This window comes from Aliivibrio fischeri ATCC 7744 = JCM 18803 = DSM 507 (assembly GCF_023983475.1).
Classification (GTDB): Bacteria; Pseudomonadota; Gammaproteobacteria; order Enterobacterales; family Vibrionaceae; genus Aliivibrio; species Aliivibrio fischeri.
This window is the reverse complement of the sequence record NZ_CP092713.1, coordinates 576,712-634,382: the sequence shown is the minus strand read 5'-3', so window position 1 is coordinate 634,382 and position 57,671 is coordinate 576,712. Positions and strand designations below refer to the sequence as shown.

Annotated in this window: 39 protein-coding genes and 1 pseudogene (2 of these 40 only partly in view); 21 read left to right on the top strand and 19 right to left on the bottom strand. The window is 38.1% G+C overall.

Annotation, left to right across the window (positions count from 1 at the left end; genetic code table 11):
* Positions 1-473, bottom strand: partial view of an AraC family transcriptional regulator gene (locus AVFI_RS16390; protein WP_065621450.1) — the 5' portion only. Its footprint begins 397 nt before the window's first position; 473 of the gene's 870 nt are visible here — the first part of the coding sequence; the start codon lies at positions 471-473; its stop codon lies beyond the left edge, outside the window.
* Positions 474-585: 112 nt separating this feature from the next.
* On the opposite strand from AVFI_RS16390, the gene AVFI_RS16385 reads away from it, so the two are divergent.
* Positions 586-1,740, top strand: a complete 1,155-nt coding sequence (locus tag AVFI_RS16385; protein WP_054775901.1) for an aminotransferase-like domain-containing protein — start codon at positions 586-588, stop codon at positions 1,738-1,740.
* Positions 1,741-1,776: 36 nt separating this feature from the next.
* Complete coding sequence (locus tag AVFI_RS16380) at positions 1,777-2,901, top strand: M14 family metallopeptidase (RefSeq protein ID WP_054775900.1); 1,125 nt, start codon at positions 1,777-1,779, stop codon at positions 2,899-2,901.
* 57 nt (positions 2,902-2,958) lie between these two features.
* On the opposite strand, the gene AVFI_RS16375 is transcribed toward AVFI_RS16380, so the two are convergent.
* The 4 genes from AVFI_RS16375 to AVFI_RS16360 form a co-directional block, all read right to left on the bottom strand.
* Positions 2,959-3,585 (bottom strand): hypothetical protein, encoded by a 627-nt coding sequence (locus AVFI_RS16375; RefSeq protein WP_054775899.1) that lies wholly within the window; start codon positions 3,583-3,585, stop codon positions 2,959-2,961.
* 11 nt (positions 3,586-3,596) lie between these two features.
* Complete coding sequence (locus AVFI_RS16370; protein WP_005423361.1) at positions 3,597-4,598, bottom strand: 5'/3'-nucleotidase SurE; 1,002 nt, start codon at positions 4,596-4,598, stop codon at positions 3,597-3,599.
* Between the two features lie 552 nt (positions 4,599-5,150).
* Positions 5,151-5,810 (bottom strand): hypothetical protein, encoded by a 660-nt coding sequence (locus AVFI_RS16365; RefSeq protein ID WP_017018850.1) that lies wholly within the window; start codon positions 5,808-5,810, stop codon positions 5,151-5,153.
* A 71-nt stretch (positions 5,811-5,881) separates the two neighbouring features.
* Positions 5,882-6,187, bottom strand: a complete 306-nt coding sequence (locus tag AVFI_RS16360; protein WP_054775898.1) for a hypothetical protein — start codon at positions 6,185-6,187, stop codon at positions 5,882-5,884.
* A gap of 259 nt (positions 6,188-6,446) precedes the next feature.
* On the opposite strand from AVFI_RS16360, the gene AVFI_RS16355 reads away from it, so the two are divergent.
* Together AVFI_RS16355 and arsB are read left to right on the top strand one after the other, a co-directional pair.
* Positions 6,447-6,788 (top strand): ArsR/SmtB family transcription factor, encoded by a 342-nt coding sequence (locus AVFI_RS16355; RefSeq protein ID WP_017018851.1) that lies wholly within the window; start codon positions 6,447-6,449, stop codon positions 6,786-6,788.
* A 90-nt stretch (positions 6,789-6,878) separates the two neighbouring features.
* Positions 6,879-7,919 carry an ACR3 family arsenite efflux transporter gene (gene arsB / locus AVFI_RS16350; protein ID WP_017018852.1) on the top strand — a complete coding sequence of 347 codons (1,041 nt, stop codon included), beginning with the start codon at positions 6,879-6,881 and terminating at the stop codon, positions 7,917-7,919.
* A 71-nt stretch (positions 7,920-7,990) separates the two neighbouring features.
* Here arsB and AVFI_RS16345 read toward each other — a convergent pair whose 3' ends face one another.
* Both AVFI_RS16345 and AVFI_RS16340 read right to left on the bottom strand, forming a co-directional pair.
* Positions 7,991-9,865 (bottom strand): methyl-accepting chemotaxis protein, encoded by a 1,875-nt coding sequence (locus AVFI_RS16345; protein WP_188863719.1) that lies wholly within the window; start codon positions 9,863-9,865, stop codon positions 7,991-7,993.
* A 79-nt stretch (positions 9,866-9,944) separates the two neighbouring features.
* Positions 9,945-10,109: a hypothetical protein gene (locus AVFI_RS16340; protein WP_017018854.1), complete on the bottom strand. Its 165-nt coding sequence runs from the start codon at positions 10,107-10,109 to the stop codon at positions 9,945-9,947.
* A 757-nt stretch (positions 10,110-10,866) separates the two neighbouring features.
* On the opposite strand from AVFI_RS16340, the gene AVFI_RS16335 reads away from it, so the two are divergent.
* From AVFI_RS16335 to AVFI_RS16320, 4 genes are all read left to right on the top strand, one after another.
* Positions 10,867-11,325: a hypothetical protein gene (locus tag AVFI_RS16335; protein ID WP_017018856.1), complete on the top strand. Its 459-nt coding sequence runs from the start codon at positions 10,867-10,869 to the stop codon at positions 11,323-11,325.
* An 87-nt stretch (positions 11,326-11,412) separates the two neighbouring features.
* The gene (gene norR, locus AVFI_RS16330) at positions 11,413-12,948 is read left to right on the top strand and encodes a nitric oxide reductase transcriptional regulator NorR (RefSeq protein WP_188863720.1); all 1,536 of its coding nucleotides are present in this window, start codon (positions 11,413-11,415) and stop codon (positions 12,946-12,948) included.
* Positions 12,949-13,190: 242 nt separating this feature from the next.
* Positions 13,191-14,852, top strand: a complete 1,662-nt coding sequence (hcp, locus tag AVFI_RS16325) for a hydroxylamine reductase (protein ID WP_188863721.1) — start codon at positions 13,191-13,193, stop codon at positions 14,850-14,852.
* A 94-nt stretch (positions 14,853-14,946) separates the two neighbouring features.
* Positions 14,947-15,978, top strand: coding sequence for a hybrid-cluster NAD(P)-dependent oxidoreductase (locus AVFI_RS16320; RefSeq protein ID WP_054775897.1), 1,032 nt, complete (start codon positions 14,947-14,949; stop codon positions 15,976-15,978).
* Positions 15,979-16,086: 108 nt separating this feature from the next.
* Here AVFI_RS16320 and AVFI_RS16315 read toward each other — a convergent pair whose 3' ends face one another.
* From AVFI_RS16315 to bcsQ, 5 genes are read right to left on the bottom strand one after another with little or no spacing between them, the layout of a single operon-like run.
* The gene (locus tag AVFI_RS16315; protein WP_188863722.1) at positions 16,087-19,821 is read right to left on the bottom strand and encodes a cellulose synthase subunit BcsC-related outer membrane protein; all 3,735 of its coding nucleotides are present in this window, start codon (positions 19,819-19,821) and stop codon (positions 16,087-16,089) included.
* Positions 19,812-20,990, bottom strand: coding sequence for a cellulose synthase complex periplasmic endoglucanase BcsZ (gene bcsZ, locus AVFI_RS16310; RefSeq protein WP_188863723.1), 1,179 nt, complete (start codon positions 20,988-20,990; stop codon positions 19,812-19,814). Before bcsZ ends, AVFI_RS16315 begins: the two co-directional genes overlap by 10 nt.
* Positions 20,990-23,284, bottom strand: coding sequence for a cellulose biosynthesis cyclic di-GMP-binding regulatory protein BcsB (bcsB, locus tag AVFI_RS16305; protein WP_188863724.1), 2,295 nt, complete (start codon positions 23,282-23,284; stop codon positions 20,990-20,992). The genes bcsZ and bcsB overlap by 1 nt, the downstream gene beginning before the upstream one ends.
* Positions 23,274-25,901, bottom strand: coding sequence for a UDP-forming cellulose synthase catalytic subunit (gene bcsA / locus AVFI_RS16300; protein ID WP_188863725.1), 2,628 nt, complete (start codon positions 25,899-25,901; stop codon positions 23,274-23,276). The genes bcsB and bcsA overlap by 11 nt, the downstream gene beginning before the upstream one ends.
* A 3-nt stretch (positions 25,902-25,904) precedes the next feature.
* Positions 25,905-26,675 carry a cellulose biosynthesis protein BcsQ gene (bcsQ, locus tag AVFI_RS16295; RefSeq protein ID WP_005423384.1) on the bottom strand — a complete coding sequence of 257 codons (771 nt, stop codon included), beginning with the start codon at positions 26,673-26,675 and terminating at the stop codon, positions 25,905-25,907.
* 490 nt (positions 26,676-27,165) lie between these two features.
* On the opposite strand from bcsQ, the gene bcsE reads away from it, so the two are divergent.
* Both bcsE and bcsG read left to right on the top strand, forming a co-directional pair.
* The gene (gene bcsE, locus AVFI_RS16290; RefSeq protein ID WP_188863726.1) at positions 27,166-28,704 is read left to right on the top strand and encodes a cellulose biosynthesis protein BcsE; all 1,539 of its coding nucleotides are present in this window, start codon (positions 27,166-27,168) and stop codon (positions 28,702-28,704) included.
* Between the two features lie 207 nt (positions 28,705-28,911).
* The gene (gene bcsG / locus AVFI_RS16285) at positions 28,912-30,540 is read left to right on the top strand and encodes a cellulose biosynthesis protein BcsG (RefSeq protein WP_188863727.1); all 1,629 of its coding nucleotides are present in this window, start codon (positions 28,912-28,914) and stop codon (positions 30,538-30,540) included.
* 75 nt (positions 30,541-30,615) lie between these two features.
* Here the strand turns inward: bcsG and AVFI_RS16280 are convergent, their stop codons facing one another.
* A complete protein-coding gene (locus AVFI_RS16280; RefSeq protein WP_054775895.1) occupies positions 30,616-31,086 on the bottom strand; it encodes a YhcH/YjgK/YiaL family protein in 471 nt (156 codons plus the stop codon).
* Positions 31,087-31,198: 112 nt separating this feature from the next.
* Between AVFI_RS16280 and AVFI_RS16275 the strand changes: the two genes are divergently transcribed.
* The 3 genes from AVFI_RS16275 (at position 31,199) to AVFI_RS16265 (ending at position 33,914) form a co-directional block, all read left to right on the top strand.
* On the top strand, positions 31,199-32,209 hold the full coding sequence (locus AVFI_RS16275; protein ID WP_188863728.1) for an AraC family transcriptional regulator: 1,011 nt from the start codon (positions 31,199-31,201) through the stop codon (positions 32,207-32,209).
* A gap of 126 nt (positions 32,210-32,335) precedes the next feature.
* Positions 32,336-32,698 carry a hypothetical protein gene (locus AVFI_RS16270; protein WP_054775894.1) on the top strand — a complete coding sequence of 121 codons (363 nt, stop codon included), beginning with the start codon at positions 32,336-32,338 and terminating at the stop codon, positions 32,696-32,698.
* Positions 32,691-33,914, top strand: coding sequence for an HlyD family secretion protein (locus AVFI_RS16265; protein ID WP_188863729.1), 1,224 nt, complete (start codon positions 32,691-32,693; stop codon positions 33,912-33,914). Before AVFI_RS16270 ends, AVFI_RS16265 begins: the two co-directional genes overlap by 8 nt.
* 132 nt (positions 33,915-34,046) lie before the next feature.
* Here the strand turns inward: AVFI_RS16265 and AVFI_RS16260 are convergent, their stop codons facing one another.
* Positions 34,047-34,460 (bottom strand): hypothetical protein, encoded by a 414-nt coding sequence (locus AVFI_RS16260; protein WP_054775893.1) that lies wholly within the window; start codon positions 34,458-34,460, stop codon positions 34,047-34,049.
* 834 nt (positions 34,461-35,294) lie between these two features.
* On the opposite strand from AVFI_RS16260, the gene AVFI_RS16255 reads away from it, so the two are divergent.
* From AVFI_RS16255 to AVFI_RS16225, 7 genes are all read left to right on the top strand, one after another.
* Entirely contained in the window at positions 35,295-36,200 is a 906-nt protein-coding gene (locus AVFI_RS16255) for a leukocidin family pore-forming toxin (RefSeq protein WP_188863730.1), read from the top strand.
* A 29-nt stretch (positions 36,201-36,229) separates the two neighbouring features.
* Positions 36,230-36,730, top strand: a complete 501-nt coding sequence (locus AVFI_RS16250) for a hypothetical protein (protein WP_054775892.1) — start codon at positions 36,230-36,232, stop codon at positions 36,728-36,730.
* A gap of 376 nt (positions 36,731-37,106) precedes the next feature.
* Positions 37,107-38,105 (top strand): OmpA family protein, encoded by a 999-nt coding sequence (locus tag AVFI_RS16245; protein ID WP_188863731.1) that lies wholly within the window; start codon positions 37,107-37,109, stop codon positions 38,103-38,105.
* A gap of 2 nt (positions 38,106-38,107) precedes the next feature.
* A complete protein-coding gene (locus tag AVFI_RS16240) occupies positions 38,108-39,652 on the top strand; it encodes an FG-GAP repeat protein (RefSeq protein WP_188863732.1) in 1,545 nt (514 codons plus the stop codon).
* Positions 39,653-40,173: 521 nt separating this feature from the next.
* Entirely contained in the window at positions 40,174-40,542 is a 369-nt protein-coding gene (speD, locus tag AVFI_RS16235) for an adenosylmethionine decarboxylase (protein WP_054775887.1), read from the top strand.
* Positions 40,517-41,911: a coproporphyrinogen-III oxidase family protein gene (locus tag AVFI_RS16230; protein ID WP_188863733.1), complete on the top strand. Its 1,395-nt coding sequence runs from the start codon at positions 40,517-40,519 to the stop codon at positions 41,909-41,911. Before speD ends, AVFI_RS16230 begins: the two co-directional genes overlap by 26 nt.
* A 74-nt stretch (positions 41,912-41,985) precedes the next feature.
* Positions 41,986-43,200: an MFS transporter gene (locus AVFI_RS16225; RefSeq protein ID WP_054775886.1), complete on the top strand. Its 1,215-nt coding sequence runs from the start codon at positions 41,986-41,988 to the stop codon at positions 43,198-43,200.
* A gap of 207 nt (positions 43,201-43,407) precedes the next feature.
* Here AVFI_RS16225 and AVFI_RS16220 read toward each other — a convergent pair whose 3' ends face one another.
* Positions 43,408-43,923, bottom strand: a complete 516-nt coding sequence (locus AVFI_RS16220) for a Tc toxin subunit A (RefSeq protein WP_188863734.1) — start codon at positions 43,921-43,923, stop codon at positions 43,408-43,410.
* Between the two features lie 108 nt (positions 43,924-44,031).
* Here AVFI_RS16220 and AVFI_RS16215 point away from each other — a divergent pair.
* Positions 44,032-44,459, top strand: a pseudogene (locus AVFI_RS16215) (DDE-type integrase/transposase/recombinase); the annotation flags it as partial.
* 168 nt (positions 44,460-44,627) lie between these two features.
* Here AVFI_RS16215 and AVFI_RS16210 read toward each other — a convergent pair.
* The 4 genes from AVFI_RS16210 to AVFI_RS16195 all read right to left on the bottom strand — a co-directional run.
* Positions 44,628-47,558, bottom strand: coding sequence for an RHS repeat domain-containing protein (locus AVFI_RS16210; protein ID WP_252653970.1), 2,931 nt, complete (start codon positions 47,556-47,558; stop codon positions 44,628-44,630).
* Positions 47,559-47,703: 145 nt separating this feature from the next.
* A complete protein-coding gene (locus AVFI_RS16205; RefSeq protein WP_252653969.1) occupies positions 47,704-50,601 on the bottom strand; it encodes an RHS repeat-associated core domain-containing protein in 2,898 nt (965 codons plus the stop codon).
* 264 nt (positions 50,602-50,865) lie between these two features.
* Complete coding sequence (locus AVFI_RS16200) at positions 50,866-53,718, bottom strand: RHS repeat protein (protein WP_252653968.1); 2,853 nt, start codon at positions 53,716-53,718, stop codon at positions 50,866-50,868.
* A 148-nt stretch (positions 53,719-53,866) separates the two neighbouring features.
* Positions 53,867-57,671: the 3' portion of a SpvB/TcaC N-terminal domain-containing protein gene (locus AVFI_RS16195; protein WP_199414908.1), read on the bottom strand. Its footprint extends 467 nt past the window's final position; only the last 3,805 of its 4,272 coding nucleotides appear in the window; its start codon lies beyond the right edge, outside the window — the gene reads right to left on this strand; the stop codon is at positions 53,867-53,869.

Genomic DNA, 57,671 nt, shown 5'->3' with positions numbered 1-57,671 from the left:
TTATATCCTTCATGCCTTACATAAGCGGCAAGTCTATCTTCTACTTCAATAATTTTTGGTTGAGGTAATGGTTTATCTGCCACACTGACATAACCTGCAGCAATTTCATCGTCTTTTAAATACGGTTTATCCGATATTTGTAAATCGTGTTTTCTCCACTCCCCTGGAGCCATACCAAACGTAGATTTAAACGCACGGCTAAAAGAAGAAAGTGAACTAAATCCACACGTATTCGCAATATCTAGTACAGATGATTTTGTATCAAACATCAATTGGTTTGCGGCATACTCCATTCTTGTACGACGAATATATTGATGAATGGATTCCCCCACCACTTGTTTAAAGATCCGATGAAAATGTTGTTCAGAATAAGCAGCAACATCTGCCAAATCTTTCACTGCAAGCTCTTTGCTAATGTCTTTGTGAATATGAAATAAGACATCATTAATTCTTGATAGATGTTGTCGGCTCATGATCGAAAAATAGCATAAATGGACATATTTATAAGCATAAACGGACAAACAAAGTTATACAACGCCTTGTACTATCGGATCAGTTAAAAAATATTATTTTATGGGAACATATATGGAAATCGCTCATTCTCTGCAACAAATTCAATCCTCTTACATTAGAGAAATTCTGGCTGCGGCTTCAGACAAAAACGTCATTTCTCTTGCTGGTGGGTTACCTGATGAAGAGACCTTTCCCATTGAAATAATGAAACCAATTCTTGAAAGCTTATCTGATATGCCAGATGTCTTTCAATATGGTGCAACAGCAGGTTACGCCCCACTTTTAGAGTTTCTTACACAGAAGTTTGAATTGCCTGAAAACCACTTACCAATGATATGTACTGGCTCTCAACAAGGACTAGACTTGATTGCTCGAGCTTACATTAACCCGGGCGATACTGTGGTAATGGAAGCACCTAGCTACCTTGGTGCCATGCAAGTCTTTGGGTTAGTTCAAGCAAGTATTTCCACCGTATCTCAAACGGAGTTTGGACCTAATCTTGAAGAACTAGAGCAATGCTTTATTCAAGAGTCACCGAAAATGTTTTACGCGGTTCCTGATTTCCACAATCCAACAGGTGTATGTTGGTCATTAAAAACCCGTAAAAAAGTGGCTGAATTGTGTATTCAGTATAACGTCGCTTTTATTGAAGATGCTCCTTATCGCGAACTTCGTTTTACTGGCGAAGCGTTGCCAATGGTATCCAGTTTCTGCCCTCAAGATTCAATTGTATTACGCTCTTTCTCTAAAATAGCCTCTCCAGGTTTACGTATTGGTGTTGTCACAGGTAAAAAGAGTTATATCGAACCATTAATTAAAGTAAAGCAAGGCGCAGATTTACACTCAAGCGTACCTATGCAAGCCCTGTTACTTGGCTTACTCAAACATGAGAAATTTAAACAGCATATGCAAACCATCCAAACGCTTTATAAACAGCGTTATGATGTTTTATACAATGAACTTAAAGCCCAGCTTCCGGCACAATGTGAAGTCAACGCCGTTGATGGTGGCATGTTTATTTGGGTATCATTACCAGATTGCGATACATTTGAACTTGCGAGCACATTGATAGCCAATGGGGTGGCTGTTGTTCCTAGTCCTGTGTTTTACCCAAAACCAGAAGGCAGCCCTGCAGCTTTGCGACTAAACTTTACTAATGCTAAACCAAATGAGTTAGTAGAAGCGGTAAATCGTTTAACAAACGTATTGAATAAGTCAGTCAATTAACCTTATTCAAATTCTTATCTAAAGAAGTGAAATAGTATGAAAATATTCAGCAATTTTGAAAGTGGCAATATTCATGTAGTAACGGCAGAATCGCCTAATGATATCCAGTTGACCATTCCTGCCAATAATCAAACTGAGATCTCCCAATGGTTTCACTTTCGCTTAGAGAGCCAGCCTCAGCAAGAACATAACTTCAAAATATTGAATTTAGCAACATCAGCCTATCCAGAAGGTTGGCAGGATTATGATGTTGTTGCGTCTTATGATCGTGAAGAATGGTTCCGTATTCCTACTGAGTTTGATGGTGACACGCTAAGCTTTAACGTAATTCCAGAATACCGTTCAATGTATTTTGCTTACTTTGCGCCTTACTCATACGATCGTCATCAAGATCTATTACACGGTGCACAAACCCATCATAACTGCCAATTAGAAACTCTTGGGGTCACATTAGATAATAATGACATCAGTATTCTAACCATTGGTGAGCCTGCAGAAGGTAAAAAGAACATCTGGATCACAGGTCGCCAGCACCCAGGGGAAACCATGGCTGAATGGTTTATTGAAGGTTTACTGCTTCGCTTGTTAGATGAGACCGATACAGTAGGTCGCGCTCTGCTTGATAAAGTCGTGTTCCATATTGTTCCTAACATGAACCCTGATGGCAGTATTCGTGGTCACTTACGTACCAATGCCATTGGCGTAAACTTAAACCGTGAATGGCAAACACCATCAATGGAAAGATCACCTGAAGTCTTTTTAGTACGTGAACGTATGTTAGAGACAGGTGTTGATATGTTCTTAGATATTCACGGTGATGAAGCGATTCCATATAACTTTGTAGCAGGAGGCGAAGGCATTCCATCATATGATGACCGCATTGCAGCTCTTGAGAACACATTTAAGCAAGCATTGCTAACCATTACTCCTGAGTTCCAAGATGACATTGGTTATGACAAAGATGAACCGGGAACCGCTAATTTAACGGTGGGCTCAAACTGGGTTGGAGAGCAATTTAAGTGTCTCTCTTACACGGTTGAAATGCCATTTAAAGATCATATTAGCTATGCTGATGAGCTATATGGTTGGTCGCCGGAAAGAAGCATCGCCTTTGGACAAGACGTTTTAAGTGCGATTTGGGCAACCGTTGGAAAACTGTAATTCACAATGATAAAAGCCGATCTAAAATGATCGGCTTTTATTATTTAACAATTTGCTTTAATTGATTTGTTTAATCCAAACTTGTGGAAACTGCCAATTATCACTTTGTATTTCCAAACTGGTTAATTCATCATTATCTGTAGATAGGTTTATTAAACCTCTTGTTTTACCAAACGAACAAGAATTACTCTTAATCCTAAAATAGGCCGCTTGCTCTTCAAGAATGAGATTAACTTGAGCCTTATCTTTACAATGATTAGATGTCATCTCTAATTTACCATTGTCTGAAATGGTTAAGTTATAAATATCATCATCAAGCAATGCGGTGTAATGGCCAGAGAATTGTGATAACTCTAACGGGAGTTCTTGCTTAAGACTCAATTCAAAATCACTATCATAAGATGAACAGAACCACTTTTTCTCTGCAGGAGAGCACATATATTCTCCATTATTAAATGAGATGCGGTTCGATTCATTATCCATTTGTCCTACATAGCTGCTTTGTCGATCACGATCATCCCACTGTGTCATAAGAATATCTTCAGACTCACTCGCAGTTATTTCAATTTTAATTGGATCACCATTCTCGCTAGTAGCAACACCAGTAAATACACCCGGTGAATACACCTCATGACACCCGGTTAATAAAAGTAATAACCCGACAGGTAAACCTAATCTAATCATGCCTATCACCTTTATAAATCAATTAAACGCTGTTGAATTAATGCCGCTTTCGCTCGGGTCGCTTGAACATTACCATCAATAGTACTAATAGTGATATAACCTGATTTAACCGCTACACCTTCAGACATTTCATCCGTATCACCCGCATCTCCTGCCATAAATGAAATACCATGCTTATCACGCAACATTGCTTCAGCGACAATTCTTGCTTGTGCTTCTGACATTCCTTGCTCTTCAACGAGCATATTAACAACATAATCCATGATCATTTCATTATTGCTTAAATCAGAAACAAATTTCAGTTCTATTCCACCCGCATTCCAACCAACATTGGTATATAGATAACCCAAATTATTATCTATATCATGAGGAGTATTAATGTTTAATCCAGTATAAGCAGGCAGTAGAGGCTGCCCTTCAATGCGTGTTTTTTCTAAATTATTTATAACATCGACGACTACTTTGGCTATTTTTTTTCCTTGCTCACTATCTTGTGCCGAATTTTCACTACCACTAACAGCGATCGCAGGAATATTTCGGCTAAGTGCGATCATCGTTGCACCTAACGTACCCGAATTATTGTTCATATAACCCAAATTATTTCCTTCATTTGGTCCTGAAACAACAAGATCCGGATTCTTACCCCATCGTTCTTGAGCTGCTACATCAATACCATATAGAACAGACATGACAGGTGTTCCTTCCGTATAATCTTCAAAAGCTTGAGTCGTATCCGTATCACCTACACAATATTCGTTATTAGCACTCTGGCTGGTATCAACATTCACCGCTTTAAAAAAGTTAATCGCACCACCTTTACCACTTTGGCCGGTACAAGGTGCGCTCATAATTACATCATGGCCCTGCTCAATTAAAGCTGACTTCATTGCTTGAATGTTATTCGTATTCCAGCTGTCATCATTGGTTAAAACAATATTCAACGCAGATGCAGGTTGAGACAAGAGTATGAGTGGCGTAATACATACTGATAAGAAGCTATTTTTGATGTTCATATAATTCCTTGCTATTTATGTGCTTATTGATTCAAAAATAAACTTAACGGTAAATTATGAAATTCTTGTTACATTTTGTTTAAAGAAAAAATACATACGCATATCGTCATACAAGTGAATCATGTGTATAGAAATAAAAAAGCCGATCTTAGTAGATCGGCTTTTTGATAAAGTTCCATTTTATGTTCACACTTCATAAATTAAATAAATGCCTTTAATTAAAGTAATTTTCTAAAATTAGATTTTCATAATTTTCAATCCAATTCGAATCTATGATATTAAGGATATTAATATCAATTTTTGATACATGTTTCTTTTTATGTGTTAACGAATATAAAGATACATAAAGATAACTAGAATCACGTAGAAAAAAACCAGACTCATATGACAGCGTAATTATGGTCCTCTCTGTTTTATATTCAACAACTTGCATACGATTCCAAAAAATAAATGGTCGCGTATTGTTGCAGATGGACATAATTTATTAATAGCACTTCAAAAGAATAAACTTAATAAAATGCTATTATCATAATTAGTAATGTTTATAAGAAACTACTCATTCACCTTAGACTGAATTTCATTTCCGGCTTCTTTTAATAAATTAAATGGTGACATTATCACCCCTTTTACCGCACCTTGAGTCGCTTGTTGAGAAAGTTCTTCTGTTTTATCAATGATTTGATCAGCTCTTAGCATAATAGGAGGAACTTCTTTACGCAGCTTTTCAGACTCTTTCAATACCGCAGGAATCGTTGTTATGCGGTAGCCTTTACTTTCAACAAACGCTTTTGGGAATACCTGTTCACGATAATTTTTCAGTTCAATTAATGTATTTGGTACTGTTTCTTTATTTACTGCATTCATTACAGTAATAACTTCTGGTAATGATTCAGTCCTGATAGATTGCACTTCATTAAGAATCAATGGAATTTTGCTATCAACAGAAGCAACCGTTTGATTAACATTATTAATGGTATTTTTGACTTCATTGACCAGCTCAAGAGCTTGAGGCGTTAGCTCTTCAAGATGCTGAGCCAAAAGTAACCATTGTTCTATCTCTAACTTATCAGCCGTTTTATTTACTTCTTTCATTAATTCTGGATATTGATCCACAACCGTATTTATTGAGTGTGTAAAAGAGTAAATTGTATAACCTAAATAAAAAATAGAACTCGCTAATACAAGTTGTATCGCCATTCCCAATCGAGCCATAACGTATTAATCCATAAATAAAAGATAGAACTACTTTACGTTATTAATTACTAGAAATACATGAATAATCGTTAAGCTAATGCAAGTAGTATCCCACCAACAGTTAACGCTGCTGACACATATTGTCCTGCAGAATAAGAAGTATCATCTTCTTCCTCAATCGCATCCGGATGATTAATACCCAACGCTCCATGGGCAAACGATTCAACTTGATCGGAGACACCTTCAGTTTCTGATTGCTTCAGTTTACTGTCTTTTTCTATTTCTTGTAGTGCACGTAATAACGCTTTGCCTTCAACTGATAAAGAGACAGTATCACGCTGCACACTTAAAGCATTCATTGAAACAGCAGAAACAGGAACTGAATTTAACGGCATTCTAGGCTTAGGGTACGTTGTTAACCCCGCTCCTGTCTGAATTCCATTTATCATGATGTTGCTCCATAAATTAATCACCTACTTCTTTATCGGTAGAACAACAAAAATCTGCTCTTTTTTTATCGAAAAACACATTGTTATTCGAGCTTTATCACGATTATTTTGTAAACATAATTGAGTTTCTTTTTATTTTGTCTTGATCTTCTTTAGCAGTACCTCTATAGTTAATCGTAATTTCACGATTGATATACGAGTAAACATGACAGCTGAATGTAAAGCGACAAATAAAAGTTCTTTTTCAACATCAGAACAAGAACTACAGTTAGAAACACACTTTGCATCATTAGCAAAAGCACTCGCTCACCCTGCTCGAGTTCGAATTTTAAAAATTCTATCAAACTTAGAAAAAGCAGGGGGTTGTTTAAATAGCGATCTAGTTTCTGAACTTGGGCTTGCTCAATCAACCGTATCTGAGCATTTAAGAGTATTAAAACAGGCTGGATTCATCACAGCAGAATCCATCCCACCTAAAATGTGTTATCGAATAAACCGCGAATGTATTTCATCATTTGATCAGTTAACTCGATCTATCTTGATGTAATACGAATAACGCCGTTTAGATAATGGCGTATTTTTTGATGCTTACCATCGCAATTCGACGATGTACGATTCAATAAAATAAGGAACCACCATGCAACCAAAACTTAGCTTCTTAGATAGATATCTTACACTCTGGATTTTCCTAGCCATGGCCATTGGTGTATTGCTTGGAGTTCAGTTTCCACAAATTGCTGAATGGAATGAATCCATGTCAGTTGGTAGTACCAATATTCCTCTAGCTATTGGTTTAATACTAATGATGTATCCACCATTAGCTAAAGTGAATTACAACCTACTTGGTACCGTTGTAAAAGATAAACAAGCCGTTACTCTTTCTCTTATCATGAACTGGATTGTCGGTCCTATTCTAATGTTTGCTCTTGCCTTAATCTTTTTAGGCGATCATCCAGGTTATATGGTTGGGATCATTCTGATTGGTTTGGCTCGTTGTATTGCAATGGTATTAGTTTGGAACGATATTGGTGGTGGTAATAAAGAGTATGGTGCAGCCTTAGTAGCTATTAACTCAGCATTCCAAATTGTAACTTATAGCTTTATGGCGTGGTTGTTTATCAGTGTGTTACCTCCTGTATTCGGTTACGAAAGCATGGTTGTAGACATTTCTATGATGGACATCGCCCACAGTGTTTTAATTTATTTAGGTATTCCATTTTTAGCTGGTTTTTTAAGTCGTAAAATCTTGGTTTCAGCAAAAGGGGAAGAATGGTACAACACTGTTTTCATCCCGAAAATTTCACCAATTACACTTATCGCATTACTTGGTACTATCGTTCTAATGTTTAGTTTAAAAGGTGAAATGATCCTTGAACTACCAATGGATGTAGTACGTATTGCGATTCCATTGACTATTTACTTTGTTTTAATGTTTTTCTCTAGCTTCTTTATTGGTAAAAAGATGGGGATCCCTTATGACAAGAATGCTTCAATTGCTTTTACTGCGACAGGTAATAACTTTGAATTAGCCATTGCCGTTTCAATCGCTGTATTTGGTTTAAACTCAGACCAAGCATTTGCTGGTGTTATTGGCCCTCTTATCGAAGTACCAGTGCTTATTGCATTAGTAAACGTTGCATTAAGAATGAAAGATAAGAAAACAGAAAAGGCGGCTTAAATATATCCTTTAATCAAAAATAGCCTTTAGCTTTCACTAAAGGCTATTTTTTTATCCTCTCATAAAAATAATCAATTCATCTTAAAGAAATCGAGTTCGGTTTTTTGTGCTACCGCTAATTTCGATAACTCATCCGCAGCTTGCTGAGTTTGATTAATCGCTGATACATTTTGTGTAACCAAATCAAATGTTCTTGTCGTATTTTTTGCGATATCTTCCGCCACACTAAATTGCTCTTGTGAAGCTGTTGCGACTAACGTGTTGATATCGGAAATCGATTGAACTGAGCTGACGATATCATTAAATGATGTTTTCACACTTTCAATAAGATGCACCGATTCTTGAATAGATGTGACATTTTCCATCATATTTTTATTCGCATTTTCAGACTGAGCCTGTAGCTTGCTAATAATCTCCTGAATATTACTCGTAGATTCCTTTGTTTTAGCTGCTAGATTACGAACTTCATCAGCTACCACAGCAAAACCTCTTCCCGCTTCACCGGCACGTGCAGCCTCAATTGCTGCATTTAATGCGAGTAAGTTCGTTTGCTCTGAAATACTGCTGATAACGTCCGTCACTTCACCAATATTAATTGCATCATCACGTAATACAGAGATCATCTCTGCGGTTTGTTGTACAGATTCATTAATATCAACAGTCAATGCGATCGAATTATCAAGTGTATTATGTCCATTTGATACATTTGTTATTGCTTTTTGTGCTTCTTCTTCCGCCTGAGCAGCATTGGTTGTCACTTCTTTTGAAGTACTCGATAGCTCACTGATCGCAGTAGAAATTTCTTCAACTTGTGCCAATTCATGCTGTGAGTTCTTAGCGGTATCAGACATGACGACAGCCAGCTCTTCCGAAGCTGCTGATACACTATTTGAAATTGAATGGCTTGATGTCACTATTTCTGACAACTTCGAGCTTAAGGTAACCACTGAACGGTATATACCTGTATCATTATCTGATGCCACTAATTGCTGAGATAAATCACCTTCCGAAATATTAGATAGAATTTCAGAGATGTTCTCTGGTTCTCCGCCAATTGGTTTATAGATTAAATAGATAACACCATAATAAACAATCGCTAATGAGATAATAAGAAGTGAAAAGAAGATGATAATTGAATTCTTTAACATCACCATACTAGGGGCGTAAACGTCATCCTCGTATTCATACATGACAACCGTCCAATCATAACGAGATAAATTATCAGCACTTGCCAGAACATAATCATCATGGTCGATGTCATAAAAACGAGTATTGCCAGAATCAAAATCGACTAATTCAGGTTCAACATTTTTTATGTTCTTACTAACGTCATCAGGATTTTTCGCAGCAATGATATAGCCTAAGTTATTATAGGTAAAAATCTGTCCACGTTCAGTAAGCGTTCCAATAAACGCATTTAAAACATTCTGCTCAATCCCTATAGCCACAACAGCGACAACCTTACCATCACTTAAAATAGGTACTGCAAATGCAAATACATTTACTCCATCCGTATTTTGATACACATCAGTGATGATCTCCTTTTCACCAGCAAAGCCACGTACAAACCATTCGCGTTTTACCTCCTTGGCATTAAAGTTAGGAATAAACTGGCCATTTTCAAAAGTAAGTCCTGACTCAAATGCGATAAAAGCGCTATTGGTATCATTATTTTCTGCTAATTTTCTCAAATCCTTTGTTGTGGTGGCTTCATCTAGTCTACCATCAGGGTGGTAAGATATAGAAAATGTCCTTAATGATGAAAAGTAGCCATCAAGTTTTTCTCCTAACGATACCGATATTAATTTAGATCGATCTTCCGTCGATTTAGTTATCAGATCTTTATTTATTTGACTGAATTCATTAAAACCATTCCAAGTTAAAGCACTCGCTATCGAAACCAATAACACGAATATAAATAATAATATTTTATTCTTTAACAACATCCATTATCCCTTTTGTTCACTATTTTAATATTAAAAAAATACACACTGAAATCATTAGATATAAGCAATAAATAACAGACTAATGATAGTTAACATCAATACCTCTTTCGCAAAATAATTCATCATTCACACCCACAAAGAAATCAATACCAAAAACAGAATTAATGAAATAAATCTCTTCTAAGGTGAGTTCATTTGCACTGTTTATCGTACCAACCCACTCATTCACATTAGATATAGTCATAAGTACTTCTTTAAAATTATTCTATGTTTTAATTTGATCAATTTTTTTACGAATCAAAGTATATAAAAAACATAAAAAACAAACTAATAATGAAGTATAATTTATATATAAAACCTTCAGTAACAAATAGATAGAAGAGTTCTCAACATGTATTCACAATATTAATTTATAATGACAATCTTATTAATTGTGATCGATGACTGATTTTTTATAAATTCTAAGTGTTATCTTTGCGATAAATCAAAAATAATTTGTAACGCTATGAATTTAAAGTTTAAAAATTCCTTATTAATGCTAGAAGATAGGCCGAAAATTCTCATAAATAATAAAAGTTATGTGATAACCATTCCCGAAAGTAAGATTTTAAAGTTACTTATCGAAAATAAAAATACATCAATAACCAAGAATGACCTCATTGTTACCGCATGGTTACCGCATGGGGACACCCTGATTTTATAGGCCCAAACTCATTAGCTGTTGCTATATCTAACATCAGAAAAATAATTGAACATGATGGGTTAATATTAAAAAACATTCCTAAAGTTGGATATAAACTAATAATAGATGAACCACTAAAACATCAAAATAGAACAGTAAACATTAACAATAGAGAGCGAGCACTTGATAATGTTACACTCGCTAAAAACAGTGCAATTATAACGAAATTAACATCGTCACCGATTCAAATACTTATATTCTCAACCTTGACTTACTTTGTCTTATATTTGATTCACTCATGGGTCCTAATTAATTAAAAATGAACAAACTAAGCTTAATTAAAATAAATATTTTTATTGCCGCTATAATGCTACTTCTGATTTCTATTTCTTTTGTTAACGGCACAGGTTGCAATTACAAGATGAATCTTATTGATAGTAAGAATCCGAACTTTCAGATAAAAATGACCTGTTTTAAAGGGAACTACGTCGCTTTACAAACCTTAAAATATGGCGATAGTACTTCAAAATGGAAAATTACAGCACGGCAGTTTAACTTGTTTAATCAAGTCATTTTATACATAAACAAAAGAAGTCCCTTGGTTAAGCCTACCTATAACAACAAATTAGACGACTACAACCAACTTGTTTTTGATCAGCGCTTACTGTTTTATGCCTACAAAATAGATAAAAAGAAGAACATTATTACCTTATATGAAAACTTCCCCGAGAGGCGGGCTATTACAACAGAATTCACAGGAAAGATTAGTCAATGGTAATAAAATAACTGCCATGACATTACGTACGAAAGAGCTTATATGGTAACATGATGTAAATTTCACATCACATTAGGTTATGTCAGTCTTATGAAACCTTCTATAGAAAAAGTATTACTTCAAATAGCTTTGGATCTTAGCTCTAACTTATCCAGCGATTTACATTATCAACGTCTGATTAACTCGATTCATCAGGTATTTCCATGTGATGCTAGTGCCCTTTTTATTCTAGATAATGATCACTGCCTTAAGCCAGTCGCTGTTAAGGGGCTTTCTCAAGCAGTATTAGGACGTTGTTTTCCACCGCAAGTCCATCCTAGGTTAGAGGCGATTTTACAAAGCAAACATCCTGTTAGATTTGAATCAAATTCAGACCTACCTGATCCGTTCGATGGATTATTACTCGTAGATGAAAGTATAAACATAGAAGTTCACGACTGTTTAGGCTGCAGTTTATATGTAGAAGATACGCTCGTTGGTGTACTCACGTTAGATGCCTTAGAAGTGGGCGCTTTTAAAAAGATAGATGACATTACAATTGAAACCTTTGCCGCCCTCGCCGCTGCAACTTTACATAACAAAGCTCTGATCAAAACCCTTCAAGACAGTAATCAGCAACAAAAGTCCATCAACCAAACCTTAATTCAGCAGGCTAGAATTCAAAAAGGCGAATTAATTGGTATTAGTCCTCAAATTACTCGCCTTAAATCAAACATAAGTACTGTTGCCCATTCAGATTATGCCGTTTTGATCAGTGGAGAGACAGGCTCTGGTAAAGAGTTAGTCGCCCATTCTGTGCACGCACAATCACAACGAAATGAACTTCCAATGATTTATGTTAACTGTGCAGCACTACCCGAATCATTAGCTGAGAGTGAGCTATTTGGACATGTCAAAGGGGCATTTACTGGTGCGAATAACCATCGAGCAGGTAAGTTTGAATTAGCCGATAAAGGTACTCTTTTTCTTGATGAGATCGGAGAGCTTCCTCTGTTAATTCAAGCAAAATTATTACGCGTTATTCAACAAGGTGAAGTTCAACGTGTAGGCTCAGATAAAAACGTGATGGTGAATGTGCGTATTATTGCTGCAACCAATCGTAACCTAGAAAAAGAAGTAGAAGAAGGTCGTTTTCGTGCCGATCTTTTTCACAGACTTAACGTATTTCCAATCCATGTTCCACCACTTCGTGAACGTGAAGGAGATATTTCTGTTTTATCCGGTTATCTACTCGATAAAGTGAGAACACAGTTCAACGTACCAAATTTACATATCCACCCAAAAACACTCACTCATTTAGAATCGAGCCCTTGGCTTGGTAATATTCGTGAACTTGAACATACACTAATGCGCGCAGGCTTAAGAGCCATTCAAGAAAATGCAAACAGTATTACATTAGCTCACTTTCTTGGCGATATAGAAAATACGGAAGATGTAAAAAACACATCACACTTATTGCCAAATAAAAGCCAACCTATGAGAGAGTTAGTAGAAAGCTATCAAAAACAATTAATTGAACATGCATTATCCGAATCTAATGGAGTTTGGGCAAAAGCAGCTGAATTTTTACAAATGGATCGTGGGAATCTCTATCGCATGGGAAAAAAATTAGGCATTTCAAATTGATACAAACACACATAACGATGTAATTATAACATCAAACACTGTAGTCATTAACACATCAAAAAGCAAAAAAAATAAACAGTAAAGCCATATAAATCAACAACTTAAAAATGGTACGCACTGTGCAATAGATGGTTAATCAATGTCGATTCAAATCTCGACTGGTTCAACAATCTATTGCACAAATAGAACGCATTGAACTGGCATGATTTGAACAATACGTATTAATGACTGGAGTTCTAACTATGTTCTGTATCCAATGTGAACAAACGATCCAAACACCAACAACAAAAGGCTGTTCTTTTGCACAAGGTATGTGTGGTAAAACAGCGGAAGTTTCTGACTTACAAGATATTCTAGTATATGCACTTCAAGGTGTCTCTTTTTGGGCAGAGCAAGGTCGTAAAGTAAATGTCATTTTTGATGAAATCGATCAGTGGGCACCAAAAGCTTTCTTTGCCACGCTAACCAATGTTAACTTTGATCCTGAACGTGTTATCGAATTCGCACTTCAAGCACAAGCATACAAAAACCAACTAGAAGAAACCGTTCGTGCAGCCTCAACGATTACGAACACAGAATTAGATGAATTATCGCCAGCTGCAAAATTCGAACTACCAACAGAAGCTGATCAAATCATTGCCTTGGCCCCACAAGCAGCCGTAAACCGTGGTCATGAAACACTACATGAAGACGTTATTGGCTTACGTTTACTTTGCTTATATGGTCTAAAAGGTGCTGCAGCTTACATGGAGCATGCTCGTGTACTTGGACAAACAGACAAAGACGTTTTCGCTGAATATCACCAAATCATGGCATGGTTAGGTACTGATCCTACGGATCTCGGTGAATTACTAGATTGTTCAATGAAAATTGGCCTAATGAATTACCGTATCATGGAAATGCTAGATACTGGTGAAACTGATACGTTTGGTCACCCAGAACCATCACAAGTAAACGTTAAAACTATCGAAGGCAAATGTATTCTGGTTTCAGGTCACGACTTACACGACTTAGAAAAAATCCTTCAACAAACAGAAGGTAAAGGCATCAATGTTTACACTAACGGTGAAATGCTGCCTGCTCACTCTTACCCTGAACTAAAAAAATACCCTCATCTTGTAGGTAACTACGGCAGCGCATGGCAGAACCAGCAAAAAGAGTTTGCTAACTTCCCTGGTGCAATCGTAATGACGTCAAACTGCTTATTAAACCCAAATGTAGGTCAATATGCAGACCGCCTGTTTACTCGTAGTATTGTTGGTTGGCCGGGTGTGGCTCATATTGAAGGGGATGATTTCACAGCAGTTATTGATTGTGCACTAGCGCAAGAAGGTTTCAAGCACAACGAAATCGAACAAATGATCACCGTTGGATTTGGTCGTAACGCACTAATGGCTGCAGCACCTGCCGTTGTTGAGCAAGTAAAAGAAGGCAACATTAGTCACTTCTTCCTTGTTGGTGGTTGTGATGGTGATAAATCAGAACGCAGCTACTACACAGACTTTACCGCTCAAGCACCTGAAGACTCAGTCATTCTGACATTAGCTTGTGGTAAATATCGCTTCAACAAAAACCAATTTGGCGATATTAATGGTATCCCGCGTTTATTGGATGTGGGTCAATGTAATGATGCTTACTCAGCGATTCAACTCGCACTTGCACTCGCTAAAGAGTTTGATTGTGACATTAACGAACTTCCATTAACGCTGGTACTTTCTTGGTTTGAACAAAAAGCGATTGTCATCCTACTGACTCTATTTGCTCTTGGTGTTAAAGGCATTTACACAGGCCCGACAGCGCCTGCATTCTTAACTAATAATCTGCTTGCTATTATTCAAGAAAAATTTGATATGCGCAGCATCGGTAATGTAGAAGACGATCTAAAAGCCATTTTAGCCGCGTAATCAAATCAAATAAATCCATCAAGTTATGCCTCAGTTATCTGGGGCATTTTTCGCTAGCGTGTATTCAACACAATCTGACCAATAGAGAATGAACATGACACAATTTATTTGGCCAACCACTCCAGTTCAACTTCGTTGTGATAAAAAATGGCAAGAAACCGATGATACGATTAGCCTACAATTAATCAGTGGACACAAAGAAACCTTTGATTTTAAACCGGGTCAGTTTGTTAGTATCGGTATTGAAATTGAAGGAAAAATGGAATACCGCGCCTACTCTATCAGCTCAATTCCAAATCAAGAGTTTCTACAACTAACCATTAAACGCGTTGAAGGTGGTAAGGTATCAAACTACCTAATTGACCAATTGAATGAAGGTGATGAGGTGGCTGTTTTAGCACCCACTGGCCCTTTCAACTCTATTGATTGTAAACCAAGAAAAAAAGTGGCGTTACTCAGCGCAGGCTGTGGCATCACTCCTGTCATGTCGATGGCGAAATCGTGGATAGCTCAAAATAAAGATATAGATATTACTTTTATCCACATGGCAAAATCACCAGAACACACTATTTATTTTGATGAACTTCAGTATTTAAATAATCAGCATGCCAATTTCAACCTTAAATTATTACTGAAAAATCCCCAATTTACCGATTATCCACAAGGTCGATTAGATCAAGAGTGGTTAACAAAATTGTGCCCCGATTTAGTCGAAAGAAGCGTATTTTTATGTGGCCCAACAAACTTCATGGAAGACATGAAAAAATATGTTGAAGCAATAGGCTTAGACATGGCTCACTTCTTTCAAGAAAGCTTTACTCCTATTGAACCTGAAATCACGGATACAGTTGAAAACTCAGGCGTTGTCCAATTTGATGTACCCGCTTTTGGTGTATCCAAAGAAATAGATAAAGGCGCAACCCTTGCTGATGTATTAGAAGAAAGTGGCGTTCCGATCATCATAGCCTGTCGTAGTGGTATGTGTGGATCGTGTAAGTGTAAAGTAACCAAAGGCGACGTTTCTCGCACCAGCACAGAAACACTGAGTGAAGAAGATATTGCGCAAGGTTATACGTTAGCCTGTTCAAGCCAAGTTCAAAGTGATGTTGAAGTGAGTTTAGTTTAATCTCATTTTATTCATTCCAAAAAAAACCGATGACTCTTTTTATACTAATAATAGTAAGTAAGTGATCATCGGTCTTTTTATATCGTACTTATGCAACAAATTGATAAATCAATCAAAGTCACCATACAGAGTTAGTGGATTAACAGGCATGGATATTGGTTGCCAACGATCAGTAAACGTATATTTAGCATAGAAAAGTAAATGGTTTGGTTCATAGAAATCCGAGCGCTGAATATCGACGGCGGCACCTAAATACCAACGCTTACTTATTCTTTGCTCTACTGCTGCCTCTAAAGAAAAACCAAAACCACCGCCCTTGCTTGAATCAAGCGTTGCCCCCTCAACATATGGATCATCTTCTTTTGACCAAGAGTTTGAGATTGAGCCACTGACTAAATATGAAAGACCATTATTAATACGCTCATAATAATTGACAGGAATAGATACAGAGAAATAATCCTGAGGGCTATAATAACCGCCATAGCCGTAGGCATATTCACTCAAATTCTTATCATAATTTAGATACATCAAATTTAAGCCTAAACTTAACCGTTTATCGTTGTCGTTGATTATTTTCCAATATGTACCGCCCAATAAGCCTAAACGAGTATTATCCTCTACTGATTTGCCCGTCATTTTATGAAATTGAGCACTTGCCCAATAACCCACATCGCCACCTAAATCGTAACTACCACCAAGCTTAATACCGGTTTTCATCACTCCGCCCCATTCATCACCTTGATGATTTGAAACGGTATCAGGCACCGTCATACCTGCATAAGAAAGAGTACTGCTTGTTTCTGCACGGCGAGATAAGGTCGCTTTCCAGCCAACATCACCTAAATCGCCAGAGAGGTTCAAACCACCAACAATATTCTGTTGGTCAAACCCCACTGGCGTTGTTCCAATATCGGCACTCCATGAATCAGCTAACCACCCAATACCGAAAGCGGTACCTGTGTCTTTCTCATTCATTCTTGTTGTTGGGTTATAGTAATCAATATCGCCAGAATTCAGATGCACTACATCGGCTCTAAGTTGCAGATGTCCATCGTATTCAGGCATTGGAATCATTGCTTCCACTGGTATTTGAACGGACTTGTTTGCTCCTTCACGAGCACTGTAATCAATACCAAAAGAAACATATCCTTGCTTGCGCGCATCAATATAATCAATATCTGATTTTACATTTCGAGTTAGCCAGTTATCATCAGCATTATCATATAAATGTCGAAGCGGCATATCTTTAGGGTTGTCTTTATCCTTAATCTGATCGTCATCTTGACCAACTGTCGGACCGCCTTGCGGGTCTAAAGCATCTTCAATAAGAGCCAATTTAGCCATATCTTTAGCCAAACCCCAATCTTGCTGAGTCATGGCTACAGACATTCCATCCCGATAATCAATAGCATCACTATCTTGTTTATTGCTTAACCCTTTAACCAAAAGTGAAGCTTCTTGTTGATGCCCATATCTTGATAGTATTCCTGCAAGTTCAACGCTATTACGACTAGATAACGCTTTTTCCTCACTGTACAAATGCAATGCTAAGGGAAGAACGGTCTCTTCTTTTCCTAAAGCTTCTCGAGTTTTAATAACACCTAATAACGCATCATGTTGATACTGAGAATGCAATTGGCTTGCTAGAGAATAGTAATACTCGGCCTCTTCATACTGTTCATTTTTATAAGCGTACTCTGCAAACAACAAATCTCGACGTATCGCTTGATCGATGGTTAGATTGTCATGAATTTCAGTATTGAGCGCTTGCTGCCAAGCTTCAAATTCAGAGTTTTGCTCAAATTTAAACAATAATTCACCATAATGAAGTTGAGTTTCCATCTCCCACTCATTAGTAGGGTGTATCGTATCTAAACTTTTTACGGCTTTATCAGAAAAACCAAGTTGATACTGAATATCAATCAGAGACATGGTTGCATCTGGGTTAGATGAATATTTTATTTTTAAACGTTCAATTTCTCGCTCAGCGGCATCAGGATCATCCTTCGCCAATACGTACAGAGATCCAAATGTTTGGCTCATCTCTAATCGGTTTAAATTAGATGTCATTGCATCACTGCGCTTTTCTTTTGAGATTGCAGTAAGTTGATTTATTGCTTCTGGGGTATTTCCATGCCTTGCAAGATATAGCGCATAAGCAAATTTCATTTCAGGAGTCGGCGTTTCTATCGACCAGATTTGCATTTGCTTATCAGCACGCTGCTCTTGACCAATTAAATGAAGTGAATCTGCAATATCACTACGTAACCACGGTGATGTAGGAGGGTCTGAAAGCAATGTATCTACGATAGTATTAGCCGTTACTGTATCACCGCGCTTCATGGCTTGATTTAATTCAGCCATCTGCATTGATATTTCAACTTCATGAAAGCGTTCTGCTAATACTTTTTGAGCATTTTTTGGTAATTTACGTCCACTTACTAACGCTTGCTCTTCGCCATAAAGTGCGATATTTACATTAAACCAACCTCGTAATGCGGTTTCATCAAGACTATTTTTACTCAGCGCTATTTTATAATAACGAAGGGCCTCTTCATTGTTGTGTTGAACTAAAGCTAACTCTGCTAGATAGTTATAAGCATATGGGTCATCTGGCTCAAACTTAACCGCTTGGTGATATTTTCGACTTGCACCATCAAAATCCCCTCTCTTCATTTTTTTCTCACCTACCTCAAGGTAAGACCAATAACTAGAAGAGCTAATCAATCCATTCCATTTATCTACATTTCGAAGATCTTTATCATATTTTTTAGCTTTTTGAAAATAAGATAATGCCGCCTCTTGCTGACCTAAACGCAAATAAGTCATGCCTAGCGCACCTAAAATTTCAGGATCATTCGGGCGTGCTTTTAACGCAGTAAACAGTTTTTGCTGTGCATTTCGGTAATGACCACTTTCAAGCTCTTTTAAGCCATCTAATTTAGCCATATAACGTGGATCTTTTCTTAGTTCTTTTTCTTTAGCTAATCGTTTTTTTGCGTCTATCCATGCTTTTTTATACTTAGCATTTGATGGGAAATAGCTAGCAAGAATAGCATATTGCAAAACAACATCGTCAGTGATGTATGTATCATCTAAACGAGATAGCCAGAGTGTACCAGCACTATTACTTACAGAGGGTTCTAAAGAAAGGCGCTGTAATAGTTGCATTGCTTCAGGGTTAGAAGGGTTTCCACGTGAAATATGTTCAGCATAAGCTAATTGGAAATCTGGTACTCCAGGGTGTTCTTTATTCAATTTTTTTAAACCGAATAATACTCGTCGTTCATGCCCTTCAACTCCTGATTCTATTTTCAAATATTGAAGCTGAATTTCAGGTGTTGGCATACCATTAGGAAACAGTTTTTTTAATCCGGTTAATGCCTGCTTATTTCGCCCAGATCGAGCTTGCAGCATAATTTGCTGATATGCCGCCTTGTTATCACCGTAAAGTGAAAGTACATCATTAAGTTGTCTGGTTACTTTTGATTTTGGATGCTTTTGCTGTAATGTTTTTAAAATTACTTTAGCTTGTTCAACTTGACCTGATTTTGCCAAGTATTGCGCCTGAAAACTGAGTCCCTCAGCATTTTCAGGATCAATAGCAAATAACCGCTTTAACGTAGTTTGCGTAATATCAGGACGATGAAGTAACTGGGCATAAGTTAATTGTTTAATTAACCATGCTTTAGATTGAACCTTAGATACATCTTGTTGAAAAACTATTGGCTTATGATTATGAATATCTCGATTCAACGAAGCAGCAGATACTGGTGCTGCATACATAGCCCCTAGCACTGCAAAAGAAATAAATTGCTTAAGACGGTATTTACTTACTGACATACATTAACCCACTTAGGAGTAACACTGCCATCATCATTAAAAGCGTACAAATCTTGATGCCAACCAAGACCAAATAAAGTCAGCACACTATTATAGTAATAATCATTTTGAATCTTTGGTAATTCTGCTTGGATCTTCTTCTCATATTCAACAACATGTGTATTTGAATCTAACGAAGATAATAAAGGCAAAATAGCCGCATTCATTCCGACGCCACCTTGATTTTTACCTTTGCCTGTTAACACATTTATTGTCTCAAGCATCCCTTTATTTCTTTCTATAGCGCGCAGTAATGGCTTCATTTTACCAAGTAACAATGCTTTATTAGGATCACTGTTTGGTAGCATTCCTGCCCACAAATACACTCTAATTGCATTATAGCTGCCAACACTTTGGGTCTTTGAATCTTTTTTAAATTGAGTTTTATCCCACTCAACCCAATCAGGACTATAGCCTTTTGGCATGGTTTCCTTTAGTAATCTTGCACTTGATTGATACAGTTCAGACCATTGGTAATTAGGGAAAACCGTATTCATTCGAGTTAGCAACTGCAATGGAACGTAGCTCGGATTTAAACGCACATGATTTTTACCTAATACAAACCCTACTTTACCCGGTAATAATACCGTCCCAAGACCCGACACTTTGATGGTTTCGTCACGTAAAATTCGACTTGCCAATAAATGCCCAAGAGATTGGTAATAATGGTTATCCCACAACCTCCCAGCTTCAATCAAACTATAAGCAATCCATAAATCTGAATCAGAGGCAGAGTTAGAATCTAAAATACCTTGTGAACCATCAGGTAAAGTTCCCCATAACCAAGCTGGGAGTTGTGCGGTTAAATCTCCCCCAGCTAAATGCAGTTCAGTCCAACCAAGTAATTCATCAAATGTCTTTTTATCATTCGCAATTAATGCAAAAAATAAGGCATAAGATTGACCTTCTGATGTCGTAATTGAGCGAGGATCACTATTATCAATGACTCGACCATTCTCAATGTAATGTTGTTTAAAGCTTTCCCATTGTCCCCATTCACACTGGTTCTCTTTTATTAGTGCGGCTGATGAAACGATTGGAGTTGCGTAATTTTCATCTTGAGCAATAGCTGAAGAAGAGCAAGTTAACGTGCTAATTAATAGACTCAATACCGTTAATTGCATTTTCATTATTCATCTTCCTCTGTGTTTAAACGTTTTTTGGCGATACGGCGAAGCACTCTAAATAAAATAATGGTCACCATTACGACTAATAATGCGGCAAGCAAAGCCATCACTAACGGGTGTTTTGAAAAGTGATACCAAATCAGCTGAGAGATCGGTAATTCACCTACGTAGTAATGCTCTCCTACATTAAAACTTGCCACCTCGTCATCTCGTAAGGTAATAACAGAACCAAACATAGCCGACACTTTACCGCTGTCGTTTAATGCTTCATTAACCAATGCAAACGATTCTGGAGTTTGGGCTAATACACTCACAATGGTTCGCTGCGAAGTATATGGTGACTCCATACTGGTGATCGCAGCAAAATTACCTGTCGTATTAATGCTAACTGAATCAGAAACTTGTTGATTCTTTCCTGATGATGCTCCCCAAACCTTCTCTTTTTGAGTCTCATTTTTACTTGGCAACTGAACAATACGATTTGATGCAACTAATTGAATATTTTCAATTTTCTCTTTATTAATAGAAGCTAACTCAGGCGTCATTCCAATGGTTAAAATATCTTTATTTTCGAGGTCACTTTCATTCCATTGATCCGTTAACGCAACATTTAATACTGAGTAACCAGTATGAGAACCAAATACCCCCATCATATTAACGAAAGTCTGAATCTCTTCTGTACTTGGCTGCTTAGGCAATACAACTACCGTTTCAGATAAATCAGCCATTCGTGTAAATGGGTAGCCAGAATTGGCAAAAGCGCGCATATTCGGCATTTCAATATAATGAGAGAAACCTGAAAAATCGATGGTCGAATCAGAGTTGATTACCGCATAATTCTTACTTGGTTGCATGGTTTGACACTGATCTTTACCACCAACAGAGGAGGCGAAACCAAATTCAAATTTCACTTCATTTTTACTGCCAACTTGGAAAGCAGGAATACGAACCACTTGCCCATTACCAAGCAAATCATCATCTAACAAAGGGAGTCTCAGGTGGGTATTGTCATTAGATTCACCCGACGTATTTAAATTAAACGCTTTTACAAATTGATTATTAACGCTCAAGCTCATTCTTGAACCTGAGTTATCCATCAATGGTGGCGTATAACGATAATTCAAATCAAATGGAATGCCGTTACTTTGCCAAGTAAATAAATCAGGTGGCAATCTAAAATGAAGAGAAATAGGCGGTGGGTTTTGTCCCTCCACTTGTAATGTCATACCTTCAGTTAATAGTTCAGATAACGCAACAGGTCTGTCTGTATTTATCCAATTTGGCGCATCATAAGGAGTTCGCGGAACAAGTTGTTCTGCAGAATTAATTTTTGCCGATGGTCCTGTCAGCAAATCTTGCCCTAAAGCTAGTCCTTTCACTGCGGTAATTAAATCATTACTGTCTCTACCCATTATCAACAACAATTTAACGTAGGGATCCGTAGGATGAGAAATCATTTGAATACGTGGTCCATCTGCATCTGGAAAATCACGTAAAAAATCAGGTTTGCTATCATTGGTAATGAAAACAATAGCATCATTTTTTGGTAATTGATCTTCTAAAACAGGGAAACTCGCTCCACGCCATTGAGCTAATGCACCAAAATAGGACGAGGCAATACCTGCGGCTTTAATTTCATTAAGATCAAGCTTCTCGCCAAACACCATTGGTAAATTGACATGCTTCATGTCTCTTGAATCAAAAAATGGCGCTGGCAATAAACTTAAATCGTTATTAATTTTTGTTTTTTGAGTCGCTAATGTAATCGTACTTTGAGAGCTGATTTCCGTCCAAATACTATTATCATTTGGATTACTACATGACATAGATGCATTACCAACCAATTCAAATTTTAGTTGGTTAAAATCGGTGAACAAACGCGGATCGAGCTCAAGATCAACATTCCCTTTCTGGCCTTGCATACCATCAGAAATAGCAACAACCCCAGCCAATTGATTATTAAAATACACCTTTATATGTGAAACCATAGAAAGTAAGGCTGGTGATGGCGTAAAATCAAAATGAAGAGAAGCTTTAGACACAACCTCATCTAAACGTGAACCAAAACCAATATAAGCAGTACTTTCACTCCCCTGCAACCGGATTGACTCTCCATAACCAAGATCACCAAAACTAAACGTTTTTTCCTTAATAATTGAGGAGGCTTGTGATGTTTGTATGATTCCATTTTGTAATGGAGCATTGTCACTATGAGCTGTAGCCACTGATGCATTTGCACCCGAGCTCATAAGACCTATTGCTACTGCAAGAACGCTTATTTTTGTTTTAATCGACATAACTGATTGCACTCTGAAAATTGACTTTTTTTGGTTTAAATGTGAGTAAGAACTCACTTGTTATAGTTATTAGTTTTACGATAGCTCGCACTGTTTTAGGGCTATAGGCTATTGTGTTTTTGTATCCTTTTGCCCCAATTTTAAATACGCTGAGCATGCTGGATAACGGTTTGTCACTTTGATAACTTTTCTGCCATTTACTCCATACATCTGCACGAGCAAAAGTACATTGCACATAATCTATGTTCTGTTGTTTTGTTAATGGATCTAATTGCAGCCCTAACGCTTTACCGTTGCTGTAAGTCACTTTTGTTGGAAACACAAAATGATGTTCGCCTCTCTGTAAAGCAATATTCACTGCATGGCCTGATGGCAAATCAAGTGATGTGGGCAATTCAACACGTAACCCACCTAATGAAAAATCTTTAATATCGCAACGAACTTTATGACCAGAAGGCAAATGTATAGACATTGGAATATTGACCACCACGCGGTGATCTTTTCTTACTTGCTTTGATTCTTCAGCAACAGCCACAGCACCACCAAGTATCAATAAATTGTAGAAAACCCACAACAAATTCACTACGACACTACCCAACTCATCACTTGGTCCCCACCCTAATCGGTAAAGGCCAAAGCCGATCCCTAAAATATTAAGAATAACGAGCAACCAATAAGGCTTAGAAATGGACCAGTCGTAATGCGTTTCCTCAATTAACCCACCTTTAGCAGTAACGTTAAACGTACCTTTATGCGGAGCAAACAACGCGACAGTCGTTGGTCTTGCGATATACCATGACAATACAGTTTCATACACTTCGCCCCAGAAGGAATAGCGATATTCCCCTTGCATTCGAGAGTTCGTCATACTTGCGTGAACCATGTGTGGTAACACATATAAAATGATCGCTAATGCTGGCGCATAAATAATATACGTATGCATAATTAGGAAAACTAACGGCGCAAGCAAAAAGATAATACGAGGAATACCCGACAAGAAATGCAGCATGGCATTGGCATAACACAACCGTTGTTGCCACTTTAAGCCTTTACCTAATAATGGGTTGTCCCCCCTAAAAATCTGAGCCATACCACGAGCCCAGCGGATCCGCTGTCCGATATGGGCAGATAAGGTTTCAGTTGCTAATCCAGCTGATAACGGTTTTCTCAAATACGCAGAACGGTAACCTAATCGGTGCATTCTTAATGAGGTATGTGCATCTTCTGTTACGGTTTCTACCGCAATACCACCAACCTCTTCTAAAGGCTCTCGACGTAATACGGCACATGAACCACAAAAGAAAGAGGCATCCCATAAATCATTACCATCTTGAATTAAGCCATAAAACAAGCTTCCTTCATTTGGTACAACACCAAAGTTAGATAAGTTTCTTTCAAATGGATCCGGAGAAAAGAAATGGTGCGGAGTTTGAATTAAACCCAGCTTTTTATCCTTTAAAAACCACCCCATTGTTAATTGGAAAAAAGCACGAGTGGGAATATGGTCACAATCAAAAATGGCAACAAATTCACCTGAAGTTTGCTTTAAAGCATAATTAATATTACCCGCTTTAGCATGCTCATTCGTTGGTCTACGGATATAACCGACTCCCACTTCTTCCGCGAATTCTTGAAATGAATCTCTTTTTCCATCATCAAGAATAAAGATATTCAACTTTTCTTTTGGCCAATCAACACCTAAAGCCGAGTAAACCGTTGCTCGAACCACATCCAAATCTTCATTGTACGTGGGGATCATCATATCAATCGTTGGCCACAGTGATTGATCTTCTGGTAATGACGCAGGTTGTCGATTTAAAGGCCAAATATTTTGAAAGTAGCCGAGAATCAGAACAATCCATGCATACGTCTCTGCCATTAAAAGTACACAGCCTAAAAATAGAGCTAACGGATCATCCCAATTTAATGAAGAGGTATATCGCCACCAAATATAACGACAGGAAACCGTAACTGACAATGTGATCAGCAATATAGTTGGAAACTTACCGGGCATACGTCGGAACATCATACCAAGAGACCATAATGCGAAAATAAAAAACGCTTGTGCTGTTAAGCTAAATGGAATGGTGAAGCACAATAGAGCAAGCGTACAAACAACAAAGCCAATCATTATATTAATCACGCGTTCACTAAATATTGAATTACGCTTCTCAGAGGTCTCCTTCTTTTTCAACTCACTGTGTTTAGAGTAATTCTCTAACCATGTCACAATAGAAGTAAGCCCTTTTAAAGGAAAATAGAAAACACGATTAATTTGTGCCCAAATACAACTAAGCCATTGAACTAAAGAAACGTATTTGGTCATTTTCTTTGGTTGAACAACACATACAATCCAAATCAATTGAATGAACATTCTCAATGGGTCAAAGAACTTTAATTGCGAGAAATCAATCTGTGGAAATAAGTAATACGGTAACTTCCAACTATTAACACCTGAAATAACGGGTTTTAGAAAACAAAAACAAATCACAAACCATAAAGACAATACCAACTGACTAAGGTAAGTAGGTACTTTATTCTGAGTGTAAAAATTCAATTGCAACCGAAACTCTCGAACGAATCTCGGTTGAAACAAAAATGAAAGCCAGCCAAACATAAGTTATTTACCTTCTATCGCTTTCGTCGAAAAATGAGTTAATAGCCAAAAAGCTAATTCATTAATGCCCTGAGAGATTTGACTATGCGGAGCATAATTCAGCACTAAACTAAGTTGTGAGCAAGCATCTGGTACAGCAGTATCAAAGTGTAAGAACATGGGCAAACACTGTTTACCTAATTCATATTTAAGAACCAATGATAAATCAACACTGTTATCGCTTTGTGGCTGATAGCCATTAATCAAGTAATAAGGTTTATAAAGCTCTTCAAACCGACGAAAAATAGCATTCTGTTGAATATATGCGTAATTTTGTATGTCGGGTTTTGTCACACACAGCACCATATCTGCACTATTTAATAATGCATCGTAACTTTCATTAAGGTCATGAACTATTGGTAGTAAAATAATTTGCCACATATTCGTTAGTTCAGGCTGAGTTGGAAATATATCCAGCAAACCTTGAGAAGTGCTCAGCAATTTTTGTTGAAATGCCAATCTCTCCTCTAACGTTAATCCACCATAAGGAATAAATGAAAGAGAATTCGGCGTCATATAAGCTGCATTTTTCCATGATTCGCTATTAAGCCATCGTTTAGCCCAGCCATCTTGAACCGACAGATCCATCGCAAAATGAAAACGCATTAAATTTTCAGAGCGAGCATCTATAACATGAACATTTTCTTCATTTAACTCTAATGCTTGAATTAAATTAGCGGCAATAGTCGTTGACCCATTACCACCACGAATACCAGTAATTATTATTCTTTTCATAACACAGATACTTTATTGAGTTCTTTATCATTAACTTTATTTTTGAATGTATTATCCGTACTATTTTGACTTGCAGATAATAAATCTAATGCTCGCCATGATTTTTTAATTTTATGATAACGTTCATTTTCTGTTAGCTCATTATATGAACGTTCATTAGTATCAAAGGCAGAAAATAAGTCAGTAATATCTTGGCTAAAATGACTAGAGATAACCTATTCCTTAGTGGATATTGAATCCAAATTAATTTAACAATTAATTCTATTACATATACCTATAGATATAATACTCAACATTTGTATCATCTTTGAGAATGGGTGTTATATTTGTACAGTAAACTTTTAAAGGTAAATACATACCAAAAAAAAGAATATAAGATAATTCTCTTAATCTAGAATTTAAAATAAAAACAATATCACATTGTTCTTATTTTGTTATTAAAATAATCAAAACAATATATAATTATAAAGATACACAATGAGTAAACGTCATGCCGCAAAGCCTTAAAAACACTGATATTAAAGAGAAAAAATTAAGTTCGAGTATATACATATCAACATTTAGCAACCGTACACTGCTTATTAGTAATGTTAATAAATTGATAGAAAATGATAATCAAAATGCATTTATTTGTTTTTCTCCACTTAAATCATTCATAAAATCATTAGAAGATGAGTTCATATATTTATTTAAATCTAATTTAAGTAAATATTGTGAAAACATATTTTTCGCAAAAAATAAAAGCATTACCTCATTAAAATCATTAGCTAACGACATCAAGAAATTACAATTCAAAAAAAATAAATCTATAACAATCACAATACCGGACAACATATTTGCAACATCGAGTGAGCGTGATGTTATTTCATTTATAAAAAAGTTAAGATTTTTGTCCATTGAAAAAAATGCAACCATAAACCTGTTTATTTATGGACGAGATGTACACTTAATAAAAAAATCAGTGACACAACATCCTAATCTATGTGCTGGTTATACTAATTACCAAGGTATTGATAAAAATACATATTTGGAACATATATATTATTGGGGACTAAATACAGGCATGAGTGGGGAGAGTGAAACATACCACTATCTCAATAACAACGCCCCTAAAAAATATGACACATTACAAGCACAACCACCACATTCTAATCTTGATGATGAAGATACTATTTATATTTCAAAAACAGCCATTGAATACGGCTACAAAATACCAGATACGATGATCTGTGCTCTAACAAATTCTGAGTTAATAAGCAGCTTACAAGCGGTGTCAAAAGCAGCAATTGTCTTAAGTTGTTCAGATCAAAGCGGTGTTTCTCAACTAGGAATTCAAACTTATCAATTACGTCAACAACACGGACAAAACGTTAAAATAATCATTAAAGAAATGAAACCATGCTTACGTTATGCTGATGAAATGTATTTATTACAAGCAGGCATTAACCTAATTGTGCACTTTGGTACTCGATTTTCTAGAATGCAGAGCAGCATTGAGATGCTAAAGGGGCAAAGGTTTACTCGACCATTACCAAGTTCAGTTGAAGATCTTCTTAGCTTCCACAGTGAAACAGCTACTGTGAAAGGCTTTATTAATGCTCTTGACTTCATTAATTACACCAAAATTTTCCTGCCGCAATTAGAAGCAGTACAAACCCAATTTGCATTAATCAAGTTGGAATGTCTTCCCAATATTAACGTTTCTAATTATTTATCAATGTGCAGTATTCAAAGAGAAGGCGACATTATGACCATCAGCCGAAACTCTATGTATTTATTTTTGCAAGGTGTGCGAATTAATGATCTTGCTACTGCACTACACAACATTTTTAAATTACCTATTCAAGATATCTTTCTCAGTGAAACAAGCTTCACCTCAATAGGTCGAATTGAACATGAATTACATCATATTGAACAAAATGGTCTTACTATCGACAATATAACTTTAATCGAAAATAAAGAAAAAGAGCCATTACCAACAATCCCACAACAAGCACCTCTTGCTGTACATAAACCATTGGATTTTTAATGTTATGAATATTCAAGACTTTATTATTACTGCTGTGTTCAGTGGTCTAATTGGCCTTATTATTGGCTACTTTTTACGTGATATCATTTCCTTTTTTTGGCGATTTTACACAACGAAAATCCGCCAACCAAAGCATCTAGTCCAATATAATTTTGACGATATACAAACGCATTCCTCTCAGCTCGCAAGAAAAGGAAGCTCAAAATAATGAATACACGCTCATCTCAACACACATTGAATGGCCTTGGCTGGTGGAATATTTATTTCATTATAAAAATTGGACTGTTCTTACAAGGTATCATCGATTTTCATCCAATCGAAAACTTTGCATTAGTGGCTTTTTTACTGATTCCAATACGCCATAAAGTACTGAGTGTTATTCGTCAGTGTCTAGCTGTACCCTTTGGGTTATGGCTAATGCATTATGATTCATTTTTACCTCCACTAGATCGTCTATGGAGCCAAATGGATCAATTATTACAATTCAACCTCAGCTATTTAATTGAATTAGCCTCACGATTTGTCTCGTTAGAAACACTTCTTGGCTTATTTGTATTAGTTTTTGCTTATTATTTTTTAAATCAAATATTTCGTATCTCTGTATTTGTTGTCATTACTTTGATTGCTATTAGCCTTCCTTCTGGTTTATTTAGTAGCCAACCCAATGCGATAGCTAACGTCTCTCAACAACCAGAGATCGCACAAACCACGCAAATTTCCGATCATCAAATGGATGAAACAGGACCAGTAAATGATGCGGTATTAAATAACGCAAAAGAGCTCTTTTTTAGAAACGAAGCACAACGTAGAGTCAGCTTTCCAACTACATCACCATCGACTGACTTTGATCTTCTTTTCTTAAGTATTTGTTCTGTCGCTTGGGATGATATTGAAATTGCAGGCTTAGAAAACCATCCTCTATTTAAAGAGTTTGATGTTATGTTTGATAATTTCAGTGCTGCGACCTCTTATAGTGGTCCTGCAGTTATTCGCCTATTAAGAGCCAGTTGTGGACAAGAATCACATCCAGAATTATTCAAAGCTCCAGCATCGAAACAGTGCTTCTTATTTGATAACTTGGCGAAACTTGGATTCCAAGAAAACCTTTTATTAAACCACGATGGTAAATTTGATGACTTCCTTGGTTTATTAAAAGAAGATGGTGATCTAAAAGCACCTTTAATGTCTCAAGCAGGATTAACTCAGTATCAATCTGCATTTGATGGCTCGCCGATTTATCGAGATAAAGATGTATTAAACCGTTGGCTAGATAAGCGTGAAAAATCACAAGATGGACCTACAGTTGCACTGTACAACACCATATCTCTACATGATGGTAACCGTATCATTAAGGCCAGTGGTAAAGTCGGCCTAGTCAGTTACAAACTGCGATTAAAAAATCTATTAGATGATTTATATGACTTCTTCCAAGAACTCAAAGCATCAAATCGTAATATTGTCGTAATGTTAGTTCCTGAACATGGTGCTGGTATGCGTGGAGATAAAATGCAAATTGCAGGTATGCGTGAAATTCCATCAGCAACCCTTGTGCATACTCCTGTTGGAATGAAAATTTTCGGCCAAGGTATGACACGAGTGGGTAGTACCGCACATATCTCTGCTCCATCAAGCTACTTAGCGGTATCGACATTAGTAAGCCGTATTATTGAAGAAGACATATACGCAACGAAAACATTTAACATTGCAGAGTTAGTAAAAGATCTACCTACAACAAAAATGGTAGCGCAAAACTCTGGGACTACCGTTATGGAATACAATAAGAAACCTTATGTGTCCCTTGATGGAACCACTTGGTCTGAGTACCCAACAAAATAAACTAACCAAAAAGCCCAAAGTAGTTATTCACACTTTGGGCTTATCTATTCTTTTCGATAAAACTGAGGATGTACTCTACACCAACAATGCACTATTCACTTTAATGATTAACTTCTTCACTGCTGCTGGCGTATCATTAACCGCCACGAGAGGACGATGAGGTTGCTTAGGGTTAAAGATAATAAACTCTCCTTTACCTAGCGTTACAAATTGCTCATCTTTTACATCATTACTAAAAGCAATGTCTTTCTCTTCTAAGTAATCGTCTTCAATCGATATTAATGGATACTCACTGTAGCCAAACGTCTCACTACCTTCTAATAATAGTTGTACATCTAGGTATTTGTGATGAATTTCAGAGCGGCGGTTTTCCTTTAACTCCGTTTTATCATCAACAATAAAATACACCGACTCATCATGAGGCAATGGGTAATTCCCTACCGATGTATTCTGCTCAGTTTGCTCTTTTACATATTGAATAATTTCGATAATCACAGGATGCAAATCTGCTCCTTGAATATCTTCACTCCACTTACCTATAAACACGATGACCTCAAATTAATGCGTTTAATTGAAGTAAAATAGTAGCATGAGTTATTCCTATGAGTAAGTTATAATCAGCATGGTAATTCATTGATGATATTAAAAAAAGGACTTCATGGCTAAACAAAACCCTATTTACCTTATTCGTGTATATGCAGCCAAAATGCTGATTGAGCATGCTATGAAGCATTATGGGTTAAGTCATTCAGACTTTAATATGCCAAGTGATTTATTTAATTATGAATTAAAACTAATGCCCTTACGTGATTTTGAAGCCTTACTTTGTAAGATAGAAGATTTAACTCAAGACCCCGCTTATACAGCCAAATTATCCCAATCCACTAACTTGAAACAGTTTGGCCCTTTCGTGCAATTAATCGCAAGCTCAACCAATCTTGGTATGGCAATTAAACGAGTTAATACTGTTCATAATGCGATTCAATCTGGGGTTCAAGTAAATATGTTACTTAGTGGCTCAATAGCTAAGTGGCGTTTTTTAAGCCCAACAACTCTACCTCAAGCACGCATCCATGAAAGCATTCTTGCTGCCGGATCTTTTTTACGTTTGCTGAAATTATTTCACGGTGAAGATTACCAACCTATCGCAATTCACTTAACTGGAACACCATCGAGCAATCAGCATGAAGTTGAATCCATTTTCAATTGTCCCATCACATGGAACTGTCCAAACACTCAAGTATGGTTCCCAGTTAAAGACATTACATGTCCAAGACGTTTTGAGCTGCCAACTTCACAAATCAAAGCCTTTACTGTTGAACAAGCAATGAGCTACATGTTGATTCCACAACCACATGACATTTTAAAAGTCGTATTCGAACTAACAAAATACGCTTTATTTTATGGCTATCCAACCCTTGAATTTGTGGCCGACAAAGTTGGTATGAAACCTCTTACGCTACAACGTCGCTTACAAGAACAAAGTATTTCATTTACTAATATTGTCCATCACAGCGTTTGTGATGAAGCCATAGCCTTAATGAGTACGAAGTTCACAATGGACGACATTGCACGACGTGTCGGTTATAAAAATACCGCTTCTTTTTCAGTTGCTTTTAAACGTATGTACGGCGTAACTCCACAACAATATCGACTAGAGTATATTTAAAGCACATTACACCATATTTAAAAACATCAAAAATAAACAATTAATGATATAAACAAATACTAAACGTCGAGTTTTTTCCAATTTTGCCACATGATGCTCGCCTATTATTATTGAGGTGAGTCATTTATGAGTTTAGTCAGTATGCCGTTTGTTGGTTCTGGACAAGATTTAGGGTTACACATTGCAGCAAGCGTCGTTATGATAGGAAGCATAGTCGCTCTTGGTTATGGTTTTTGGAAACTTCATGAATTACCAATTAACAAAGCACATAGCAAACAACATCAACAAATTGGTCTAATTACCGCCCTCACATGGATAGGATTTGTTTGGCATTGGGTGTGGGTTTTAGCCGTTATTTGTGCCTTTGTTGATGCAGAAAAAGCCTTAATTAAAGTTCGAGATATTTGGCGACAGCCTCCAACCATTGAATCATCGACACAAGAAGAGCCGATGGCTAAATCAACTCAAGAGGAGAATCATCATGCTTGAGGGTTTAGCGGTATGGGCACTATTTATATACCTACTTAGAATGGTAGGTATGCCTTGGAATAAATTTACCCAAGCTTTTGCTTATATTGGTGGCGGCTCTTGGTTGCTATTTGTATGGGCAGGGTTACTCAATTATACCCCAATGGACCTTTCTGGAGGTTCTGTTGTTCAATCACCACACATCCAATTACGTCCTGCAAGCACTCAAATTAAAGGCATAGTAAAAGCCATTCATATCGAGCCAAATCAAGAGGTCAAAAAAGGACAGTTGGTTTATGAACTCGATGATGAGCTTTACCAAATTGCACTAAATAAAGCAGAAGTTGCTTTTGAAGCAAATGAAGTGGCATTAGCGGTAGCAAAGCAAAATGTAAAACTGGCCAACCAAGCAATTATTGCTTCAGAAAGTGATGTTGTGGTCAGTCAAAAACAAATTGAAGCGAAGAGCCAAGATTTGAAATATAAAAAACTGACACTGCAACGTTACGTTGAGCAAAATAGAAAAGTAAAAAATACCATCACACAAAGCGCATTAGATGAACAAGGTACACTCGTTTCTATTGATAAAATTGAAGTTGCTAGTGCCATTGCTCAACTTGATAAAGCCAAGTTAGCAAACGAAAAAGCCCAGCTTGATTTCGACAATGCAAAGTTAGGTGTTAAAGCAAAAGAAAGTGAATTAGCCAGCGCACAAGAAAACGTAACACAAGCACAATGGAACTTAGACAATACGAAAGTTTATGCGCCAGCAGATGGTTATGTTACCAACTTTATCTTACGTGAAGGTCAATACGTTGGAACCGTTCCTCGTATGCAAATGTACACCAATGAAAAATACGTGTTAATGCGTGTAAATCACCAAGCGATACGTAACGTAAAAGTTGGACGTCCAGCTGAATTCTCAAGTGCGGTATATCCAGGAAAGATATTTGTAGCCGAAGTTGAAGGGATCATTGAGGCAACAGGTGAAGCACAAGCAAACCTACTCGGCCGAGAAACCAATGTTCGTCAAACTACGGGGCTAAACGTCAATAACAAACACCATTTTGTACGTTTAAAACTCCAAGAAGACCAAGGATATGATATTCCTGTTGGATCCGTTGGCTTAGCTTGGGTTTCCGGTGAAAAACCAATTGGGTTCATGGCCTTTTTAGATGTAATTCGTGGCATCATCATTCGTATGAAATCACAAATTTACTTCTTCTATTCACTATAAATACTCTCGTTTTGCCCTTCCGCTCAATTCTCTCGATCGGAGATTATGAAAGCAAAAAAAATTAGTAAAAAATTAAGTGTACAATTCAATGTACACTTAATAACCCAATAACTAAGAGTTGTCACTAATAAATTAGTTACCATTATCTCTTGAAGATAGATCTTCTTCTTGTAAATGATAATCCCAAATCCAAGGACTTAATTCATAAACCTTATCGGAATATACGTTACCCTTATCACACAATTTGTGTTGGCCTATAATTCTAATTGGTAACTTATTTGTATATGATTCTTTAATTATATCATATTGATATTTAGATACTGGTGATGAAACATCAACTTTCCATACAAGGTTATTCCTATCTATTACACAACTTTCAAAATTTGATATATCATTTAAAACATTTATTCGAAAAGCTAAATATGAATCATCATCTCCTCCTGAACGAATATATAGCTCATCAACTGTACCATACACATCGTTTGCAGCACTCACTGATGTTGATAAAAATGACATTATCAATAATAGTTTATTTATAAATTTCATTATACTTCCTCATAAAAATTTAATTAAATCCAAGCGAGAAACCTGAACCACGGGAATGATAACAATTCTCACAAAATTGTACATAGGAAATCAGTCATTATGATTATAAATAATAATTATTAATTAAACTAAAGTAATAATACATATGCATTTGTTAAAATAAGTTATTCGAATAATGAGCACTTCACTAAGTTCTTAAAAAAGGAATTAGGCACTTTCTAGTGGCAACTATACCTATAAGGTTTTAGATAAAAATAACTGTATTGGGTTTTATCTTGGATATTAAAAGCCCTCTTTAGATAAACCATCTCATTCAGTTCTTCTTAAATGCTTAACAAATAGCTATGAGATAGCTATTTCTACTCAAATATCAGAAACAACAAAAGCTCGACAGAACATATTTACATATACAATACTTAACAATTGAAAATATATCACTTTTTGACAATTATAAAATCACCTATATTTGAGGTGTATACTTCAGGAGAATGTTTTAAAATACAACACCACCTAACATTGTATATGTCTGTTATAATTATTAAAAAATAACAACAAGCTGCTTCAGTTATAATACTTTCTTACTTCAACACAGTTTAATAACTTATTAGTAACTGTTTACTTCTTTGATAAAAAGAGAATACCACTTTAAAAGATTGACACCTTTTTATGAACTTCATATGTGTTGAACTTATTATTACCTGTAATTAAATGACAAATCTTCATATAATTTTTATAATGAAAATCCCAAGTGTAATATCTCATTCATAAAATTGAAATAAATAAGCAATAAATTCCTCTTATAAATACCTTATCTTTTATATTAACTGTTGAATAATGAAGAATATAATAATTATTTTTACAATATTTATAGAAACTCTTACACTAGCGCATGCTAAGGACACTTTAAAATCCTATACTTCATCACTTCTAGAACTCGATAATCATGAAGCTCGAATAAAAAAAATCCGTCTAATTTATACAATAGAGAATGTTTGGAACCAATCTTTACAGCCAAACGGCACAAAAGAACTCAAGTTACGTCTAACTGGCGGTTCTGGCTTTGATATGACAAACATACCAAACAAAAAGGAAATCTATGGTTTTTCAATGGGGGCAGACTACCGTTACTCTATACCTACAGCTTTCAAGTTGATCATAGAGTATTCAAATGGAGCAACATTACGTCATATAAACCATGCACCTGAAAATACTATTTCAACAACCTCTGTTAGCCAATCTTTAAATTTTAATCTAGGGTTTTCACTATCTCAAAGTCCACCAAGTATCAACGGTGGAGTTTCATGGAGAAACAGAATAACATACGAACAACCAGAATTTCAAACTATCACCGACTTTAATCAACATAATGAAAGTGTAAGCTGGTTAATAGAAAACCAAACAATCCGAAATCACACACCACCGAAAGATTGGCTGCTCTATCATTGGACTAGTTGTAACAACACTAATTTGATTGAATATGACGATTTACCTATTGTTATGCGCTCTGATTTTAAACCGCAAGTAGGCATTGTATATCGAAAAAATAATATACAAAATGAAAACACTACCGAAATTAAATTATTTTCTGGATGGCGTAAAACTAATTATTACTTTGGCAGAGATTGGTGTACTTGGCATACTAAAACAGAAGACACATGGACAAATCAAAAAGATCACCATCAATGGACAGAAAGCGTCCGACTTATAACAGTTGGTTGGTTCGACAATCTATACTATTAATTCTCATATAAAAAACAATAGGCAACTAAATGAAAAACAAAATAATATTTTTAACATGTGGAATAGCAATTATAATGACTACTTTCTACTTAAAAGCAACATACAACTCTAATCAAATACCGAAAAACACATCAACTAAATCTGAAATAAAGGAAAATATAAATACAACAAATACGAATTCCACTGGATTTTCTAATAAAAGAGATACCCCTCCACCTCCAACCAAACTTGTAAACTCTTGGTTATCCCTCCCCCTAAATGACCTAAGTAATGACTTATATAACTTCATTGAAAAAGAGAATATAATTTACATCCACATCTCAGAACTCCCTCTTTATGATAAAGAAAGTCAACTATACAATTTTGTTAAAGATGGTTTCATTATTCTATTTGATAATACAGAAAAAAATAACATCAAAAATGAAGAAAATATACATAAAACCATTTCAAAATTTTTTGGTACAAGTTCTAAAGGGGATGTTATACTAGCAGTAGCAATAAAGAAAAAAATGGAGGATTTCATTATTTAGTACTACCTTTGATGAAAAATAAAACAAAAAACTTAATAAATGACATTAAATACTCCGTTGAATATTTAAAAACAGAGTATAAAACTGTGATATTAAATACAAGATAAAATTAATAGTAAAATAGCTCCTACCTCTAAATAGAATCTATCCCAACTTAGCTCCTCCCAATATAAAATCTAATTAATGATAATTACTCTAACTACCATCAAACTTACAGAAACACTAAAATATATATTACTACAAACATAAAACCTCACGACAATTAAGATTACCTACACTCCCCTTACAATCACCTCCAAAAATATTAATAATTATTATGTATATGTTTTTTATAAAATATATAAAATCTGCGCTTTAAACTTTCATAGGGCATTTTATGTATAGAATTATTATATTTTTGCTTTTTATTTCTTTTTCAATAAAAGCTACCAATAATATCAACGAGAGAAACTCTGGTTACTACCTCGGTGGTAAATTAGGCTCAACTCTCTATAAAAATGCATGTGGTGATGAGTCTCTCGAATGTCATAACCTACAGACATCACTTGGATTTTTTTTAGGTTATAGATTTAGTGATACACTTTCAATTGAAGGTGGATATAACGACTTAGGAAAAGTTAAAGCTAATTATATTTCACTTTCAGGAACGCAAGAAATTGCAAGTTACTCAGCTACAGTTAAAGGGTATGAATTCGCAATTAAATCTGATATTTACCACAATAATAACTCATTATTGTTCTCAAAGCTCGGTGGATATTATTGGGAAGTCGAAAAAAAAGGAGATGAGATCATATTTTCCGTTAATGAAAAAAATAAAGGAACTTCCCTAGCATTAGGAGTCGGCTATGAATACCTTTGGACAAAACATCTATCCACACGTATAGAATATCAATGGTTTAATAATGTAGGTGGGCGTAATACAGGCGGAAGCGACATTAACAATATTAGCTTAGGTCTTAGCTATCACTTTTCAAGCCAATTAAACCCAAAAAGTGCTTCTTCCATTATAAAGAAAAAATATTTTAAAAATGCCAATAAAAACGAAAAAATAAACATTTACTTTAATTCAGACTCTTACGCACTTACAAACAGTCAAGAGAATAAGCTAACTTTATTATTAAGCTACTTAAAGAAAAATAATAATATAAGAATATATCTTCATGGACACACAGATAGTACTCATACAGAAGTCTATAATTATGAATTATCAAAAAAAAGAACAGAAACAATTTTACACTACTTTCTTAAATATGGGATAGAAGATAAAAGGTTTAATACCTTCGCTTTCGGACAAACAAATCCAGTTATGTCAAACACAACAAAAAATGGTCGAAAATTAAATAGACGTGTCGAAATTCATTTAGTTCAGGAATAATAATGAAAAAAATAATCATACTCACCCTATTTTGGAGCTTATTTGCTTGTAATAGTGAAGATACTGGATTACCTGACCAAGCAAATAAAAGTATCCCTCCGAGCTCTTTTAACTTTCACGAAATTTCAGCCTTAACAAATCATGTTAAAACATATATTTTCGAATGGGATAAGAGTAGAAACACGGCTTACTATACCTTATGCGAAAAAAACATTGACTATAAGGATAATTGTAAAATCCTTAAAGATCACATTATTGGAAATTCTGTTATGTATGAATTAAAAACTCTACTAACACCAAAGCTATTAGAAAAAGAATTTTTCATCATTGCGAAAAATGGAAGCAAATCAAGACTAAGTAATTTAAATAGTATAAAGAAAAGTGAATACTTAAAATCAATTGGAATTCTTCAAGATACAAACATAGAGGAGAACGCTTTTTTTGGTCGTTCAATAACATATAGCCAAGAAACAAAAACCTTAGCCATTGGAGCTTTTGGAGCAGCACACTCAAAAGGAAAAGTTTTCATATACAAAAAACAAAACAATTTTTGGGTACAAACATCAGAATTAACTCCTAATGATTTAACTGATGGTGCCCGCTTTGGTATATCAAACGCTTTAAGCAGAGATGGAAAAACATTAATTATTGGTGCAGATTACTATTCAACAGAGGAACCGGGTAGAGTTTATGTATACAAAAATCTAAACAACACTTGGATTCTAGATACAATTCTAACTCAAAATATAAATAGTGATTCATTTGGAAGATACGTGACTATATCAGATAACGGGTTAACTATCGCCATAGCTTCGCCAGACCAAAATAACTCTGTAGGTGCCGCTTATCTTTATACTAAAACAGGAGAAGCATGGTCAATACAAAGTATAAAAGCGTCATATAATGATCCTTACGGCCCTAACCGATTTGGGAGTTCTATAGATCTAAATGCTCATGGAGATATTGTTGCTATTGGCTCACTAGGGGAAGGTCAAACCAATTTAGGTGGAGTATATATCTTTAAAAAAGAAGGAAAAAAATGGACAGAAATTATTAGACTAAAAACTCCTACTCCAACACAAGGAAAGCAATATCACTTTGGGCAATCAGTCTCGTTAGATAATGCAGGTACAACTTTAGCTATTGGTGCTCCAAAAGATAACCTCTCAGGCAGTGTTTATATATTTAAGGAAAAAAATAGCAATTGGTTCCAAGAACAAAATATTACACTCGATGGTCTACAACCAGAGGATAATTTTGGTTATAGAGTTAAATTAAGTGGAGATGGTGATAATTTAATCGTTAGTGCATTTACTGATGATTCAAGTGCTATATTTTCAGATGATAACTTAACTAAAGATAGTGGTGCTGTTTATTTATATAAAAAAACAAGCAGCTCGTGGATATTTAACGCTTATTTAAAATCACCTTTAAATCAAAAAAATGGTCACTTTGGTTTAGGAATGGACATTAATGATGATGGCTCTCAAGTCTTTATTGGAGCTAGGCGAGAATTTAATCAGCAAGGAAGAGTGTACTTGTATTAATAGTTACTAACTAAAGTTGTAAGTTTATACTACCTATTAAATATAAACTCACCATTCAAGCTGTTAGATCTTACAGTAGACTAAAAAAGAAAATGATAATAAATTGTAATCATTGTTAACATAAACACTTAAGAGGTAAAGCATTTATTGACTTTTCTTTCAAACCACTGCTTGTTGTTATAGATAACTCCACTATAACAATTTGATTAAACTACTATATACTTTTACATCAGCTCCCCCTAAAGTAGTAGTTTTTAGGCTCAGAAAGCCACTGAGCCATTTTTTATAAAACATCTACGGTGCAGAGGAAGTAAAGGTTTTTCCTTTATGAAAATTCTCTGAGCCCCCCCCCCGATTAATGGGGTTACTTTAATAAAGGAAAACATTATGGAAAATGCGAAAGATATGTTCTCTAAATCAAACGAAGGTAGTTTTGATTTTAATGGCGTTGCTTGGTAATTAGCTACTCAAAGGCTAGGTAAAACTAGCCTTTCTTATATGTTTGTACATAGGACTTAAATATGGATAGTCAAGGTTATCATTATTTAATTGATATAGAGTGTGAAAGTCCACATCTCAACAACGAGAAGATTTTAAAAGACAACTTCAATAACATTCTAAATGAATCAGAATTTAATATCGTTGGTTTTTTAGATAAGAAGTTTACTGGAGAAGGCGGTGTAACAGGAGTATTCTTACTTTCTGAATCGCATCTTTCGTATCACACATACCCAGAAAACAATTACATAAGTATAGATCTTTACACTTGTGGTAAAGATCCAACAAAAGAAGACTTAAACAAAATAAAAAGCATATTTAATCCAATAACCAGTCTAAATATTTCACGATTAAAAAGGGGGATAAATGGAAATACATTTAAGACCACATAATAAAATAAAATTCAATGCTCAATTCCCTATTTATAACTTCTTTTTTCCTAGTCAGATAAATATAGATAAAGATTTAAAATTACTAGATGTCTTATCACATGTAAATCAAGGTATAACAAGCAGAGCACTATATTTTCATTTTCCATTCTGTGAAACTATTTGTTCTTTTTGCCCTTTTACTAAAGGAATATATAAAAGTGAAAATGACATAGATCGTTATGTTTCTGCTATTATCAAAGAAATAAAATTAAAAGCAAAGCTCATTCAAGCTGATAGCGTTCCAGTTGAAGCCATATTTTTTGGTGGAGGTACTCCTTCACTACTTTCTCCAGAGCAAATTAAACGAGTTGGTCAAGCAATAATAGAGCATTTTGACCTATCCAAGCTTAAAGAGTTTTCATTCGAAATAGAAGTTAAAAGCCTAACTTTAAATAAAATATTAGCAATGAAGGCTATCGGGGTTACTCATCCAAGGTTTGGATTACAAACATTCAATAAGGAATGGCGTCAAAATTTTGCACTAACAGCCACTTTAAAACAAATAAAAGCAGCAAGTGAACTTCTTAACGAGAATTTTCATTATGTATCTTTTGATATACTATATGGAATGCATGGTCAGACAATAGAAGAAATAAAAAAAGACCTCGACCTTGCAATTGAACTTAATACAACTAACATCGACATTTATCCCATAGATAATGTAATGACACAAGCTAAGCTACATAAATTAGTTTCACGTAAAAATTACCCCATAACCAAAGCAATTGATAAACATAATATGAGAATTATAATTGACAAGCACATGAGAAAAAAAGGATTCATGCCGCATAATGGACATGGCTACTTTCGAGAAATAGCAACAAAAAATATCGTTTCAAGTAATTACAGCTTTGTATATCATGAACATGTTTACGGTTACTCTGATAAAGATCTAATCGGATTTGGAGTAAATGCAGTTTCATCAATTAAAAATCATGTCATTACAAATATATCAGGACGAGAGGCATATATAAACTCAATCAACAATAATAATATCCCTTGCTCAATATCAAAACACACGGACGTAATGGATTTGGTAAAACCATTACTCTTAAGGTTACCCTATCATGGTGAAGTAGAGAAAAAACGAACTAACTCTAAACAATTACCTGCTGAATTCACCTCTAAATTACGCTCTCTTATTGATTGTAACCTTATAGAGGAAACAGAAGATCTATACAAGTTAACAAAAGAAGGTTGGGAGTGGTACAGCAATATAATGTATTATTTAATGCCTCAGATAGAAAGGAATTATATAAGTCAATTTGTTTATAGTGAACTTAATAAGCCAGGAAAAAACATTGTCGTGGATGAATTAATATATGATTAAAAATTTATTTAAATTATACCTATCTATTGTTTTTTTTGTTTTCAATGAAGCCAAGTTAATTCTAGGAATAAATAATGCGTAGTGTAACCCTACTTTTAGCCTCAAATTTTCTAACAAAAATAGGTAACTACTCTACAGAAGTTATCATCTTTCTATTTGCGTTAGAACTATCAGAAGAAAACTACACTCTAGTTGGCATTATTTACCTTATTAGATTCATACCATATCTTTTATGTGGTCCTATCGGTGGGTGGCTAGCTGACAGCTTCAATAAAAAGATGCTAATGACTTCTGTCGAAGCGGTCAGATGTATATTACTTATTTCCCTATATCTACTCTTTAATTATCAGATGGTAAGCGTAACCCTGTTTATCCTTATACTTAGCCTTTTAACAATAACAAGAACTGTTTTTCAACCAGCATTCCAATCATCCATCCCCCTATTAGCATCTCAAGATAAACTTGTAAAAATAAACTCAATAAACCAAGTTTTGGAAGAAGTCGGAAGTTTATTAGGACCGCTATTAACAGCGGTAATAATATCAAAGCATAATAAAGAAGCTGTGTTACTTATTGACGCATTATCTTATTTTATTTCTTTTTTCTTAATACTACTTATCCAATTTAATTTCGTAACCAAATCCAAAGTCACATTAAGAAAATTCAGCATTAAAAACGTCTTATATGAAACATTAAATCACTTTAGATATTTAACCAAGTTCAATCAAGACCTAATACAGATTATTGTCAAATCTTCTATATGTATACTCTGTGTCGCATCGTTATTAAGGTTTATTTTACCTGCATATATACTTAATTTAACTGATAGTGAAAAGCTCGTTAGCTATTCTTTTTCAGCTCTAGCATTAGGTACAATTATTGGTGGCCTAACTTTTTCTAAACTACAATTTAAAATAACGGCAGTTAATACAATGAAATCATGGTTATTATATGGCTTATTATTCTTTTCTTTGGCTTTTATAACTAAAATTGAATTTATCATCCTTACACTAGTTATACTAGGGTTCGTTGGAGCATTTGTGGATATTTTTCTGGTATCTTTTATTCAAAAGAGAAGCAATGATAATAATATTGGTAAAAATTTCAGTCTTTTCTCTACACTAGCAAACACTGGAGAGTCTGCATCTGGAATCTTAGGCGGCTTTTTAGCAGCGATTAGCCTAAAATACGCTTTAGTTATATTATCAAGTTTTGTGATCATCACACCACTTGTTAATAGGCTTAATAAGAAACATCAAGGTTTAGATAAAGTATCAACAGATAAGTGATTATTCGACGCCCAGTTGTGACTGATTTATATAGGTCTCTAAATAAAAAGCTAGTCAGATAACCGACTGGCTTTACATAATATTGACTCCATCTGTATCATTTCTAAAATAAGACTTTTATATACTAAATCACTTCCAAGAATGATCAGAGCCGTTATTAACATACTTATTTAGGCTACGGAATCGTGTAAACACACCAATGTACCACTACAACTCCTGATAAGTAGTATCATAATTAAGTTGGAGTTGTGCTATATCCGGTCGACGCTTAGCTAGCGTGATGGAGTTCCAACTACCATCAGCTTCAATTTCTTGTGTAAATCTATAAAGATCGACCAAATAGCTAACAGGAGAACCCACAGATTCAACTGCACTTTCTCGGCAAAAATCTAACCATGATTCTGGAAATAGGTCCGCGTAACAGGGTAAATCAGTAGAACTTGTATCAGCATTTTTCGTGACTTTACCATTAGCATCTCTAGCGTTTTTTTGTGTGTTAATATTTTTACGTAGTTTCTGTTTTCTATACTGATGAACAACTTGATTAGTAAAGCTAGCTGCTCGACCATAAATTACCCCCACATTACCACGCAACTTACGGTCATAGCGGTGAATAAAACGTGATCTGGAAACACGAGTAATATCAAATACAGAGGAATGCCCTAATCTAGTTAAGGTGCCTAAGAAATACGCTGCCTCGGTGAGCTGTCCTGGGGGAGTCACTCCGTTGGAATGCTGTCATAAAGCGTTCAGGAATGGAGGCTTTTAATAAAGAAGACACAGGCATACTGAAGTGTTTACGTTGGTATGGTTCAACTCCAATGAGTTACGCAAACCTTAGACTTTTATTTCTCTCACAAAAAGCGGCTTATCAATTCCTTAAGCATTACTTGAGATATTATGACCAAGAACAACATCCCAAAACGTTAAATACAGATAAACATTCTTCATACGCTAATGCCATTGCCCATTTGAAGAAGGAAGGATGATTACGAGCGGATGTCGAACAACGGCAAGTTAAGCACCTCAATAATAGCATTGAGTCCTCTCATGCCCCCATTAAGAAATTGATCATGGCCGCCGGTGGCTTCAAACTGAGAAAGCGAGCTTGGTCAACCATTCAAGGATTTGAATCTTTACGAATGTTGAATAAGGGACAATTTGATTTCTTGCTACGCAATAATAAACGTAAAACGATAGCGTGGAAGAAATCCGTCTTTCTCAATCGCTTACTCAATGTTGAGGTCGTTTTGCAATAATAATGAGTCAATTGCAGAACTTATTTATCAACTCATATTATTTGCAACAACCCCGCTACCTGTATTCAGTGCGCTCTGAGACTAAGGTTGTCGTTCTCCCAAAGCGCATTTAATTTTTTCTAAGCACCAACAAGGCATGACTTCAAATGTTCAGTTAAAATCTCCATATTAAAAATGTAATGGTATGACTTTGTTCTTAACAACACCTCCCCCTTCGCTATAGCAAATGGCGCCTTTCAGTTGCGGTCGCTTTTGAAATAAGCCAACAGACTCTTCTTTTAATGATGAAATTCCGGGGGCGTTAGCAAGGCTCTGGTATCTTATATTCCACCGTTCGTTTTTATATATCATAAATGCCGAGCCCTTTATATTTTCCATTAAACGTTCCTTGACATCATAATGGTAACCATAATCGCGATATTCCATGGCGTCGATCATACCCTGTCCATGTTCATCGGCAGCTAGGTTGTTATACTCCAAGTCTTCCTTTCCTCCCTGTACGTGTCTAACTCGAATAGTATTTTCGTTTAATTTATCCGCTACAAAAGTACATCCACTGAATCCGGGGGTAAACACGAGTTCTGGCTTACCGTTTTTAGGATGTGCAGGGATATCTACATATCCCCCTTGTGGAGCCCAATATGCTAAAGTTCCACCACTTCCAATTTGATGGGTTGATGTTTCTTTATCAACAATTCGCAATGCGTTGACATTATTATTTACACTCATTGAAAAACGTATTGCGTTAAACGCCAGTATGCCTCCGGCCAGACTTTTATTAGTGAGTATATTCTTAGTTGTATCATCCATAGGAACCTTGCTAAAATTGATAAGATCAGTTAATAATGGAGTCGTGCTAAGCGCATGTTCTGTTAATGCTTCTTTCAGCTTTATGGGACTCCCTTTAGCAACGGCATTTTCCATACTGGATGGAATTAAGAGCGATGCATCACGCAGGTTTCTGTCTTCTCCGGTTCTTAAATTTGGCTTATAAAGATGACTCCCAGGGAGTTGATTTCGTGAATCTGGTCTGAGTCCGTCAAGATCAGCAAATATCACCGGGTTATTTCTTACCATCCTGTACAGATTTAGACCATCAATGGTGCCTGCCGGATCTGAGGAGAGCCATCGGCCCACCCAAGGCTGGTAGTATCGATAACCATAGTAATACAAACCGGTTGCATCACGCTCTTTGCCCGAGTAGCGGACCGTTTTATAGTTCACTTCCGCCTGATTGCGCGCTGTTAAAATAGCGGTACCCCCATACGGATAATACTCCTCCATGCTGATAACCTTACCATCACCATCGACCTCCAGGGCGCTGCTGCCAATTAGATTATCGTAACTGTACCTGACTTGGTCATTACTAATGTCTTCTGGCCTACCATTTTCCCAATGCAACACTCGTACCTGAGCCCGACCGGCCTCACCTATAGTAATAACCTGCAAGTTTTCCGTTTCTGTGCTGCCCTGCGCGACACTGCGTAACTCTATCCCTGGTAAATAAAGTGCCCGCAATGTCTGTACACTGTTCGCTGCCTTTTGTTTGCTGACTTTTAAAAGGCGTTGGCTGCCTGCATCATAGCGATAGCTCTCTACGTCATCTACGTCACTATCGCGCACCACTGGCGTTACCTTCAGTAATTCGTTGCGCGGCGTCCAGATAAGGTATTGTCCTAATTGCAGTTGGTTTTGTTGACCGCCCACGGTAAAGAACCCATCGACGTCCGAAACGTTTTCCGTCAGCGTACTCTGTACACTTCGGTTACTGCTGTCGCTTACAGTCATCGTGGTTGTATAGTTATTGCTCGTTGCCGGCGAACTGTGCTTGACCTGTGTCAAGTTGCCCACCTCGTCATAAGTATAAGTGCGGGTGTATTTTGTGTACGCTGAGCTGTCTGAAGAGAAGGGGATTATTGCGGACGGTAGACTGTTTTGCTGACCAGCATTGGCCATTTCACGACCTGTCGCCTTGACTAACTGGTAGAGGCTATCGTAAGTATAGGCATTTTCTGGCACCACTTTCTGATTACGCCAGAACCGTGTCTCTTCTGCGTCATTATTGATCTTCAACACATTACCTACTGGGTCATACTCGTAACGGAGGTCCTGTAACACCTTGGCTCCAAGAGCATGCCCTGTCGGACGCTCTGCTCTTATCCCGATTAAACGCTGCGTTTCTGGCTCATATGAGTATGTCGTGACCACACCGTTACCCTGCTCTTCACGCAGCTTTTGTCCTCCCGCCGAATACGTCAAGGATTTTACAATGACTTGTTCCACTCCTCCTTTCAGAGTTAGCCAGCTGCCTGACATCAGACCCGATACATCGTATGCTACACGTTGTACATTGCCTTTCGTATCTGTCGTGGTCAGTACTGCACCAGTGGCATCCCCCATGGTTAGGCTGATATAGCTTTCGTTGCTAAGCTGGTCATTCCAAACAGAGGCATCTCCCCCCAGCCAGTCTGCTACAACATCCGGATTATCAACATCGTTCAATAAACGGCGACTGATAGAGAGAGGCTCTCCCGTCAGAGCAATGCTATTGGTCTGAGCTAAGCCAGCGGTGTCGTAGTGACTAATGCACTGCCCTGCAAGGTTTTGGGCTTTTTCTGCCTCAGTATTACTCGCATACACAAATCGCTCTGTGATACGGGCGGTCCCTCCTGTAACTTGCTCTGTGATACTCAGTGGACGACCTGGTAATGATACATTCTCATATTGCCAAGTTCGAGTCACCGCTTGGCTAGTGTCCTCCAAGCCATCGACAGCTGTGCTTATATTGCTGACCGCAATAAAAGCTCGTCCAGCGGCATCGCTGAGACTAACTGAGGTGCCATTATCTACGCCCTGAGTACGTAAAACCTGACCTGTCAGGTCGGTCAAATAATGGAAGTTTGCCTTTCCGCTCTGGTGCAAACGAGGGTCTGCACTTTGCTCTAGAGAGCCACGAGTATTGTACTGATGATGCGTAATGCGTGCCTGTATCGTAGTTGGCTCATCAGGGTGGCGGTAGTATGCGATATCACGCACTGACAGCCCACGGTTATCTAAAACCGTGACTGAGGGGGTATTGCTGAATAATGATGTACTCATGGTTTTTCCTGTTGATGTTGTACAGCTCACTTATATCCCCGCCCTCAGATCGGGCGAGGGTTTACGGCGAAATTGCTAAAATTCACCTTCAGATATTAATCTAATCCACGAAGTCGGAACTGATTTTGGCTTTTATTAATAACTATCAGATGGATTTTCTTCTTAATAATCTTGTGTGGTCTTTTACTCTTCCTGTCATGACATTTTCAAGTCCATTAATAATTCCTGAGCAGTTATGGCAAGCAGGGAAATCCTTATTTCTGTCACCAACCAAGCGTTGAGTATATATGTAACTGGAGCTAAGTTTACTGGCTGTCGTTCCTTCAGCATCAGACATGGATACGATATGGTTCAGCGCCTGCACTTCAGCGTGAAGCCCTGCAATTCCGGCCATTTTTGGTAATATATTATTATTGTTCGTAATATGATTTCTGATCCTTCCTTCAACAATATCATGAAGCTTTGAACCTGAAGATGAATACAAGTCTTTGACTCCATTAATAAAAGCATCGAGATCTTTTACTTGATAGTAACCAAGGCTTATTTCAGGCTTCCATTTTTCTGATGTTTTTAGTTTTTCTGGAGAGTACTCGTCAAACCCTCTTCTGATTTTTGGCTCTATCAAACGGACACCCGGGAATGTGTTTTTATTTCTCAGGCTTCCAGGTAAATTTACAAATCCCGATCTAAATATCGGGGTCTCACTACTGGATAGATTCAAAAAACCAGCATGTGCTGCATAGGTCTTTAATTTTGCGTTAGTAAATGTCATATCTCTCGACTTCTTCTCTCTCATTTTAGCGTTTTTTTGTCCTTTAAGAATGGATTCATTCGCATTAGTTTCATCAAGTATTTTTTTTGTTTCTTCCGTAAAGTTTTGATGATATTGCTTTAATTTTGGGTTATTTTTATACATAAGATCTACAATTTCACATGACTTGTGTGGATATGCTAGGTCAAGCCATTCCGCAACACGCCCATCTTTATCCTTCATGGATACAGGATTATTTCGCACCATCCTGTACAGATTTAACCCATCTACCGTGCCTGCCGGGTCTGAGGAGAGCCATCGGCCCACCCAAGGCTGGTAGTATCGATAACCATAGTAATACAAACCGGTTGCATCACGCTCTTTGCCTGAGTAGCGAACCGTTTTATAGTTCACTTCCGCCTGACTGCGAGCCGTTAAAATAGCGGTACCCCCATACGGATAATACTCCTCCATACTAATAACCTTACCATCACCATCAACCTCCAGGGCGCTGCTGCCAATTAGATTATCGTAACTGTACCTGACTTGGTCATTACTAATGTCTTCTGGCCTACCATTTTCCCAGTGTAACACTCGTACCAGAGCCCGACCGGCCTCACCTATAGTAATAACCTGCAAGTTTTCCGTTTCTGTGCTGCCCTGCGCGACACTGCGTAACTCTACCCCTGGTAAATAAAGTGCCCGCAATGTCTGTACACTGTTCGCTGCCTTTTGTTTGCTGACTTTTAAAAGGCGTTGGCTGCCTGCATCATAGCGGTAACTCTCTACGTCATCTACGTCACCATCGCGTATTACTGGCGTTACCTTCAGTAATTCGTTGCGCGGCGTCCAGATAAGGTATTGTCCTAATTGCAGTTGGTTTTGTTGACCGCCCACGGTAAAGAACCCATCGACGTCCGAAACGTTTTCCGTCAGCGTACTCTGTACACTTCGGTTACTGCTGTCGCTTACGGTCATCGTGGTTGTATAGTTATTGCCCGTTGCCGGCGAACTGTGCCTGACCTGTGTCAAGTTACCCACTTCGTCATAAGTATAAGTGCGAGTGTATTTTGTGTACGCTGAGCTGTCTGAAGAGAAGGGGATTATTGCGGACGGTAAGTGACTGTTTTGCTGACCAGCATTGGCCATTTCACGACCAGTCGCCTTGACCAATTGATAGAGGCTATCGTAAGTATAAGTATTTTCCGGTTCGACTTTCTGATTACGCCAGAAGCGTGTCTCTTCTGCGTCGTTATTGATTTTCAACACATTGCCTACTGGATCATACTCATAACGAAGGTCTTGTAATACCTTCGCACCAAGAGCATGTCCTGTAGGGCGTTCTGTTTTTATCCCGATTAAACGCTGCGTTTCTGGCTCATATGAGTATGCCGTGACCACACCGTTACCCTGCTCTTCACGCAGCTTTTGTCCTGCCGCTGAATACGCCAAGGATTTTACAATAGTTTGTTCTGCTTTCCCTTTCAGGGTCAGCCAACTGCCTGACATCAGACCCGATACATCGTACGCTACACGTTGTACATTGCCTTTCGTATCAATCGTGGTCAGTACTGCACCAGTGGCGTCCCCCATGGTTAGGGTGGTATGGCTTTCGTTACTGAGCCGGTCATTCCAAACAGAAGCATCTCCCCCCTGCCAGTCTGCTACAACATCCGGATTATCAACATCGTTCAATAAACGGCGACTGATAGAGAGAGGCTCTCCCGTCAGAGCAATGCTATTGGTCTGAATTAAGCCAGCGGTGTCGTAGTGACTCATGCACTGACCTGCAAGGTTGTGACCTTTTTCAGTTTCCGTATTACTAGCATACACAAATCGCTCTGTGATACGGGCGGTCCCTCCTGTAACTTGCTCTGTGATACTCAGTGGACGACCTGGTAATGATACATTCTCATATTGCCAAGTTCGAGTCACCGCTTGGCTAGTGTCCTCCAAGCCATCGACAGCTGTGCTTATATTGCTGACCGCAATAAAAGCTCGTCCAGCGGCATCGCTGAGACTAACTGAGGTGCCATTATCTACGCCCTGAGTACGTAAAACCTGACCTGTCAGGTCGGTCAAATAATGGAAGTTTGCCTTTCCGCTCTGGTGCAAACGAGGGTCTGCACTTTGCTCTAGAGAGCCACGAATATTGTACTGATGATGCGTAATGCGTGCCTGTGTCGTAGTTGGCTCATCAGGGTGGCGGTAGTATGCGATATCACGCACTGACAGCCCACGGTTATCTAAAACCGTGACTGAGGGGGTATTACTGAATAAGGATGTATTCATAGTATCTTCCTGTTAACATTTTACAACTTTTTAAGACAAGACAAGGTAGGGAGAACAAGCGGCCAGAGATAACCCTAACCGCTTGGGACGAGCTGGGAATATTTTCAATTCCTATTATGGTTTAGCATCCAATCTCAATTGAAAAGTACACAACATTATGCGGTATCGTTTTCATCCTCACTCTGTTTCAACCTGAAGACTACATTAACAGATTACACCGCAACCACCTTTCCTTTTCCATCGAGCAGAAGTCAACATAACTCCCTACTTTTTAGTTTTACCCTTCTTTTTGAAAATATTGAATGGTAAGCATCCTGTAGTGCCTTTGCGGATGCGTTGTGCATCATCTCCCGTAGTATTTAGGGGTATTTGAGGAGCAAAAATACTATACTCCGGTTTAACCTGTGAAATACCATTGAAAGATATAGCAGAGTTCTCACTCCAACCACTACCAGCCTTGAATTCACTTCCGTGATCTGGATCAGCATTCATCCCATCATCTCCGTGAGATGAATCCCAATGAACTCCCAGTGTATCGGCTTTCTTAGATGGATTTAAGCCTTTACTATCGGAAAACCTGGCCAATGTATTGTACTGAGCTTTCATCTCCACAGAATGCTGATTATAGTACTTCCGTGTTGCTAACAAAGCATCCTGCGCATTCTGTTCTTTACCTATATGTATAAGACGCGATGCTAAAAAGACACCGGTTCGCCCCATTCCTCCCCAACAGTGAGTTGCAACTCCTCCAAATTTACTATGTTTGTCAACCAATTCATTGTAAACTTCTAGCTGTTTTTGAGAAGGCGTATGCCAGTCATCAATAGGAAATACGATATGTGTTATGCCATGATTATTGAGTGCTTTTTTTGAGCGCTCATAATCTTCCGCCTCCAGCGAAATAACCGTATTTATTCCTTTTTTCTTTAGATAACTAGCTTTGCCATCTATATTATCATTTTCAGAAAATAGGCTCATTCCAGCAAAGGGGTGGTGTCCACCTTTACCATCTCCCACCCATGTGAAACCGTTAGGCTTTGAAGGTTGCTTACCATCATCATCTTTTAATGTCACAGGATTATTCCTTACCATCCTGTACAGATTTAACCCATCTATGGTTCCTGCCGGATCCGAGCTTAGCCATCTACCCACCCACGGCTGGTAGTATCGATAACCATAGTAATACAAGCCGGTTGCATCACGCTCCTTGCCCGAGTAGCGGACCGTTTTATAGTTCACTTCCGCCTGATTGCGCGCTGTTAAAATAGCGGTACCCCCATACGGATAATACTCCTCCATGCTGATAACCTTACCATCACCATCGACCTCCAGGGCGCTGCTGCCAATTAGATTATCGTAACTGTACCTGACTTGGTCATTACTAATGTCTTCTGGCCTACCATTTTCCCAATGCAGCAATCGAACTTGAGCCCGACTGGCCTCACCTATGGTAATAACCTGCAAGTTTTCCGTTTCTGTGCTGCCCTGCGCGACACTGCGTAACTCTATCCCTGGTAAATAAAGTGCCCGCAATGTCTGTACACTGTTCGCTGCCTTTTGTTTGCTGACTTTTAAAAGGCGTTGGCTGCCTGCATCATAGCGATAGCTCTCTACGTCATCTACGTCACTATCGCGCACCACTGGCGTTACCTTCAGTAATTCGTTGCGCGGCGTCCAGATAAGGTATTGTCCTAATTGCAGTTGGTTTTGTTGACCGCCCACGGTAAAGAACCCATCGACGTCCGAAACGTTTTCCGTCAGCGTACTCTGTACACTTCGGTTACTGCTGTCGCTTACGGTCATCGTGGTTGTATAGTTATTGCCCGTTGCCGGCGAACTGTGCTTGACCTGTGTCAAGTTACCCACCTCGTCATAAGTATAAGTGCGAGTGTATTTTGTGTACGCTGAGCTGTCTGAAGAGAAGGGGATTATTGCGGACGGTAAGTGACTGTTTTGCTGACCTGCATTGGCCATTTCACGACCAGTCGCCTTGACCAATTGATAGAGGCTATCGTAAGTATAAGTATTTTCCGGTTCGACTTTCTGATTACGCCAGAAGCGTGTCTCTTCTGCGTCGTTATTGATTTTCAACACATTGCCTACTGGGTCATACTCATAACGAAGGTCTTGTAACACCTTCGCACCAAGAGCATGCCCTGTCGGGCGCTCTGTTCTTATCCCGATTAAACGCTGCGTTTCTGGTTCATATGAGTATGTCGTGACCACACCGTTACCCTGCTCTTCACGCAGCTTTTGTCCTGCCGCCGAATACGTCAAGGATTTTACAATGACTTGCTCCACTCCCCCTTTCAGAGTCAACCAACTGCCTGACATCAGACCCGATACATCGTACGCTACACGTTGTACGTTGCCTTTTGTGTCGGTCGTGGTCAGTACCGCACCAGTGGCGTCCCCCATGGTTAGGGTGGTATGGCTTTCGTTACTGAGCTGGTCATTCCAAACAGAAGCATCTCCCTCCTGCCAGTCTGCTACGAAATCCGGATTATCAACATCGTTCAATAAACGGCGACTGATAGAGAGAGGCTCTCCCGTAAGAGCAATGCTATTGGTCTGGGCTAAACCAGCGGTGTCGTAGTGACTAATGCACTGACCTGCAAGGTTTTGGGCTTTTTCTGCCTCAGTATTACTCGCATACACAAATCGCTCTGTGATACGGGCGGTCCCTCCTGTAACTTGCTCTGTGATACTCAGTGGACGACCTGGTAATGATACATTCTCATATTGCCAAGTTCGAGTCACCGCTTGGCTATTGTCCTCCAAACCGTCGGCAGCTGTACTTATATTATTGACGGCAATGAAAGCTCGTCCTGCGGCATCGCTGAGACTAACTGAGGTGCCATTATCTACGCCCTGAGTACGTAGAACCTGACCTGCAAGGTCAGTCAAGTAGTGGAAGTTTGCCTTTCCGCTCTGGTGCAAACGAGGGTCTGCACTTTGCTCTAGAGAGCCACGAGTATTGTACTGATGATGCGTAATGCGTGCCTGTGTCGTAGTTGGCTCATCAGGGTGGCGGTAGTATGCGATATCACGCACTGACAGCCCACGGTTATCTAAAACCGTGACTGAGGGGGTATTGCTGAATAAGGATGTATTCATAGTATCTTCCTGTTAACATTTTACAACTTTTTAAGACAAGACAAGGTAGGGAGAACAAGCGGTCAAGGATAACCCTGACCGCTGGGACGAGCTGGGAATATTTTCAATTCCTATTATGATTTAGCATCCAATCTCAATTGGACTGTTCTTAACCTTGCGCAGTATCATTCTCATCTTCACTGACAACGAACCACGGCGTAGTGAGTGTCCGTCGTAAGTCTCCTTTTGCCGTTTCGACTTGGCATACTCGACCTAATGAATCGTAGTAATGAGTATCGGCATACAAGTCTTGTCGAGCACTATCATCACGAAGGTATTTCCAACTATTCAGGAAATAAGGTTGGAACGTCCGGATAGCTTGTCCTTTGTTGTCATACTCCGTCTTACCAGACACCGCCCAACGAAAATTCGTGTTAGCCAGCAATGGATTTCCAGCCTCATCTGTGACAAGCGAACCGTCATCTTGTCGCTGAAAAGCCTCTCCATCAACTTGACGAACCACTGTTTGTAATGAGCGGCCAACCCCATCCGTGAATACAGCGGTTTGTCGAACCTGCTGAGCAGCGTCGGTGTCATAACGATCAGTAGTCAGCGTAACAACATGTGGAGGTAGCTTTTCCTCTCCCTTCCACGTCCAACTTTCTGGGATGTACGTAATAGACATATGCACAGGCAAGGGAGCGGTTAAACTCAAAGCGCTATCCACCGTTTTGGGAGGCGTAAACGCTTTGTCACTGTATCCCACGGTTTGGTTATTTTCCGTACCACTAAAGCGAGCAGAAGTGACACGCCCTAGAGCATCGAACGTGACGACCTTCTGGTTATCATTCGCATCCGTTGTACAAACCGGAGTCAAAAATCGCCAATCATAGTCCGCGGTAGTCGTTAACCCAGCTGCATCTTGCATTTTTACTACAGCACAGTCGTTAGTATCCCGAGTGACGGTTGTCCCCCCTGCCAGCAAAGTATCTCGGAAAGTGCTAGGAAGGAAAAAGTGCTCAAAGTCATCATACGTCGAATAACCTTGTCGCACAGTCCAAAGCGTCAATCCAGTCTCGGCAGAGCGAGGGAACAAGTAAGCTGACGATGTGTATCCAGCTTGAACAAGGGTGTTCAAGTCAACATAAGCAGAAAGCGCGTCAACCATTGCCTTATCTAAGGTTGCACCTTCATTGAATGCGACCAATGGTGGGAACGCAGGCAAAAGATTTGTCTCATTACCATCAATATCGAAATACCAAGTTTGTTGTTGAGCTACGAAGGTTGCCGCATTATCAGCCAAAAGGTCGCTACCTGACTGCAACAACTCTAACGTTAGTCCATCCTCAGGAACCTCAGTTGCCGGATATTCAAACGCATCTTCACGTGTCGCATTAGGGAGCCCATGGAACCAAATTCCCTGACTAACATCCTGTAATAAATGCGTGCTGTACTGAGCTTGCGTGAGGCGTAACTTTTGTTGCTGTGTATCGAAGCTATCAGCAAACAGAGTCTCAGGTAAGCTATCACTATATGGACTGTCTGTGGGTTGAGTACGACGCGGGTAGTGGATATTAACTTGATTCAACGGCCTTCCATACTCATCACTGCTCATTAACACTTGTTGAGTGCACTGAGGGTCACTGATGACGCGTTCGTAATAATAGTTGCGATGCTCAACCTCATGAGGCCAAACAACCGGAAAGTCGCTGCTTGCATCAATTAAACGTACTTGTGGGCGAACTTCTGTCACTGTGTACGGTACGTCTACCTGGTTACTGTTGTCATCCCCGTATAATTCACTACGTAATAACATGCCCTTCACACCACGGTTTAGCCAAAAAAGTGTACTATCGTCGGGGGTCAGCGTCTGTTCATTGTCGCCGCTACCAATGGTAAAGCGAGGGGTATATCCAGTAAAAGCAGCACTGTCACCTGACCAAAACTCCTTCACTAATGCCTTGTCTACTTCAGATAAACCTGTCGCGTACCAACTCCGAGTGATAGTCGGCATGCTGATTTCTGCCGCACTACCTTGCGCGGTCAGAATATCGGTATCGTAAACTTCAACAAAACCAAACCCACGGAACTCCTTCTCACGGCCATCCCAGACTCCATGTCGATAGCTAGCGGTGCTAACCAAACGATTGCCGGTGACTTCATCGGTGATCTCTGTGCATTGCAGGGTATGCAGTGGAAATGGCAGATAACATGCAGGAGTGGGAAGTACTTGCGCCAAACAGTTTGCCTTTTCATCCAGCCAATATTGGGCAGAACTTCGGTAAGTTAATGTATGATTTGCCCCCATATTATTGTTCATTCCTTTCAGGAGCCAAGGTTTAGCCTCTGATAAATGGCACACCCAATGCTGTACCGTGAGATGAGGAATTGTCATTATTAAACTAGCAACCCCCAAACCTTGAATGTCAGCCAGTTGTAAACTACACGTATGATCATATTGAGTACCTTCAGGTAGCGATATACTAAAAGGCGTAGCAAACTGATTACCACTCTGATTGAGATAAATCAGGAGGTGGTCATGTTGTGCGTATATTAGGTCAGTGGTGCCTGAACCATCGATGTCAGCCAGATAAAGTTGAGCAGGGTTAAAGCTATCTCCAGACTGGCTGAACCCAGACATCTCGATGGGTTCGCCAAAGCCACCGTGTCCTAAATTTGGCCAATAACGAACACTATCTGCACAAATTTCCACTAAATGCTGTTGACCACTACCCGCCATATCACTAAAAGCCACTAACGTTCGTTCATCACCATTCACAACAGGCAGTGTAATACCAGCTGATTGGGCCACCGTTTGCGCCTGTTGCCAGCCGTCGCTTGTACCGCTGTATAGACGCACACTTCGAGGGCCAATAAGCACCATGTCCATCAGTCCAGAGCCTGTGATGTCAGCTAATTGAGTTTGAGGGTGAGCAAACTCCGTTGGTAAAACCGATAACGGTGTGAAGGTTTGCCATTCTCGTTCCGGCGTTCGCTTATAATGCCCAGACATGCGCGGACTTGTCACGACCCATTCAAGATATCCATCTCCGTCAAGGTCCATTAGCATTCCTCCGCTTTGCAAGGAAGGAATGGACGGCAGAGGAGATGAACTCTCCCAGGTCACTGCATCCTGAGAATCCCCTGTTTGGCGAACTGGCGCTCGATACCACCATGCTCCCGAATCTTGATACAAAATCCCCGCCATGCCTTCACCGTGCAAGTCAACCATCTGCCAAGGTTGTAATGCATTCAGGTTGCTCATATCGTGACGAGGCTGCCAAGTAGCTTCCATTGGTGGGGTAAATTCTTGCCAATCGAATGTCAGAGGAGGAAGTGCACACATTGTGCCCTCTGGCTCATAAGCTACTTGACGCAGCGAGGCTAACGTCGTGACCGACAAGTTTTCGTTATACTCCAAAAACAGTCTGGTAACTAACGTCATGCCATCCCCAGCATTTTCCTCTCCGCTCAGGGCTACCATATCGTGATACATTAATACTTGCCTGCAAAGGCGACGCGTACGCAGTTCGAAGCCGAGTTCCCAACTAGAAAACATATCCTGTCGGCACAACCAATTCCCTTCTCCCGGAGCAAGCCAAGAGGGTTCGTTATTCACATCCAACCCTCGCTCACCATAGTCCAAGACCAATGCAAACAACCAGTCAGAAGGAATTGGAGAAGCACTGATGGCCGGTAGAGTACGCCCCGCTTTTTTGTTGCCATACCAAATCGCAACCGGATAACGCTGAGCTGCCGAATCTGAGTGAGCGGCGATTTCACTAGGACTGCACGAGGTGTCATCTTCAGCTCGGTACTGCCAGAATATTTGCTCACCCGTAGAGGATACGGATGATTCAATCAACCAAACCGCGTTCTGGCTCGGAACGACAGGGTGACTAATGCGGGCTTGTTCCTGATATCCCAGTATGTGTACTTGGCCATCAGAGGTGTAGATCACCCAAAAAGTGGTT

What these genes read in the sequence shown, in the direction of transcription:
- AVFI_RS16385 (WP_054775901.1), top strand. Translation starts at nt 586, where the DNA reads ATGGAAATCGCTCATTCTCTGCAACAAATTCAATCCTCTTACATTAGA.
- AVFI_RS16380 (WP_054775900.1), top strand. Translation starts at nt 1,777, where the DNA reads ATGAAAATATTCAGCAATTTTGAAAGTGGCAATATTCATGTAGTAACG.
- AVFI_RS16375 (WP_054775899.1), bottom strand. Translation starts at nt 3,585, where the DNA reads ATGATTAGATTAGGTTTACCTGTCGGGTTATTACTTTTATTAACCGGG.
- AVFI_RS16370 (WP_005423361.1), bottom strand. Translation starts at nt 4,598, where the DNA reads ATGAACATCAAAAATAGCTTCTTATCAGTATGTATTACGCCACTCATA.
- AVFI_RS16365 (WP_017018850.1), bottom strand. Translation starts at nt 5,810, where the DNA reads ATGGCTCGATTGGGAATGGCGATACAACTTGTATTAGCGAGTTCTATT.
- AVFI_RS16360 (WP_054775898.1), bottom strand. Translation starts at nt 6,187, where the DNA reads ATGCCGTTAAATTCAGTTCCTGTTTCTGCTGTTTCAATGAATGCTTTA.
- AVFI_RS16355 (WP_017018851.1), top strand. Translation starts at nt 6,447, where the DNA reads ATGACAGCTGAATGTAAAGCGACAAATAAAAGTTCTTTTTCAACATCA.
- arsB (WP_017018852.1), top strand. Translation starts at nt 6,879, where the DNA reads ATGCAACCAAAACTTAGCTTCTTAGATAGATATCTTACACTCTGGATT.
- AVFI_RS16345 (WP_188863719.1), bottom strand. Translation starts at nt 9,865, where the DNA reads ATGTTGTTAAAGAATAAAATATTATTATTTATATTCGTGTTATTGGTT.
- AVFI_RS16340 (WP_017018854.1), bottom strand. Translation starts at nt 10,109, where the DNA reads ATGACTATATCTAATGTGAATGAGTGGGTTGGTACGATAAACAGTGCA.
- AVFI_RS16335 (WP_017018856.1), top strand. Translation starts at nt 10,867, where the DNA reads ATGAACAAACTAAGCTTAATTAAAATAAATATTTTTATTGCCGCTATA.
- norR (WP_188863720.1), top strand. Translation starts at nt 11,413, where the DNA reads ATGAAACCTTCTATAGAAAAAGTATTACTTCAAATAGCTTTGGATCTT.
- hcp (WP_188863721.1), top strand. Translation starts at nt 13,191, where the DNA reads ATGTTCTGTATCCAATGTGAACAAACGATCCAAACACCAACAACAAAA.
- AVFI_RS16320 (WP_054775897.1), top strand. Translation starts at nt 14,947, where the DNA reads ATGACACAATTTATTTGGCCAACCACTCCAGTTCAACTTCGTTGTGAT.
- AVFI_RS16315 (WP_188863722.1), bottom strand. Translation starts at nt 19,821, where the DNA reads ATGTCAGTAAGTAAATACCGTCTTAAGCAATTTATTTCTTTTGCAGTG.
- bcsZ (WP_188863723.1), bottom strand. Translation starts at nt 20,990, where the DNA reads ATGAAAATGCAATTAACGGTATTGAGTCTATTAATTAGCACGTTAACT.
- bcsB (WP_188863724.1), bottom strand. Translation starts at nt 23,284, where the DNA reads ATGTCGATTAAAACAAAAATAAGCGTTCTTGCAGTAGCAATAGGTCTT.
- bcsA (WP_188863725.1), bottom strand. Translation starts at nt 25,901, where the DNA reads ATGTTTGGCTGGCTTTCATTTTTGTTTCAACCGAGATTCGTTCGAGAG.
- bcsQ (WP_005423384.1), bottom strand. Translation starts at nt 26,675, where the DNA reads ATGAAAAGAATAATAATTACTGGTATTCGTGGTGGTAATGGGTCAACG.
- bcsE (WP_188863726.1), top strand. Translation starts at nt 27,166, where the DNA reads ATGCCGCAAAGCCTTAAAAACACTGATATTAAAGAGAAAAAATTAAGT.
- bcsG (WP_188863727.1), top strand. Translation starts at nt 28,912, where the DNA reads ATGAATACACGCTCATCTCAACACACATTGAATGGCCTTGGCTGGTGG.
- AVFI_RS16275 (WP_188863728.1), top strand. Translation starts at nt 31,199, where the DNA reads ATGGCTAAACAAAACCCTATTTACCTTATTCGTGTATATGCAGCCAAA.
- AVFI_RS16270 (WP_054775894.1), top strand. Translation starts at nt 32,336, where the DNA reads ATGAGTTTAGTCAGTATGCCGTTTGTTGGTTCTGGACAAGATTTAGGG.
- AVFI_RS16265 (WP_188863729.1), top strand. Translation starts at nt 32,691, where the DNA reads ATGCTTGAGGGTTTAGCGGTATGGGCACTATTTATATACCTACTTAGA.
- AVFI_RS16260 (WP_054775893.1), bottom strand. Translation starts at nt 34,460, where the DNA reads ATGAAATTTATAAATAAACTATTATTGATAATGTCATTTTTATCAACA.
- AVFI_RS16255 (WP_188863730.1), top strand. Translation starts at nt 35,295, where the DNA reads ATGAAGAATATAATAATTATTTTTACAATATTTATAGAAACTCTTACA.
- AVFI_RS16250 (WP_054775892.1), top strand. Translation starts at nt 36,230, where the DNA reads ATGAAAAACAAAATAATATTTTTAACATGTGGAATAGCAATTATAATG.
- AVFI_RS16245 (WP_188863731.1), top strand. Translation starts at nt 37,107, where the DNA reads ATGTATAGAATTATTATATTTTTGCTTTTTATTTCTTTTTCAATAAAA.
- AVFI_RS16240 (WP_188863732.1), top strand. Translation starts at nt 38,108, where the DNA reads ATGAAAAAAATAATCATACTCACCCTATTTTGGAGCTTATTTGCTTGT.
- speD (WP_054775887.1), top strand. Translation starts at nt 40,174, where the DNA reads ATGGATAGTCAAGGTTATCATTATTTAATTGATATAGAGTGTGAAAGT.
- AVFI_RS16230 (WP_188863733.1), top strand. Translation starts at nt 40,517, where the DNA reads ATGGAAATACATTTAAGACCACATAATAAAATAAAATTCAATGCTCAA.
- AVFI_RS16225 (WP_054775886.1), top strand. Translation starts at nt 41,986, where the DNA reads ATGCGTAGTGTAACCCTACTTTTAGCCTCAAATTTTCTAACAAAAATA.
- AVFI_RS16210 (WP_252653970.1), bottom strand. Translation starts at nt 47,558, where the DNA reads ATGAGTACATCATTATTCAGCAATACCCCCTCAGTCACGGTTTTAGAT.
- AVFI_RS16205 (WP_252653969.1), bottom strand. Translation starts at nt 50,601, where the DNA reads ATGAATACATCCTTATTCAGTAATACCCCCTCAGTCACGGTTTTAGAT.
- AVFI_RS16200 (WP_252653968.1), bottom strand. Translation starts at nt 53,718, where the DNA reads ATGAATACATCCTTATTCAGCAATACCCCCTCAGTCACGGTTTTAGAT.